Here is a 56700-nt window from a genome sequence, read left to right on the forward strand (position 1 = left end):
TCCGGGAGCGGGTCCGCCGGCACACCGCGGACCTCTTCCCGCCCCGCACCTTCGAGGACGTGGCGGTCCTGGCCCGGCTCGAAACCGCGGCTCTGGGCCTCCTGCCCGCACCCGCCGACCTCCCGGAGGACTCGGACACCCCCTTCGACGTCGCCCGGCTGATCAGCGCGATCGGCGGCGCCGAAGCCGTCCCGTACGCGCGGAAGTGGGCCGAGACGCACCCCTCCACCAACCCCGTCTTCGCACGCACCTGGTCCTGCTACCCCACGGAGCTGTACGCGAGAGAGGTCCTGGACCGGATCGATCCGCGCTACCCCGCGGTCACGGTCTCCACGGCCGACCACCTGGCCGCACTGCACCACGCGCCCAGCCTGGCCTTCGTCGAGCTGCTCGGCCCCTTCACGGATGCCGACCTCCAGGCGTCCCTGCGGGGGGTCAGCCCGGTACATCTGCTCATCACGTCCAACCCCGAGCTGACCGATCTGGCCTTCCTCGGCATCTGCGGGAAACGGCTCACCGACCTCACGGTCAAGGGCTGCCCCCGGATCGCCTCCCTGGCGTCCCTGGCCGGGCTTGCAGCGCTCCGCCGCCTGACTCTGGACACCCGGTTCCTCCCCGGCCGGGCACTGGAGGCACTGAGCTCGCTCACCGAACTGCGCTCGCTGACCCTGTCGCCCACGTCGGCGGACCGTCTCGGCGACCTCCCCGCGCATCCGCGGGTACCCGCGCTGCGGATCTGGCCCGACCGGCCCTTCGCCATGGAGGGCCTCGAAGCCTGGACGGGCCTGACCTCGCTCGGGCTCCACACCGGTTTCCCTTCCACCGGCCTCTCCGCCGCCCTGCGAGCCAGTCCCGGCATCACCGACCTCGACCTCTCCACGCCCGCCTTGAATCAGCTCCTCATGGGCGAGGCCCTCCCCCACATCACCGGCCTGGGCTTCCATTCCCTGCACAGCAGCGAAGTCGAGGCGATCGTCAGGACGTTTCCGGCCCTGTCCTCCCTGCGGGTACGACTCGGTGCGAGAAGGCCGGAGCCCCTCGATCTGAGCCCGCTCCGGGCCCTGCCCGGCTGCCGGGTGACCGTCGACGACGCGTACTCGGAGATCGTCGGCACCGAAGGCATCGACCTCACGCTCTGAGCCCCGGGCCGCCCACGGAAAAAGGGGCTGCCCCGGAACCGTGAACGGTCCGGGGCAGCCCCTTCGTACCTGCTGACTACGACGCTACGAGGCGTCCTTCGTCATGTTCGGGCCGGCGCCGCCTGCCGCCTGCTCGATCGGAGGAACGTCGGGCAGTGCCGACTTCTCCTCGCCGCGGAACGAGAACTTCTTCTCCTCGCCCTCGCCCTCCGTGCCGACGACCACGATGTGACCGGGACGCAGCTCACCGAAGAGGATCTTCTCGGAGAGGATGTCCTCGATCTCGCGCTGGATCGTCCGGCGCAGCGGCCGGGCGCCCATCACGGGGTCGTAACCCTTCTTCGCCAGGAGCGCCTTGGCCTCGGCACTGAGCTCGATGCCCATGTCGCGGTCCTTGAGACGCTCGTCCACCTTGGCGACCATGAGGTCGACGATCTGGATGATGTCTTCCTCGGTCAGCTGGTGGAAGACGACCGTGTCGTCGACGCGGTTGAGGAACTCGGGCCTGAAGTGCTGCTTGAGCTCTTCGTTGACCTTGACCTTCATCCGCTCGTAGTTCGTCTTGACGTCGCCCTGGGCGGCGAAGCCCAGGTTGAAGCCCTTGGAGATGTCCCGGGTCCCGAGGTTGGTCGTCATGATGATGACCGTGTTCTTGAAGTCCACGACCCGGCCCTGGGAGTCGGTCAGGCGACCGTCTTCCAGAATCTGGAGCAGGGAATTGAAGATATCGGGGTGGGCCTTCTCGACCTCGTCGAAGAGGACGACGGAGAACGGCTTGCGGCGCACCTTCTCGGTGAGCTGTCCGCCCTCTTCGTAACCCACGTAACCGGGGGGCGAACCGAAGAGGCGGGAAACCGTGTGCTTCTCACTGAACTCCGACATATCGAGGGAGATCAGTGCGTCCTCGTCGCCGAAGAGGAATTCGGCGAGCGTCTTGGAGAGCTCCGTCTTACCGACACCGGACGGACCGGCGAAGATGAACGAGCCACCGGGGCGCTTCGGGTCCTTCAGACCGGCTCGCGTACGGCGGATCGCCTGCGAGAGGGCCTTGATGGCGTCCTTCTGGCCGATGACGCGCTTGTGGAGCTCGTCTTCCATACGCAGCAGACGGGAGGACTCCTCCTCCGTCAGCTTGAAGACCGGGATGCCGGTGGCCGTGGCCAGGACTTCGGCGATGAGCTCGCCGTCGACCTCGGCGACGACGTCCATGTCGCCGGCCTTCCACTCCTTCTCCCGCTTGGTCTTCGCCGCCAGCAGCTGCTTCTCCTTGTCGCGGAGAGACGCCGCCTTCTCGAAGTCCTGGGAGTCGATCGCCGACTCCTTGTCGCGGCGGACACCCGCGATCTTCTCGTCGAACTCGCGGAGGTCCGGCGGCGCGGTCATCCGGCGGATGCGCATCCGGGAGCCGGCCTCGTCGATCAGGTCGATCGCCTTGTCCGGCAGGAAGCGGTCCGAGATGTACCGGTCGGCCAGCGTCGCGGCCTGGACCAGCGCCTCGTCCGTGATGGAGACCCGGTGGTGGGCCTCGTAACGGTCGCGGAGGCCCTTGAGGATCTCGATGGTGTGCGGCAGCGACGGCTCCGCGACCTGGATGGGCTGGAAGCGTCGCTCGAGAGCGGCGTCCTTCTCCAGGTGCTTGCGGTACTCGTCGAGCGTCGTGGCACCGATGGTCTGGAGCTCGCCTCGCGCCAGCATGGGCTTGAGGATGCTCGCGGCGTCGATCGCGCCCTCGGCGGCGCCCGCACCCACCAGGGTGTGGAGCTCGTCGATGAACAGGATGATGTCGCCGCGGGTGCGGATCTCCTTGAGGACCTTCTTCAGGCGCTCCTCGAAGTCACCGCGGTAGCGGGAACCCGCGACCAGGGCGCCGAGGTCGAGCGTGTAGAGGTGCTTGTCCTTGAGGGTCTCGGGCACCTCGCCCTTGACGATGGCCTGTGCCAGGCCCTCGACGACCGCCGTCTTGCCGACGCCGGGCTCGCCGATGAGAACCGGGTTGTTCTTGGTACGGCGGGACAGCACCTGCATGACCCGCTCGATCTCCTTCTCGCGCCCGATGACCGGGTCGAGCTTGGATTCACGAGCGGCCTGGGTGAGATTCCGGCCGAACTGGTCGAGCACCAGGGACGTGGAGGGCGTGCCCTCCGCGGGGCCGCCTGCTGTGGCCGCCTCCTTGCCTCCCGAGTACCCGGAGAGCAGCTGGATGACCTGCTGCCGCACCCGGTTCAGGTCGGCGCCCAGCTTCACGAGGACCTGGGCTGCGACGCCCTCGCCCTCGCGGATCAGGCCGAGCAGGATGTGCTCGGTGCCGATGTAGTTGTGGCCCAGCTGAAGGGCCTCGCGGAGCGAGAGCTCCAGGACCTTCTTGGCTCGGGGAGTGAAGGGGATGTGCCCGGACGGGGCCTGCTGGCCCTGACCGATGATCTCCTCCACCTGCTGGCGGACCGCCTCGAGCGAAATCCCGAGGCTCTCCAGGGCCTTAGCGGCGACACCCTCACCCTCGTGGATCAGGCCCAGGAGGATGTGCTCGGTGCCGATGTAGTTGTGGTTGAGCATCCGGGCTTCTTCCTGAGCCAGGACGACAACCCGCCGCGCGCGGTCGGTGAACCTCTCGAACATCGTTAATCGCTCCTCAGAGCGGTCAGGCAGTAAGGGGTCGGTCCCCTCCCTGTCCTTCCGCAGCTTAGTCCCGCAAGCGGGGACCGCTCATTCCAACTGCCGACACCCGTTCTTGGCCTCCTGCCCCGAACGCCGACAACTGCTCCAACCCGATGGTGCGAGACGATGTTCCCGCAGGCCAGGCAGATACCCCTTTCGCCAGTACGCCGATGGCGAACGTGAGACGTATCGACCTGCGTGTCGCCCCTTCCCACTAGGGATGTCTTACCCGCAACTACTGACAGTCCATGCGGCGCGCGCCGGTTCCCTCAGCTACGGGCGAACATCTTTCCGCTCCCGGATGCGTCCGTACGCCCCCGAAGGGGCCACTCCGGGCAATCGGTCGAGGACTCTGCGTAACCCCGGAGGTGGTTCGACGGTTCATCGGGCATGGCCCTCACCGTCCCGCCTCCCCGCTCGTCGCCCGACGCCGACGACTGGGCGCGCTGGTACGGGCGCGAGCTGGGCTGGGCCACGGCCGAGGGCCCACCGGTGCGGCTGCTCACCGGGCTGCGCTTCGACGTGCTGGAGCTGCCTGCCGACGCCGGTCACGCCGCGCTGCGAAGGCTGGGGCGTACGGGTCCTGTGGCAGTCGACGGGCAGCGGATGCGGCTGCTGGTGGCCGCGGGAAGCTCCGATGAACTGCCGGGACTGCTCGACTGGCTGGAGTGGGGCGGAATCGCCCTGGATCTGACCGCCGTAGGCGCCGGCGGACGGATCACCGCCCCGGCACCGCCCGGCTGGACGTCGGGCTCGCCGGGGGCCGCGCTCTGGCTGCGGCCCCCCGAGCCGAGGCATGAGGTCGAGCCTATGCTCCCGGCCCTCGTCGGACTCGGGAACAGGGGTGGGGATGTTCCCGATCTCGCACGGCTGGTGGATGTCGCCGCGACGGAATGCCACCGGGCGCGACTGACGCGTGCCCGGACCGGGCTGCTGACCGATAGGCCGGCAGCTCAGCCGTTGGCCTTCTCGTAAGCCTCACGGATCTCCGCGGGAACACGACCACGGTCATTGACATTGTGACCGTTCTCGCGAGCCCACTTACGGATCTCGGCAGTGTCCTTGTTGCCACCGACAACGGTGCGGCCCTTGCCACGACCGGTCGCCGCGCGGCCACCGGTACGACGGCCACCCTTGGTGTACGGCTCAAGAAGACCACGGAGCTTGTCCGCGTTGGTCGTGGTGAGGTCGATCTCGTACGTCTTGCCGTCAAGAGCGAACGTCACTGTCTCGTCCGCCTCGCCACCGTCGAGGTCATCGACAAGAAGGACCTGAACCTTCTGTGCCACTGGATTTCCTTTCATCGAAAATGTAGTACGCGGAAAGGAAACCGCTTTTCCCCGGAAAACACAAACCCCTGGGAGAGGTTCAGGAGTGCAAGAACGCGGGAAACATGCGCGATTCGGACATAGGGCTCCGGCGGCTTCTGCCGATCACAGGTGCAGAAGCATCCGGCTGTTGCCCAAGGTGTTCGGCTTCACTCGTTCGAGACCGAGGAACTCCGCGACACCCTCGTCATAGGAACGCAGCAGCTCACTGTAGACATCGGTGTCGACCGGTGTCTCTCCGATCTCGACGAAGCCGTGCTTCGCGAAGAAGTCCACTTCGAAGGTGAGACAGAAAACCCGTCGTACCCCCAGCCAGCGCGCGGTCTGCAAGAGCTTGTCCAGTACTCGGTGCCCCACTCCCGCGCCCTTGATGCTGTGATCGACGGCAAGAGTGCGCACTTCGGCGAGGTCTTCCCACATCACATGGAGTGCGCCGCAGCCGATGACGCGGGCGTCCTCGTCGCGTTCCGCGACCCAGAACTCCTGGATGTCCTCGTAAAGCGTCACCGTTGCTTTGTCGAGCAGGATGCCCTCGGAGACGTACCCGTCAAGGAGGGCGCGGACCGATGTCACATCGGTGGTCCTGGCGCGGCGGACGGTGATGGCGGGGCTATTTACCGACGGGTCGGTATGAAACTCGGTATCCGGCTGGGTTTGCGGCAGCTCTGAGGACATGCCCAGACGCTATCGCCCGGTCTCCGGCTCCGCGTCATCGGCCGGGGTTGTCTCACCGGCCGGACTTGCGGGCGGTTCGGGGAAGGTGGGCAGAACCATACGCATGGCGTCCTGGAGAGCCTCGCGCTGTTCGGCCGACATCATGCCGAAGAAGGCGACAAGAGCGGCGGCGGGGTTGTCACTGCGGGACCAGGCTTCGTTCATCAGTGCGGCCGAGTACGCGGCACGGGTCGAGACCGCCGTATATCGATATGCGCGGCCGTCTACTTCCCTGCGTACCCAGCCCTTCTGATGGAGATTGTCCATTACCGTCATGACGGTCGTGTACGCGATGGACCGTTCCTGCTGAAGGTCCTCAAGAACTTCCCGCACGGTGACCGGACGGTTCCATTGCCAGACCCGTGTCATCACGGCGTCTTCCAGCTCTCCCAATTGGCGAGGCACAGCGTCACCTTAGTGCTAGATGTCTGGAATGGACTGTTATTTACACAGCAAAAGGGCGTACAGCTCGTCACTCACGAGCCGTACGCCCTTCTCGGGTCCTGGGTTCAGACGCCTTCGGCCCGCGGATTCTGCTGGACCGACTCCGCGCGGGAGATCGCGGCGTCCACGGCCGCGTCCTCCTTGGTCTTGTTCGGACCGCCCTGACTCTTGACGATCGTCACGACGAGACCGATGAAGAAGGCGGCCATCACCACGGGGGGCAGAAGCGCGGATACGTAGTCCATGCCGTCCAGAGTAGCGAGCCCCGTGCCGCCGGAGTCCGCGCCCTCCCGGGGAGGGCGCGGCGAACCGGTCAGCCCGCGGCGCGTTCCTCCGACGGGGCCACGGGGCGGCGGCGGGGCGGGAAGACCTCGGAGGGCTTCGGCATGGGGCGGTCGCCGGGGCGCTCCGCGGGGGCAGGCGGGCGGGCCGGCGCCGGCGGGGCCTTGGGGCGGTCGGGCTCCTTGGCGGCGGCGAGGCCGCCCGGCAGGGCGAGCAGGCGGCTGCGGGGAGCGGGGGCCGTCACGGGGACCGCGCGGCCGGCGAGGCGGGCGCGGACCGAGCGCTCCGCGAGCACCTGGCAGCGCTCCAGGAGCGCCGCCGCGAGCGGTTTCCCGCGCAGTGCGCGCAGCGCGGCCAGATCGTCGGGGCGGGGGTCGTATCCGGCGGCCACGGCGTCCTGGAGGAGCTCCAGATAGCCGGAGACGGAGCCGGGGAGGGCGTTGCGGTAGCGGGCGAGATCGGCGAGCAGGAACGCGCGCAGCCGACCGGCCTCGCCGACCGCCTCGTCCACGGCCCCCGCGAGCCGCAGGCAGTCCTGGACATCCTCTTCGGGCAAGGGCGTGGGGTGGAGGGCGATGGCGAGAACGCGTCGGAGCACACGCAGCTCGTCCGCGCTGAACGCCATGCCGCCGCGTGATCCGTAGGGCGTGGGCATAACGCGACAATACGTGCTAAATGGACAAAATCCGCTTAACTGGCCGTCGGCGGCGCGGCGTCTTCTGACGCGCCGCCGGGGCCGTTCCCGCAGGTTGCGCCGCGTGCCTCAGAGCCGCGCGATGTTCCGCTCGTACACGAGGCGCAGTCCGATGAGCGTCAGCCAGGGCTCGTGCTCGTCGATGACGGAGGACTCCCCCAACACCATCGGAGCAAGGCCACCGGTCGCGATGACGGTGACGTCGTCCGGGTCGGCCGCGAGCTCCTTCTTCATCCGCTGGACGACGCCGTCGATCTGGCCAGCGAAGCCGTAGACGATGCCGGACTGCATGGCTTCGACGGTGTTCTTGCCGATGACACTTCGGGGCCTGGCCAGCTCGATCTTGCGGAGCTGGGCGCCCTTGACCCCGAGCGCCTCCACCGAGATCTCGATGCCGGGCGCGATCACGCCGCCGGTGTACTCACCGCGCGCGGAGACCGCGTCGAAGGTGGTGGCCGTGCCGAGGTCCACCACGATCGCCGGGCCGCCGTAGAGCTCGACCGCGGCGACCGCGTTGATGATGCGGTCCGCGCCGACCTCCTTCGGGTTGTCCGTCAGGACCGGCACACCGGTCTTGACGCCCGGCTCCACGAGGATCGCCGGGACGTCGCCGTAGTAGCGGCGGGTGACCTCGCGGAGCTCGTGCAGGACGGCGGGGACGGTGGAGCAGATCGCGATGCCCTCGATGCCGTCGCCGAGCTCCACCCCGAGCAGCGGGTGCATGCCCATGAGGCCCTGGAGCAGCACGGCGAGCTCGTCCGCCGTACGACGGGAATCGGTGGAGATCCGCCAGTGCTCGACGATCTCGTCACCGTCGAACAGGCCGAGGACCGTGTGCGAGTTGCCGACGTCGATGGTGAGCAGCATCAGACGCCGGCCCCGTCGGTGTCGCGGAAGTCCAGACCGATGTCGAGGATCGGCGAGGAGTGGGTGAGCGCTCCGACGGCCAGGTAGTCGACGCCCGCCTCGGCGTAGGCGCGCGCGGAGTCGAGGGAGAGCCGGCCGGAGGACTCCAGCACGGCACGGCCGCCGACGAGCGCGACCGCCTCCTCCGTCAGGGAGGGCGTGAAGTTGTCCAGCAGGATCAGGTCGGCTCCCGCGTCCAGGACCTCGCCGACCTGCTCCAGCGTGTCGACCTCGACCTCGATCGGCACCTCCGGGAAGGCCGCCCTGACCCGCTTGAACGCCTCCGCGACACCGCCCGCCGCGACGACGTGGTTGTCCTTGACGAGCGCCGCGTCCGTCAGCGACATGCGGTGGTTGACGCCGCCGCCGCAGCGCACCGCGTACTTCTCCAGCGCACGCAGGCCGGGGGTCGTCTTGCGGGTGTCGCGGACCTTGGCCTTCGTGCCTTCGAGCACGTCGGCCCAGGCGCGCGTGGCCGTCGCGATGCCCGAAAGCCTGCAGAGCAGGTTGAGGGCGCTGCGCTCGCCGGTGAGCAGGTCACGGGTGCGGGTGGTGACGGTCAGCAGCTTCTGGCCGGGGACGACGCGGTCGCCGTCCTCGACGTGCCGCTCGACCTCGAACTCCTCCGTACAGACGATCGAGAGGACGGCTTCCGCGATGTGGATACCGGCGACGACGCCCGCCTCGCGGGCGGTGAAGTCACCGGTCGCCACGGCGTCCTCGGAGACCGTCGCCACGGTCGTCACGTCCACGCCGCCGTCGAGGTCCTCCTCGATCGCGACATGGGCGACGTCCTCGACCTGGACGGGGTCCAGACCGGCGTCGGCGAGCAGCTGGGCGAGAGCCGGGTCCAGACCGCACTCCAGCCCGTCGGGGTCGTAACCGTCGCCGCAGCCGCAGCCGTCGCCGCAGCCGTCCGCGGCGGGAGCGGGCGCGCCGATCTGGATCAGCGGTACGTCCACGGGCGTGGGGCGCGGATTCTCTTCGGGCGTGCTCACGGTTGCGGCTCCTCGGGGGCGTCGGCGTGGTGGTTCGGGGTGCTTGAGCAGTCTGGTGTCTCGGTGGCGCGTACGGGCGGGAATGCGGCGGACTCCGTACGGCTCACGACGAGCCGCCGGTCCGGGGCGATGCGTACGACGAGGTGGCGGCGCCAGTTCTCGTCGTCCCGGTCGGGCCGGTCCTCGCGCCAGTGACAGCCGCGCGTCTCCTCGCGCGCGCGGGCCGCGGCGACCAGGACCCGGGAGACCAGGAGCAGGTTGGTGGCCTCCCAGGCGTCCACGCCCGGCACGGCCACCTTGGGTTCGGCGGCGTCGGCGTCGTCGGCCGCGGTGCGGTGCAGGGCGTCGAGCTCCTCGGCCGCGGTGGCCAGACTGGCCGCGGAACGGATGACTCCGGCGCCCCGCGTCATGATCCGCTGGATCGCCGCACGGGACTCGGGGACCAGGAGGGGCGAGGTACTGCCGCCGAGGGGTTCGACCGCCTCGGTCCGCTCCGGCCGGTCCCGCACGATGTCGGCGGCGATGCGCTCCGCGAAGACCAGCCCTTCGAGAAGGGAGTTGGAGGCCAGCCGGTTCGCGCCGTGCACGCCCGTACAGGCGACCTCGCCGCAGGCGTACAGACCGGGGACCGTCGTACGGCCGACGAGGTCGGTACGGATGCCTCCCGAGGCGTAGTGCGCGGCGGGCGCGACCGGGATCGGTTCGGTGACCGGGTCGATGCCGTGGGAGCGGCAGGCCGCCAGGATCGTGGGGAAGCGGTGCTCCCACATCTCGGCGCCGAAGTGGCGGGCGTCCAGATACATGTGCTCGGTGCCGTTGCGGTGCATCTGGCGGGTGATGCCCTTGGCGACGATGTCGCGCGGGGCCAGTTCCGCCAGCTCGTGCTGCCCGAGCATGAAGCGGGTGCCGGACGCGTCGACGAGGTGGGCGCCCTCGCCCCGTACCGCTTCCGACACGAGGGGCTGCTGGCCCTCCGAGTCGGCGCCGAGGAACAGGACCGTCGGGTGGAACTGGACGAACTCCAGGTCGGAGACCTCCGCGCCGGCCCGCAGCGCCAGGGCCACACCGTCGCCCGTGGAGACGGACGGGTTGGTGGTGGCGGAGAAGACCTGGCCCATGCCGCCGGTGGCGAGGACGACCGCGGGGGCGCGCACCGCGCCCACGCCGTCGTGCTGTCCCTCGCCCATGACGTGCAGGGTGACGCCCGCCGTACGGCCTTCGGCGTCCGTGAGGAGGTCCAGGACCAGGGCGTTCTCGACCGTGTGGAGGGCCGCCGAACGCACCGCCTCGACCAGCGCCCGGGAGATCTCGGCGCCCGTGGCGTCGCCTCCGGCATGCGCGATGCGGCGGCGGTGGTGGCCGCCCTCGCGGGTCAGGGCGATGTCGCCGCTCTCCGTCTTGTCGAAGAGCGCGCCGGTGTCGATCAGCCTGCGCACCGCGTCGGGGCCCTCGGTGACCAGCGTCCTGACCGCCGTCTCGTCGCACAGGCCCGCGCCCGCGACCAGCGTGTCGGCCAGGTGCTGCTCTGGGGTGTCGCCCTCGCCGAGGGCCGCCGCGATGCCGCCCTGTGCCCAGCGGGTGGAGCCGTCGTCGAGGCGGGCCTTGGTGACGACCACGGTGGCGAGGCCCGCCGCGGCGCAGCGCAGTGCGGTGGTGAGACCGGCCACGCCCGAGCCGACCACGACGACGTCCGCGTCGATGGCCCAGCCGGGGGCGGGGGCGGTCAGCCGTATTCCGGTCACGTGAGGGCTCCGAAGGTCAGCGGGATGTTGTCGATCAGCCGGGTGGCGCCCACCCGGGCCGCCACGGCGAGGATCGCCTCGCCGTGGTCGCGGTCGTCGGGGATCTCGGTGAAGTCCGCCGGGTCGACGAGGGCGAGATAGTCCACGGCCAGCGGTGGCTGTTCCCTGGACGCGTCCTCCAGGACGAGGCGAGCCGCGGCCCGGACCGCCGCGGGGCCGCCGCTCGGCCGGGCCAGGGCCACCGCCTGGGTGTCGGCCGCCGCCCGGGACTCACCGAGGGCGGCCAGTCCCGCGACCCGGCCGACGTTGGCCGTGGTGGCCGTCGCGCGCTCGTGCAGGGCCTGCTGGGCGGCGAGCCGGTCGCGGGCCGCGAACAGGGCCCGGGGCAGAGCGAGCGCGGTGTGGCGCTCCTCCGCGGAGAGGAAACGGTTGCGGCTGGAGAGCGCCAGGCCATCGGGGTCGCGGACGGTGGGGACCCCCGTGATCTCGACGCCGAAGTTGAGATCGCGCACCATGCGGCGGATCAGCGCCAGCTGCTGGGCGTCCTTCTGCCCGTAGAACGCCTCGTCGGGGCGGGTGAGGTGGAGCAGTTTGGCGACGACGGTGAGCATGCCGTCGAAGTGCCCGGGGCGTGCGGCGCCTTCGAGGCGCTCGCCCATGGGGCCTGCGGTGATGCGGACCTGGGGCTCCCCGCCGGGGTAGACCTCGTCGGCCGAGGGCGCGAAGACCACGTCGGCGCCCGCCTCGGCGGCGACCACGAGGTCGGCGTCGAGCGTGCGCGGGTAGCGGTCGAGGTCGGCCGCCTCGCCGAACTGGAGCGGGTTCACGAAGACAGTGACCACGACCTGGCCCTCCGGTCCCGCGGCGGTGCGCGCGGTACGGATCAGGGTGGCGTGGCCGTCGTGGAGTGCGCCCATCGTCATGACGACGACGCGGCGCGCCCCGGCCGGGCGGCTCAGGGCGTGCAACTCGGCCGCGGTGTGCAGGAGGACGGGGGTGGACTCCGAGCGGGTCCCGGAATCCGGGTGCGGGGCGTTCATCGGGCCTCCCCCGGTCCGGTGCCCTCGGTTCCGGCCGTGCCGCCGCCGCCCGCGCCGTCGGCCAGGACGCCGAGCAGGTCCTCCGCGAGCTCCGGCTTGAGCATGCCGTGCGCGAGGGCACGGTCGGCCGTGGCGCGGGCCATCGCGACGTATCCGGCCACCGTCTCCGGGGCGTGCGCGCGCAGCTCGCCGATGTGCGCGGCGACCGTGCCGGCGTCACCGCGGGCGACCGGTCCGGTCAGCGCCGCGTCGCCGGAGCGCAGGGCGTTGTCCAGCGCCGCTCCGAGGAGCGGGCCGAGCATCCGGTCGGGGGCGGAGACACCGGCCTTGGCCAGCAGTTCCATGGCCTCGGCGACCAGGGTGACCAGGTGGTTCGCACCGAGCGCGAGCGCCGCGTGGTAGAGCGGACGGGACTCCTCGGCGATCCATTCGGGCTCGCCGCCCATCTCGATGACCAGTGCCTCGGCCGCGAGCCTCAGCTCCACGGGTGCGGTGACACCGAACGAGCAGCCCGCCAGCCGCTGGACGTCGACGGAACTGCCCGTGAACGTCATCGCCGGGTGCAGGGCGAGCGGCAGTGCCCCGGCCCGCCGGGCGGGGTCGAGCACCTTGGTCCCGTACCGCCCCGAGGTGTGGACGATCAGCTGTCCCGGGCGCACGGCACCGGTCTCGGCGAGTCCCTCGACCAGACCGGGGAGCGCGTCGTCGGGGACGGTCAGCAGCACCAGCTCGGCGCGCGCCAGCACCTCGGCGGGCGGCACCAGGGGTACGTCGGGGAGCAGGGCCGCCGCCCGGCGCACCGATGCGTCGGAGACGCCCGACACCGCCACCGGACGGTGTCCGGCGAGCTGGAGCGAGGCGGCGAGGGCGGGGCCCACCCGGCCCGCGCCGACGACGCCGACCGTGAGGCGGGCGGGGCGGTCCCTCGCGTCGAGGGGGTCCTTCGAAGTTGTCGTATTCACGCGGCGGTGGCCTTCCGTTCCAGTCCGCGGGGGGTACCGGACGATTTCTCTGCATGCTACGCCAGCGTTTCGCGGCACCTCACGACTGTCCACAGCCTGTGGGTAACTCTGCGGCTCCGGCGGAAATCCAGTCGGACGATCCGGGCGGTCCGGGTAATGATCGTCCCATGACGGACACCGATGGGCAGAAGGAGCGGCAGCGCAGGCTGGCCGCGTGGCAACGGTCCGGACGGGTCCTCGCACGGGCGTCCGTGGAGGCCACGATCGGCGAGCGGCTGACCGCACTGGCAGCCGGCGCGGGCGCCGTCCACGACATGGACGACTGGACGGACGTGTACGGCGACGGGGTCGTCGGCGAGGTCGAGCGACGGGTGGCCGAACTGCTCGGCATGGAGGCCGCCGCGTTCTTCCCGACCGGGACGATGGCCCAGCAGGTCGCGCTGCGCTGCTGGGCGGGGCGGACCGGCAACACGACCGTGGCCCTCCACCCGCTCTCCCATCCCGAGGTGCACGAGAGGGGAGCGCTGGGTGCGGTGAGCGGGCTGCGGACCGTGCATCCGACCTCCGAACCGCGACTGCCCACGGCGGACGAGATCCGGGACTTCCCGGAGCCGTTCGGCACGCTGATGCTGGAGCTGCCGTTGCGGGACGCCGGTTTCGTCCTGCCGGAGTGGGAGGCGCTGAAGGACGTGGTGGCTGCCGCGCGGGAGCGGGACGCGGTCGTCCATCTGGACGGCGCGCGCCTGTGGGAATGCGGCCCGCACTTCGGGCGCGAGCTCTCCGAGATCGCCGGCCTGGCGGACAGCGTGTACGTGTCGTTCTACAAGTCCCTGGGTGGGCTCTCCGGGGCGGTGCTCGCCGGCCCCGACGCACTGGTGGAGGAGGCCCGGACGTGGCGCCACCGGTACGGCGGACAGGTCTTCCAGCAGTACCCGGCTGCGCTCTCCGCCCTGCTGGGCCTGGAACGGGAGCTGCCGAGGCTGCCCGCGTACGTGGCGCACGCGCAGGTGGTGGCCGGGGCTCTGGCCGAAGGCTTCGCGCAGTCCGCGGTCCCGTGGTTCCGGGTGCATCCGGAGCCCCCGCACACCCATCAGTTCCAGGTCTGGCTGCCGTACGGACCGGACGTACTGAACGAGGCGTCGGTGCGGCAGTCCGAGGAGACCGGGGTGACGCTGTTCCGCCGGTGGTTCTCCGGTCCTTCGACGCCGCCCGGGGTCTCCTTCACCGAGGTCACGGTGGCCGCGGAGGGACTGGAGTGGACGGCCTCGGACGTCCGCGACGCCGTGGCGGAGTTCGTGAAGCGGCTGGTGTAGGCGGCTATGGGCGGGGCTGCGTACGGGTGGCGGCCGTCCAGGTCCGGAGGCGCCTGCGGAGCTCCCGCAGCACCTCCCGGTCGTGCCGGCCGGGCGGCGGCGGAGGCCTCTCCCCGTGCTGGGCCGCGCGATAGCTGTCGAACATGTACTGCTGAATCGCGTCCATGACTCCAGAGTGAGCCGGTCGCGGCCGGCCCGCGCGCTGATTGACGAGCACCGTCAAACGGCGCGTGGTCCCGTCCCCGCACCCCGCACTATGGAGGGGTGAGCGTGAACATCGACATCGCGGGCCTGCCCGCCGACCGCATCGTCTTCGAGACCTCGCCCCTCGCCGAGCTGGGGCTGGCTCTGCATGCGCTCTCCGAGCCCGGCCACCATCCGGGCGTGCACGGCTGGGCGACCGCGACCGCCGCCTCCCTGGAGCCCGACCTCGCGGACCGGCTGCACGAGGCGGAGTTCCTCTGGCGCAACACCTTCTCGGACGTCTTCATGCCGTTCGCCGGGGTGCGTGGCGGTGACGGCAGGACCGGGGCGACCCTCGCCGAGGACCTGGACATCCTCGACAAGCTCGACGACGAGCGGTTCGTCGCCGCCGCCCTGGAGTTCACCTGCGCCAGCCACTACGCCACCGGCGCACCGTCCCCCCTGACGAGCGACGTGATGCGGACCCGCGCGCTGGACCTGGCCGCCGCCCGCGGACCGCAGCAGGCGGAGTTCGCCCAGCAGCTGCTCAACGACCCGGCGTCCGTACGACGGTGGATCCGGCGCCTCTTCGAGGACTGCGAGCAGGCGTTCTTCGCGGACACCTGGCGACGGGTGCAGGTCCAGCTCGTCGCCGACGCCCGGCACAAGACGGAGCTGCTGCGGCGCAAGGGGCTCGACGAGGCGGTGGGCGCGGTCTCCCCCGCCCTGTCGCTGAACGAGGGCGGGACCCGGATCGTCGTCGACAAGCTCACCGAAGGCCGGACCAACGCCGCCGACCCCGCCGTCGGCGCGGGCCTCACGCTCATACCGACCACGTTCGGCTGGCCGCACCTGATGGTGCTGCACGCCCAGGGCTGGCGGCCGGTGATCCACTACCCGGTGCACCGCCCCGAGCTGCCCTCCCCCGCGTCCGTCGAGCTGCTCCAGCTCCGGATGGAGGCGCTGGCCCATCCGATGCGGATGCGCCTGTGCCGCAACCTCGCCCGTTCCCCGTACTCCACCAGCGAACTCGCCGACTCGCACGGAATCACGGCCCCCGAGGTCTCCCGCCATCTCTCGGTACTGAAGAAGGCCGGTCTCGTCACCACCCGCCGGCGCGGCCGGTACGTCCTGCACCAGCTGGACCTGACCGTGGTGACCCGGCTCGGCAGCGACTTCCTGGAGGGGGTCCTGCGCTGAGGCGGCGCATCCCGCCCCCTCCGTGCGTTCAGCCCGCTCCGCCGCCGGCCCGGACCAGGCCCGTCTCGTAGGCGAGGACGACGACCTGCACCCGGTCGCGCAGGTTCAGCTTCGTCAGGATGCGGCCGACGTGCGTCTTCACGGTCGCCTCGGACAGCACCAGCCGTGCCGCGATCTCGCCGTTCGACAGCCCCTGGGCGACCAGCATCATCACTTCGCGTTCCCGCTCGGTGAGCTTCTCGATGTGCTTGTGCTGGGGGTCCTTGCCGCTGCTGGGCAGCATCGAGGAGAAGCGGTCCAGCAGCCGGCGGGTGGTGGACGGAGCGACGACCGCGTCACCGCTGTGCACGGAGCGGATCGCGGCGAGCAGTTCACCGGGCGGCACGTCCTTGAGCATGAAGCCGCTGGCCCCCGCCTTCAGCCCGGAGAAGGCGTACTCGTCCAGGTCGAACGTGGTCAGGATGAGCACCTTGGGCGGATCGGCCTGCGCGCAGATGCGCCGGGTCGCCTCGACGCCGTCCAGTCTCGGCATGCGTACGTCCATCAGCACCACGTCGACGGCGGTGGCGCGCAGCACCTCGATCGCCTCCGCGCCGTCACCGGCCTCGGCCACGACCTCCATGTCCGGCTGGGCGGCAAGCACCATCCGGAATCCGGTGCGCAGCAGCACCTGATCGTCGACGAGCATCACGCGGATCGCCATGAGGTGTCCTGTTCTCCTGGTCAGAGGGTCTGCGGGCTTTTCAACGCGTCTGGGCCTCTCGTTCGGATCATGCCGGGCTCGACCTGATCCAAACGAAAGACCCTAGTGGCCGGGCTTCAGCGGCAGCAGGGCGCTGATCCGGAATCCGCCGCCGGGCCGCGGCCCGGCGTCCAGCGTGCCGCCGACCATGCCGACCCGCTCCCGCATCCCGATCATGCCGTGCCCCGCTCCGTCGGCGCCGCCGTCCTCGTACAGCTCGTGGGCCGCCCCCCGGCCGTCGTCCTCGACGAGGAGCCCCAGGCCGTCGTCGAAGTAGACCAGCCGCACACTGGCACCGGCATCGGGACCGCCGTGCTTGCGGGTGTTGGTGAGGGCTTCCTGCACGATGCGGTACGCGGTCAGCTCCACCCCGCTGGGCAGGGGGCGCGGGGTGCCCTCGATCTTGAAGTCCACCGCAAGGCCGGTCTGCCGGACCTGCTCGATCAGGTCCTCGATCTGCCCGACGTCCGGCTGCGGTACGTACTCCCCGCTCTCCGGGGCGTCTCCGGTGCGCAGCACCCCGAGCAGCCTGCGCATCTCCGCGAGTGCCTGGCGGCCGGTGCTCGAAATCGTCTCCAACGCCTGCCGCGCCTGGTCCGGCGCCGCATCCATGACGTACGCGGCCCCGTCGGCCTGGACCACCATCACCGAGACGTTGTGGGCGACCACGTCGTGCAGTTCACGGGCGATCCGGGCGCGTTCGGCGGCCACCGCGACCTTCGACTGCGCCTCGCGCTCCCGCTCCAGGCGGGCGGCGCGCTCCTCCAGCTGGTCGAAGTAGGCACGCCGGGTCCGCATCGAGTCGCCGAGCACCCAGGCGAGCACGAAGGGCACCGTCATGACGACCACGACGAAGACGGACTGCGCCCAGCTGCCCTGGGTGCTCTCGTCCGGCCAGCGCAGCCGCGAAAGGCCGGCCGCGCCGAGACTGCAGACCAGGGCCAGCCTGGACGCCCAGCGCTCCCCGACGGTGGCCACGGTGAAGATGATCACGAGCATCGCGAAGTCCGCGACACCGGGCGGGACGTCGAGCACCAACTGCGCGACACCCATCACGACGGTGAGCAGCAGCATCTTCTCGGGGGCCCGGCGGCGCAGCGCGACGACGGTGCAGAGGCCCAGGACGATCGGCACCGCGAGGATGCGCTCCTGCGCGTCACCGGGCTGTTCGGCCACCATCGACACGCCGGAGAGCCCGAGGAGGAAGACAGCCCAGAAACTGTCGACGCCCGTCGGGTGTCTGCGGATGAAGTCGTAGAGGCGCTGCACGTAACCCAGCGTAGGGATAGCAGATCGGTGCCCGGGTCAGCCGAAGGGCCGATCCAGGTCCTGGGACCGTACTCCCCAAGGTGGAGACTTGCCTACGTGACGGATGAGTGGTGTGGGTGGCAGGAAGCGGCTGAGACCGCTTTGTACGGGGACGAGGGCTTTTATCGAAGGCCGGAGGGACCCGTGGGACATTTCCGCACGTCGGTGCATGCCTCCCCGCTCTTCGCCTCCGCCGTCGCCCGGCTGCTGGCCGGGACGGCGCGGGATCTCGGCACGGACGAGGTCTCCTTGGTGGACGTGGGAGCGGGCCGGGGCGAACTGCTGACGGGCGTGCTGGCGGCGGTGCCCGCCGGCCTGAAGGTACGGGCGTACGCGGTGGAGATCGCCGGGCGACCGCCCGGCCTCGATCCCCGGATCGAGTGGTGCGCGGAGATTCCGCAGGGGGTCACCGGGCTGCTGTTCGCCAACGAATGGCTGGACAACGTCCCGACGGAGATCGCGGAGGTCGACGGCGACGGGGTGGCGCGCTACGTCCACGTCCGTCGGACGGACGGCGCGGAACGGCTGGGCGAGGCCGTGACCGGGGCGGACGCGGAGTGGCTGGCGCGCTGGTGGCCGCTGGCGGACCCCGGCGACCGGGCGGAGATCGGCCGGCCGCGGGACGAGGCGTGGGTGCGGGCGGTCGCGTCCCTGGCCGGGGGCCTGGCGGTAGCGGCCGACTACGCGCACGTACGGGGCGCGAGGCCGCCGTACGGAACGCTGACCGCTTTCCGGGCGGGCCGCGAGGTGCGGCCGGTGCCGGACGGCAGCTGCGACCTCACCTCCCATGTGGCGCTGGACGCGTGCGCGGAGGCGGGGAGCGCCCTGGCCGGCGTACCGGCCGAGGTGCGTGATCAGCGTGCGGCGCTCCGGGAGCTGGGTATCAGCGGTGAACGGCCGCCGCTCTCCCTGGCGTCGACCGACCCCACCGCGTACGTCCGGGCGCTCTCCGCGTCGGGCGAGGCGGCGGAGCTCACGGCGCGCGGCGGACTGGGTGATTTCGGCTGGCTGCTGCAAGGTGTGCGGACACCCGGCGGCGCCTCCGGCGGCTGAGGGGCGGGGTCCGGGGCGGAGCCCCTGGTACCCGGGGGATACTGTCCGGCATGACGGAGACGACGGTCGGCATCGGCGGCGCGGCAGAGAGCACCGACATGGTGCTCAACATCGGCCCCCAGCATCCCTCGACACACGGCGTGCTCCGCCTGCGGCTCGTCATCGACGGCGAGCGGATCCAGCACGCCGAACCGGTCATCGGCTACATGCACCGCGGCGCCGAGAAGCTCTTCGAGGCCCGGGACTACCGGCAGATCGTGATGCTCGCCAACCGCCACGACTGGCTGTCGGCGTTCTCCAACGAGCTGGGTGTCGTGATGGCCGTCGAGCGCATGCTCGGCATGGAGGTCCCCGAGCGCGCCGTGTGGACGCGGACGCTGCTCGCCGAGCTGAACCGGGTGCTGAACCACCTGATGTTCCTCGGCTCGTACCCCCTCGAACTGGGCGGGATCACCCCGATGTTCCACGCCTTCCGGGAGCGCGAGGAGCTCCAAGCCGTGATGGAGGAGGTCTCCGGCGGCCGGATGCACTACATGTTCAACCGGGTCGGCGGGCTCAAGGAGGACCTTCCCGCCGGCTGGCTCGGCCGCGCACGGGACGCGATCGCCTCGGTGCGGTCCCGGATGGACGTGTACGACAAGCTGGTGCTCGGCAACGAGATCTTCCGCGGCCGTACCCGCGGGGTGGGTGTCCTCTCCGCCGAAGCCGTGCACGCGTACGGGGTGTCCGGGCCGATCGCACGCGCCTCGGGCGTCGACTTCGACCTGCGGCGCGACGAGCCGTATCTCGCGTACGGGGAGCTCCGGGACACGCTCAAGGTGGTCACCGCGACCGAGGGCGACTGCCTGGCACGGTTCGAGTGCCTGCTGGGGCAGACGCACAACTCGCTGGATCTCGCGGACGCCTGCCTGGACCGGATGGCCGATCTGGCGCCGGGTCCGATCAACCAGCGGCTGCCCAAGGTGCTGAAGGCTCCGGAGGGCCACACCTACGCGTGGACCGAGAATCCGCTCGGCATCAACGGCTACTACCTGGTGTCCAAGGGCGAGAAGACCCCGTACCGGCTGAAGCTCCGCTCCGCCTCGTTCAACAACATCCAGGCCCTCACCGAACTGCTGCCCGGCACCCTGGTCGCCGACATGGTGGCGATCCTGGGATCGCTCTTCTTCGTCGTCGGCGACATCGACAAGTAGCCGCCCGCGCGCCGCTACGAGGAGATGGCGCTGCGCAGCCCGGCGACGTCCAGCTGCTCGGTCTCGTCGTGCGCGGTGAGGTCGATGACCTTGCCCACGGCGCGGTTCTCCGCCGTTCCCGTCCGGTGGGCGGCGAGGGCTTCCTCGCCCACCACGTCGGCCAGGTCCTCGTTCTGCACGGACTCGATCGCGGCGTTCGTCTTCTGCGTACCGAAGAAGTCGAAGCTGCCCTGCGGGACGAGGTGCCGGCGCGAGGCCGCGTACGGGACGACGGCCGAGGCGACCGGAATGGGGCGCGGCGCCTGTACGGGTACGGGCGAGAGCTGCGGGGCGGGCAGGGCGGTCGACGGGCGGCGGTGCTGGTGGTCGCCCGTCCCGGCGCCCGCCGCGTGCTTCCCCTTCGGGCCTTCCGCCTCCGCGTCCCGCGTCCTGGCACGCTCCGCGAGGTCGCGCTCCCTGGCCTGTTCGGCGGTGTGGCGCGCCTCCTGGAGGGCCGCGTTGCGGGTGAGGTCCCGCAGTGCCTGGGCGGCACGGAGGTACGCGCCCGGCGTGGGCGTGGAGCGGGCGGCGGGCAACTCCCGGGGAGCGGTGGCCGCTTCGATCGCCAGCTGCCTGCGGCCTTCCAGCGCACTGGCCCGCTCGGTCTCGGCGTTCGCGTACCGGCGCAGCAGCGCGGCGTGTTCCCCGCGCAGACCGGCGAGCTCCACCCGCTTGCGACGCAGCTTCGTCTCCAGCCGGGTGCGCAGCTCCCTCGATTCCTCGAGATCGGCCTCGAGCTCGGCTATGCGCTCCTCGGTCTTCCACTCGTCGCTGGCGCGGGCACGCGTCAGCTCCGCGACGCGCAGTCCCGCGGCCCGGTCCCAGCTGCGCATCAGATACGCGCCGGTGACGGCGGCTGCCGCCGCGGCGGCCACCAGACCGCGCAGGGCGAGAGGCTCCGCGAGCAGCCAGGCGCCGGCGGCACAGACGACCGACACTCCGGCCACCAGGGAAGGAGGCAGGATTCTGTGCAGGGGTGGCGAATGGCGGTGACGTCCACGTGGCATGGCTCGAAATTTACCGTGCGTACGGGTTACTTGGGAGACCGCCCGGCAATCTGTTCCCCGCCGGTTACCTGACGGCCTCCCGAAGCACCCGAATCATCGCTCTTCCCTACGCGAGCAAGCCTTTCGCCCGGAGATACTCCTTGGCCACATCGGCGGGCTTGGCGCGCTCGGCGTCGACCTTGCGGTTCAGTTCCGCGAGGTCCTGCGTGGTGAGTGCCTTGGTGAGCTTCCCGAGCGCGTCGGCAATGTCCTGCGCTCCGGCGTCCTTGGCATTGAGGACCGGCAGCACGTTGTCGGCGTTCTGCAGCTTCTTGTCGTCGTCCAGGAACACCAGGCCGTAACTGTCCAGCACCGCGTCCGTGGTGGTCGTCAGAACGAGCTGGTCCTTGCCGTCCTTGACGGCCTGCTTCGACTGCGGAGTGCCGACACCCTTGGGGTCGATACCGGTGACGTCAATGCCGTACGTCTTCTTCAGACCCGGTGCGCAGAACGGCCGGACCTCGCACTCGTCACCGGCGGCGATCTTCACCTTGATCTTCGACCTGCCGAGGTCCGAAAGGGTCGTGAGGTTGTTCTTCTCGGCGAATTCCTTCGTCACCGCGAAGGCGTTCTGATCGACGGCCTCGCCCGCGGGGAGCACCTTCAGTCCGAGCGGTCCGGCGAGCTTCTCCAGGGCGGCGACCGTGGCGGCGGCATCTCCGGAGGCGACGGGCTTCTTCTCCGCCTCGCTCGCGCCGTTCACCTTGGCGTTGAGGAATTCGGCGATCGTCGCCGCGTATTCCGGTACGACGTCGATCTCGCCCTTCTCCAGCGAGGGTTCGTACAGCTCACGGTTCTTCACGGTGGTGATCGAGGTGCTGTATCCGGCCTCGCCGAGCACCTGTGCGTACAGCTCGGCGAGCACCTTGGACTCGGTGAACGACGCGGCGCCCACGACGAGCGAGCCCTTCTTGGAGCCCGAGCCCGAGGTGCTGTCCGAACCGCTCTTTCCCTCTTCCAGGCTGTCGCCGCCGCACGCGGCGAGCGACCCGGCGAGCGCGACCATTCCGATGACCGCACCCGCTATGCGCGAGGTCCTGCTCATGATGTTCTCCGTCCACAGCGAAAGGTGACAAACAGCTGCACGGCGTCAGGCACTCCGCCGGCGGCGCAGAGGGGACAGCAGCCGGTCCAGTCCGATCAGCGTCCCCTCGACCACCAGGGCGAGCCCGGCGACCAGCACCGCGCCAGCGAAGACCTGCGCGGTGTCGTACGTGTTGAATCCGGCGGTGATGATCCGGCCCAGGCCGCCCAGCCCGACCATCGCCGCGATGGAGGCGGTGGCCACCACCTGGACGGCGGCGGAGCGCAGGCCGGTCATGATCATCGGGTAGGCGAGCGGCAGCTCGACCCGTGCGAAGAGCTGCCCGCCGGACATCCCCATGCCCCGGGCGGCCTCGACCACGGACCGGTCGACCTCGGTCATCCCGACGTAGGCGTTGGTGAGCAGCGGCGGCACGGCGAACAGCACCAGCGCGATGATCGTGGGCCAGTAGCCGGAGTTGCGCAGGGGCGTGAGCATGAACAGGGCCAGCACCGCGAAGACCGGCACGGCGCGCCCCACGTTGGAGATGTTGACCGCGAGCGCACCCCCCTTGCCGAGGTGTCCCAGGTACAGCGCGAGCGGCAGGGCGAGCGCGCAGGCCAGCGCGAGCGCCACCCCGCTGACGTACAGATGCTCACCGAGCCGGTGCGCGGCCCCGCTCTCCCCCGACCAGTTGGCCCCGGTGGTGAGCCAGGTCCAGGCGTCGCCGATGACTCCCACGGGTCAGCCCGCCTCCACCTTCGCGACGAGTGGCCCGCCCCCGGGGCGGTCCGTCGCGCGTATTCGGGTCCAGGGCGTCAGCAGTCGCTGCACGCCGAGCAGCAGCAGATCGGCGGCGACCGCGAGGAGCACGCAGAGCACCGACGCGGTCAGCACCTGGGCCTTGAAGAGGCTCGGCAGCGCGTCCTCGATGAGATTGCCGAGGCCGCCCTTGCCGACGAGCGAGCCCACGGTCGTGAGCGCCACCGTCGACACCGTGGCTATCCGCAGGCCCGCCATCAGGGCGGGCAGCGCCAGGGGCAGTTCGACTTCCCACAGCAGCCGCGCCGGGCCGTACCCCATGCCCCTCGCGGCGTCCTTGACCTCCTGCGGCACCGCTTCGAGACCGGCCAGGATGTTCCGCACGAGAATGGTGAGCGAGTAGAGCACCAGGCCGGTGACGACCAGCGCCGCGGACAGCCCGAACAGCGGCAGCAGCAGCGAGAACATCGCCAGCGACGGCACGGTGTAGAGCACGGTCGTCAGACCCAGCACCGGCCCCGCGAAGTGCCGTCCGCGCCGGGCCAGGAGCGCCAGCGGAAAGGCCACCGCCAGTCCGATCAGGACCGAGACAGCGGTGATCCAGATGTGCTGGACGGTCGCATCGGTCAACTCCTGGCTGCGGGAACGCAGATACTCGCCGCAGATCCAGTCGTTCGCCACGAGGCAGTTCTCTCCTGCCACCCGTCCCACCCCCTGATTACCGTCGCGTTCTCCCGAACTGATGTCTGGCGACCCTATCCTCGACCACTGACAATCGCCGAGGCCGTCGCATTCCGGCAACACGGCCTTCACAGAACGCGCGTCACAATGGGGAACCATGATCCGTTTCGAGCACGTCACCAAGCGGTACGCCGATGGCACCACCGCCGTCGACGACCTTTCCTTCGAGGTCGCCGAGGGTGAACTGGTCACGCTCGTCGGACCGTCCGGCTGCGGCAAGACGACCACCATGAAGATGGTGAACCGGCTGATCGAACCGACCGAGGGACGGATATTCCTCGACGGGGACGACATATCCGCCATCGACCCCGTCCAACTCCGGCGCCGGATCGGCTATGTGATCCAGCAGGTCGGTCTCTTCCCGCACCGGACGGTGCTGGAGAACACCGCCACCGTCCCCCATCTCCTGGGCTGGAAACGCGGAAAGGGACGGGCGCGCGCCGCCGAACTCCTGGATCTCGTCGGACTCGATCCTTCCGTTTATGGCGACCGCTATCCGGAACAGCTCTCCGGCGGACAGCGTCAACGCGTCGGCGTGGCACGCGCCCTGGCGGCCGACCCTCCCGTCCTGCTGATGGACGAACCATTCGGCGCGGTCGACCCCGTCGTACGGGAACGTCTGCAGAACGAATTCCTGAAGCTCCAGGCGCAGGTCCGCAAAACCGTGCTGTTCGTCACCCACGACATCGAGGAAGCCGTCCGGCTCGGCGACCGGATCGCCGTGTACGGGCAGGGCCGCATCGACCAGTTCGACTCCCCCGCCACCGTCCTGGGCGCCCCCGCGACTCCGTACGTCGCGGACTTCGTCGGCGCCGACCGCGGTCTGAAGCGGCTCTCCGTCACCCCCATCGAGGAGAGCGACCTGGAGCAGCCGCCGGTCGTCCACCTCGACGACCCCCTCGCCAAGGCGACCGGGCGCCTGCGGGCCGAGGGTGCGCGCTGGGCCGTCGTACTGGACGGCGAGGACAACCTGCACGGCTGGATCCCGGCCGGTGGCGCCGCCACCGCGGGGGGAACGGTCCGCGAGCACGCCCGCCGCATGGAGGCGTGGCTCCCCCTCGGCGCACCGCTCAAGCAGGCGTTCGCCACGATGCTCCAGCACGACGCGGGATGGATCGCCGTGATCGACGAGGAGAGCACCGGCCGCTTCCTCGGTGTCCTCACCCCCGCCCGCCTCCACGAGGCCCTGCGCCGCTCGATCGACGCCGACGCCCAGGACGTGCCGCGCGCCGAGGTCGCGGTGGAGACCGTGGCGGGCGTGGCGACGCCGGCCCCGTGACCGCACCGGCCCGCCCCCGCCGGGCCCGGAGCGCGGGGGCCGTCCGGCGCAACGGGCCTCCCGGCGGGCCTACGCTGGGCGTATGAGTACGTTGCGCGGACGCGGCACGGTGCAGGACCTGCCGGAGTGGGACCGCTGTGCGGTCATGGGAGTCGTCAATGTGACCCCCGACTCCTTCTCCGACGGAGGCCGGTGGTTCGACACCACGGCCGCGATCAAGCACGGCCTCGTGCTGGCCGGCGAGGGCGCCGACCTGATCGATGTCGGGGGCGAGTCGACCCGCCCCGGTGCCAGCCGGGTGGACGAGTCCGAGGAGCTGCGGCGCGTGGTCCCGGTCGTGCGGGGACTGGCCTCCGAGGGGGTCACGGTCTCCGTCGACACCATGCGGGCCCGCGTCGCCGAACAGGCCGTCGCCGCCGGCGCGGCGCTCGTCAACGACGTCAGCGGCGGTCTCGCCGACCCGGACATGGTCCCCGTCGTCGCCGCCGCGGACGTGCCGTTCGTCGTCATGCACTGGCGCGGCTTCAGCGAGTCCATGAACAGCAGGGCCGTGTACGGGGACGTCGTCGCCGAGGTCGTCGCGGAACTGCGCGAACGCATGGACGCCGTGATCGCGGGCGGAGTGTCCCCCGAACGGCTGGTGATCGACCCCGGACTCGGCTTCGCCAAGGACGCCTCCCACGACCTCGCGCTCGTCGCCCACCTCGCCGAGCTGCGCACCCTCGGACGCCCGCTGCTCGTCGCGGCCTCCCGCAAGCGGTTCCTCGGCCATGTCCTGGCCGGCGAGGGAGCCGCCCCGCCGCCCGCCCGCGAACGCGACGCCGCCACGGCCGCGATCTCCGCCCTGTCCGCCCAGGCGGGCGCGTGGGCGGTACGGGTGCACGAGGTACGGGCCACCGCCGACGCCGTACGGGTCGCCCGCGCCATCGAGGGAGCGGCGTGAGCGGGGCGCACGACGAGCACGCGGAGGCGGCCGCCGACATCGAGGCCGTCGAGCAGGCCAACACGGCGTTCTACGAGGCGATGGAGCGCGGTGACTTCGACACGCTCTCCGGCCTCTGGCTGCCGGGCGAGGACCTCACGATCTCCTGCGTCCACCCGGGGTGGCCGGTGCTCACCGGCCGCGGCGAGGTGCTGCGCAGCTATGCGCTGATCATGGCGAACACGGAGTACATCCAGTTCTTCCTGACCGATGTCGGCGTATCGATGACCGGCGACACCGCGCTCGTGACCTGCACCGAGAACATCCTCAGCGGCGGCCCGGCCGAGGAGGGCAACGCGCTCGGCCCGCTCGTCGGCCAGCTCGTCGTCGCGACCAATGTGTTCCGCCGCACACCCGAGGGCTGGAAGCTGTGGTCCCACCACGGTTCACCCGTATTGGCCGAAACCGGCGAGGAAGAGGACGAAGAGACACCCACCTGAGTGGGTACGCCTTCGTTGTGGGTTGGTTTCCCGGGTCCCGGGGTATGGGCGGCTACCAGCCCTCCGGGGTCCTGTCCAGAGCCCCACGGGCGAGCGGTGTCGGTGCTCGCGGGTAGATTCGAAAGAGGGCACTTCGCCGCCCGCACGCAGCCGGGTGTCCCAACGACCAACGACAGCAGGAGTGATTCGCGTGGATCGTGTCGCGCTGCGCGGCCTCAAGGCCCGTGGGCACCATGGTGTGTTTCCCAAGGAACGGGAAGAGGGCCAGACGTTCATCGTCGACCTGGTTCTCGGTCTGGACACCCGTCCCGCGGCGGCCACCGATGACCTGACGAAGACCGTGCACTACGGCGTGGTCGCGGAGGAAGTCGTCGACGTGGTCAAGGGCGAGCCGGTCGATCTGATCGAGACCCTCGCAGAACGTATCGCCCAGCAGTGCCTCAAGCACGAGGGCGTCCAGGAGGTCGAGGTGGTCGTCCACAAGCCGGATGCCCCGATCACCGTCCCGTTCGACGACGTGACCATCACCATCACCCGGAGCCGAGCATGACTGCATTTTCCACCGAGGGGCAGAGCGACCCGACCGTACAGCCGGTTCCCGCCGCCGTGGTCGAGCAGGTGGATGCCGCGGACATCACCCTCTCCAACCCGAAACGGGCCGTGATCTCCCTGGGCTCCAACCTGGGCAACCGCCTGGAGACCCTCCAGGGCGCCATCGACGCCCTGGAGGACACCCCCGGCCTTCGGGTCAAGGCGGTCTCCCCGGTGTACGAGACGGAGCCCTGGGGCGTCGCCCCCGGCTCCCAGCCCTCGTACTTCAACGCGGTGATCGTCGTGAAGACGACTCTGCCGCCGTCCTCCCTGCTGGAGCGCGGCCAGGCGATCGAGGAAGCCTTCGACCGCGTACGCGAGGAGCGCTGGGGCCCGCGCACCATCGACGTCGACATCGTCGCGTACGCCGATGTGGTCTCCGACGACCCGCAGCTCACCCTCCCGCACCCCCGCGCCCGCGAGCGGGCCTTCGTCCTCGCGCCCTGGCACGACGTGGACCCCGAGGCTGAGCTGCCCGGCGCCGGTCCGGTCGCCGACCTGCTGACCGGAATCGGTGAGGCCGGCGTACTCCCCCGGGCCGACCTGGAACTCCGTCTGCCCGAGTAGTCGTTAGGCTCGACGGACACCCACACAGGCATCCACGGACACCCGGCGGCGAAGGGCGGCTCTCTCGGTGAAGCAACTACGGCTCGGAGTGCTGGCCGGACTCTTCGCCGCCGCCGGCGTGCCGTCCTGGGGCGCGGCGCGGCTCTGGGACTCCCTGGGCACCCTGCCGAGCGTCCCGCTCGCGGCCCCGGTCGTGCTGGCGGCCATCGCCGTCATCCTGCTCGCGACGGCACTCTCCATCCGCACCCGCCTGCGGGCCCAGCGGGAGCGGCGCCCCGGCGCGAAGGGCGTCGAGCCCCTGATGGCGGCCCGCGCGGTCGTCTTCGGCCAGGCGAGCGCCCTCGTCGCCGCCCTGGTCTCCGGGATGTACGGCGGCACGGGCGTCTTCCTGCTCGGCTCCCTCGACATCCCGCCCCGCCGCGAACAGGCCATCTACGCGGGCTTCGCGGTGCTGGCGGGGATCGCCGTCATCGCCGCGGCACTCTTCCTGGAGCGCGTCTGCAAGCTCCCGGAGGACAAGGACGACGGGGACGACGACCGGAGCGCGGCGTCCGCCTAGGCGGACGCCGTCCGGCACCTTCCGTCAGCGCGCCATGATGAGGCTCATGGCCTCGGCGCGCGTCGCGGGGTCGCGGAGCTGTCCGCGGACCGCCGAGGTGATCGTCTTCGCCCCGGGCTTGCGGATGCCCCGCATCGACATGCACATGTGCTCGCACTCGATCACGACGATGACGCCGCGCGGCTCCAGGATCTCCATCAGCGACTCGGCGACCTGCGTGGTCAGCCGCTCCTGCACCTGCGGACGGCGCGCGTAGACGTCGACCAGCCGGGCCAGCTTGGAGAGACCGGTGATCTTGCCGCTGGTCGCCGGGATGTACCCGACGTGGGCGACCCCCCTGAACGGCACCAGGTGGTGTTCACAGGTGCTGAACACCTCGATGTCCTTCACCAGGACCATCTCGTCGTGGCCCAGGTCGAAGGTCGTCGTCAGGACGTCCTCGGCCTCCTGGTACAGCCCGCCGAATATCTCCTTGTACGCGCGCGCGACCCGGCCCGGGGTCTCGCGCAGGCCCTCACGGTCCGGGTCCTCCCCGACCGCGATGAGCAGTTCGCGTACGGCGGCCTCGGCCCGCTTCTCGTCGAACTGGCCGATCGTGCCCTCGCCGTCCAGCGTCACCGGGTCGGTCATCTGTCCTCGTTCCTCGTGCTGTCACATGCGCGAGCTTCGCGCAAACCTCGCAGGCATACGGAAAAGCCGCGCCCCCACAGGCTAAAACCTGGGGGGCGCGGCATCCATTCCGGGACCGGTGGGACGCCCGTGACGGGGGCCACACCGGAGTCGGTACGGGTCTAGCTCTCCGGACGCTCCTCCGGAATCGCCTCCGTTGCCGGGGTGATGTCCTTCGGTGCGATCTCCGCCGGGGCGGCCGAACCATTGGCGGTGGTGACGCCGTTGGTGAGGGCCAGCTCCTTGGGAGAGAGGACCGGCGGTCGCGTCGACGGCGTGCGCCGTGCGGAACCGGTCCAGGCCGGGCGGGCCGGGCGCTTGACGATCGGAGCGAAGATCTCCGCGATCTCCTCCTTGCCGAGCGTCTCCTTCTCGAGGAGTTCGAGGACCAGGGCGTCGAGAATGTCGCGGTTCTCGACGAGGATCTCCCATGCCTCGTTGTGCGCGGTCTCGATGAGCTTCTTGACCTCTTCGTCGACCAGCGCGGCGACCTCTTCCGAGTAGTCGCGCTGATGGCCCATCTCACGGCCCACGAACGGCTCGGTGTTGTCGCCACCGAACTTGATCGCGCCGAGCCGCTCCGTCATGCCGTACTGCGTGACCATCGCGCGGGCCGTGGCACTGGCCTTCTCGATGTCGTTCGCAGCGCCGGTCGTCGGGTCGTGGAAGACCAGCTCCTCGGCCGCGCGCCCGCCCAGCATGTACGCGAGCTGGTCGAGCATCTCGTTGCGCGTCGTGGAGTACTTGTCCTCCTCCGGGAGCACCATCGTGTAACCGAGGGCGCGACCGCGGGAGAGGATCGTGATCTTGTGGACCGGGTCCGACTGGGGAGAAGCCGCCGCGACCAGGGCGTGTCCGCCCTCGTGGTACGCGGTGATCTTCTTTTCCTTCTCGGACATGATCCGGGTCCGCTTCTGCGGACCCGCGACGACGCGGTCGATGGCCTCGTCGAGCATGGCGTTGTCGATCAGCTTCAGGTTGCTGCGCGCCGTGAGGAGCGCCGCTTCGTTCAGCACGTTCGACAGGTCCGCTCCGGTGAATCCGGGCGTCCGGCGGGCAACGGCGCCGAGATCGACGTCGTCCGCTACCGGCTTGCCCTTCTTGTGCACCTTGAGGATCTCGAGGCGGCCCAGCATGTCGGGCCGGTCGACCGCGATCTGCCGGTCGAACCGTCCCGGACGCAGCAGCGCGGGGTCGAGGATGTCCGGCCGGTTGGTGGCGGCGATCAGGATGACGCCGCCCTTCACGTCGAAGCCGTCCATCTCGACGAGCAGCTGGTTCAGGGTCTGCTCGCGCTCGTCGTGACCGCCGCCGAGGCCCGCACCGCGGTGCCGGCCGACAGCGTCGATCTCGTCGACGAAGACGATCGCCGGGGCGTTCGCCTTGGCCTGCTCGAAGAGGTCACGCACTCGGGAGGCACCGACACCGACGAACATCTCGACGAAGTCGGAACCGGAGATCGAGTAGAACGGGACGCCCGCCTCGCCGGCTACGGCGCGAGCGAGCAGCGTCTTGCCCGTACCGGGAGGCCCGTACAGCAGGACACCCTTGGGAATCTTGGCGCCGACGGCCTGGAACTTCGCCGGCTCCTGCAGGAACTCCTTGATCTCGTGGAGTTCCTCGACAGCCTCGTCCGACCCCGCCACATCGGCGAACGTCGTCTTCGGCGTGTCCTTGGTGATCAGCTTCGCCTTGGACTTGCCGAACTGCATGACCTTGGAACCGCCGCCCTGCATCTGATTCATCAGAAACAGGAAGACGACCACGATCAGAACGAACGGCAGCAGCGAGAGGAGGATCGAGACGAACGGGGACTGCTTCGACGGCGAGACGGTGTAACCCTTCTCGATGTCACCGCTCTCGAACTTCTCCTGCAGCGTGTCCGCCAGCTCGACGCCCTGGTTGCCGATATAGCTCGCCTGGAACTTGCTGCCGGACTCGCCCTCGAGCTTCTGGCCGTCCTTCAGCTCAATCTTGAGAATCTGTTCGTCACCGGTGGTCAGCTTGGCCTGCTCCACCTGGTCCTTGCTGATCGCCTGGATCACCTTGCCGGTGTCCACCGTCTTGTAGCCGCCAGACGAGCCGACGACCTGCATCAACACGACCACGGCGAGGACGGCCAGCACGATCCACATGACCGGCCCACGGAAGTATCGCTTCACGTCCATCCATACGGAGCGAAGTCGCCCCGTCCCTCCTGCCCGTAGGTAAATGCTGCTGTGAGAAAAGACTGTTCTTCGGACGGTACCCCAGCATTGTCACCCGCGACCGCCGGGGACGTCTGACAAATCCGCCTTCGAAGGCTCCAACGGCGCGAAGCCGGTGAGGGTTCCCCGCGGCCCGTCCGGGTTGGGAGGGCGGCCGGCCGGACGGCCGGCCGGGTGTCAGCCGCCGTAGACGTGCGGGGCCAGCGTGCCGACGAAGGGCAGGTTGCGGTACTTCTCCGCGTAGTCCAGCCCGTAGCCGACGACGAACTCGTTGGGGATGTCGAAGCCGATCCACTTCACGTCGATCGCGACCTTTGCGGCATCCGGCTTGCGCAGCAGGGTGCAGACCTCCAGGGAGGCGGGTTCGCGCGAGCCGAGGTTGGAGAGCAGCCAGGACAGCGTCAGGCCGGAGTCGATGATGTCCTCGACGATCAGGACGTGCCTGCCCTTGATGTCGGTGTCCAGGTCCTTGAGGATCCGGACGACCCCGGAGGACTGGGTGCCCGCGCCGTACGAGGAGACGGCCATCCAGTCCATGGTGACGGGGGTGGACAGCGCGCGCGCCAGGTCCGCCATGACCATCACCGCGCCCTTGAGGACGCCCACGAGGAGCAGATCCTTGCCCGCGTACTCCGCGTCGATCTTCGCGGCCAGCTCGACGAGCTTCGCGTCGATCTCTTCCTTGGTGAGGAGCACCGACTGAAGGTCGGTGCCCATGTCCTTCTCGTTCACCCGCGTCTCTTTCTTAGCCTGCCGGTCCGGAGTGCCCCGGGCCGGTCGGCCGTTTCGCCTGCACTTCAGCCGCTTGCGCCACAGCTCTGCCGAATGACCAGTCTGCCACCCTGCCGCAGAGCTTCGACGCGGCCCGGCAGGTTGATGGCGCGCTGGCCGCGCCATCCGGTGATGAGACGGTCGACTTCCTCGATATGACGGGCGAACAGTGAACCGGCGGGGGCCCCGGCCTCGATCAGCGCCCGGCGCAGCACCCTGCGGCGCACGGCGGGCGGCAGGACGTAGAGCTTGGCGCACTCCAGCTGCCCCGCGTCGTCGCGTACGGAACGGTCGGCCTCGGCGGCCCAGGAGTCGAGGGCGTCGGCATCGTCGCGGGAGAGCTGGGCCGTACGGGCGAGGGCTTCGACGACACCCTTGCCGAGCGCCTTCTCCAGGGCGGGCAGGCCCTCGTGGCGGAGCCGGGAGCGGGTGTAGGCCGGGTCGGTGTTGTGCGGGTCGTCCCAGACGGCCAGCTCCTGGGCCATGCATGCCTTGCGGGCGGTCTGCCGGTCGAGCTGGAGGAAGGGCCTGCGGTAGCGGCCGGCGGGACCCGAGGCGGCGGCCATCCCGGACAGGGAGCGGATGCCGGAGCCGCGCGCGAGGCCGAGCAGGACGGTTTCCGCCTGGTCGTCGCGGGTGTGGCCGAGCAGGACGGCAGCGGCGCCGTGGCGCTCGGCAGCGGCGTCCAGGGCCTCGTAGCGCGCGTCGCGGGCGGCGGCTTCGGGGCCTCCCTCACGGCCGACGTGCACGGAGACCGCCTCGACCGGGTCGAGGTCCATGGCACCGAGCCGGCTGACGACCTCGGCGGCGCGCAGGGCGGACCCCGGCTGGAGGTTGTGGTCGACGGTGATTCCGCCGGCCCGGACGGCGAGCTTGCGGGCCTCGAAGGCGAGGGCCGAGGCGAGCGCCATGGAGTCGGCGCCGCCGGAGCATGCCACGAGGACGAGCGGGGTATCGGGTCGTTCGGGAAGTGCGGAGCGCTGCCTGACCGTGCCGGCTCCGGCGTACGCGGCGCGGCCGGCCTTGTCGGTGTGGCGGTCGTATTCGGTGAGTACGTCGTGGAGTACGCGGCGAACCGCCAGGCGTATCGCTGCGACCGCAGGATGGGGACCCATGTCCGGTGCCCTTCGTGAAGTTTTTTCGGGGGGCGCCTCGGAGCGACGGAACGATGTGTTCCGTCACTCAGAGTGCGTCGATGGTGACAGAGCCAAGCTGTTCATCGAGCATTGCACGCCTTCCCATGCCCCAATGGTCCCTCGGATGGGTGATTGAAGGGGCATTCTTCGGCCTACGGGCGGGTCAAGATCACGACTCTGCCTTACGGTGCACCCTCGCGATCCAGTCCGCCGGTTTGGCGATCTCCGCCTTGGTCGGGAGGGTGTTGGGCGAGGTCCAGACCCGGTTGAAGCCGTCCATACCGACCTCGCCGACCACGGCGCTGACGAACCGCTCGCCGTCGCGGTACTGGCGGAGCTTGGCGTCGAGCCCCAGGAGCTTGCGCAGGGCCAGGTCGAGGCGGCCCGCGCCACGCGCCCTGCGCTGCTGGAACTTCTCCCGGATCTCGCCCACGGAGCCGACGACCTCCGGTCCCACGCCGTCCATCACGAAGTCCGCGTGCCCTTCGAGCAGGGACATCACCGCGGTGAGGCGGCCGAGGATCTCGCGTTGGGCGGGTGTCTGGACGATCTCGACGAGGCTGCGCTCGTCCTCGCCCTGCTCGCCCTCGGGGCGGCCCGCCCCGGACAGCGACTGGGCGGCCTCGCGCAGGCGCTCCAGGACGGTCATCGGGTCGACGTCCGTCTCGTCGAGGAACGACTGGATCTCACCCTTCAGATGGTCGCGGAGCCAGGGCACGCCGGTGAACTGGGTGCGGTGCGTCTCCTCGTGCAGAGCCACCCACAGCCTGAAGTCGTGCGGGTCGACCTCGAGTTCGCGCTCGACGTGCACGATGTTGGGGGCGACGAGCAGCAGTCGGCCACCGCCGTTCGCGGAGGCGGGGAGTTCACGGGTGGCGGGAGCGAAGGTCTCGTACTGCCCCAGCACCCGGGAGGCCAGGAACGACAGCAGCATGCCCAGCTCCACGCCGGTCACCTTGCCGCCGACCGCGCCGAGCAAGGCGCCTCCGGTGCCACCGGGGCGCCGGTCCTGCATCTTCTCCAGCAGGGGGCGGAGCAGTTCGCGGAAGCCCGCGACGTTGGCCCTGATCCAGCCGGCCCGGTCGACGACCAGAACCGGGGTGTCCTCCGGTTCGTGCCCCTCGGGAATCATCCGGGTGAAGGAACGGACGTGCTCCTCCGAAGCCTTGGCATGCCGGCGCAGCTCCGCGACGACGGCGCGGGCCTCCTCGCGGCTGATGTCGGGCCCCGGCCGTACGAGTCGGGTCGCGGTCGCCACCGCGAGATTCCAGTCGACCATCTCGGCACCACCGATGCTCGTCATGCGTCAACCGTACGTGAGGGGGTCGCCCCGTGGAGGGGTGTTGGACCGCTCATCGCGGGCCGTCGACGAGAGCGGTGGCCAGGGTGTCGAGCGAGGACTGGGCCTCGGACGGAGATGTCGTGCCGGTGGCGAGGAAGGCGAACGCAAGGAGGCGGCCCCGCGTGTCGACGACGGTTCCGGCGAGGGTGTTCACTCCGGTGAGGGTGCCGGTCTTGGCCCGGATCAGGCCGGTGCCGTGGGACGTCCCGGTGTAGCGGCCCTTGAGGGTGCCGCTGAATCCGGCGACCGGGAGGCCGGTGAGGACGGGGCGGAGTTCCGGGTGTCCGGGGTCGGCGGCGCGGGCCAGGAGGCCGGCGAGCAGGGCCGCGGTCACCCGGTCGTTCCGGTCGAGGCCGCTTCCGTCGGCAAGGTTCGCGCCGTCCACCGGCAGACCCAGCTTCTTCAGCTGTGCGGTGACGGCCCGTCGGCCGCCCGCGAAGTCGGGCCGTTCGCCCGTCGCCAGCGCCGTCTCGCGGACGAGGGCCTCGGCGATGTCGTTGTCGCTGTTGGTCAGGGCCCGTTCGACGAGCTGGGACATCGGCTTCGAGCGGTGGGTCGCGACCGTACGGGACTTGGCGGGGGCCCGGTGGCGGGCGGGCGCGGCCTCGGTGGCGATCCCGGCCTCGTCGAGCAGCCCGGCGAAGACGCGCGCGGCGTCCCCGGCCGGGTCGGCGGTGCGCGGGGCGGGCCCGTGGGTGCTGCCGTCCAGCCGGCCTTCGTCGATCATGAGGGCGCTGACGGGGGCGACGTTCTCGTTGGGGCCGATGGGGTGGAGCGGGGGGCCGGTGTAGCGGGAGGTGTCGTAGGTGAGCTCGACGGTGCTGATCTCCTGCTCCCGCAGGGCGTCCGCCGCGTCGTCGGCGAGGCGGCGGAGGGCGGCCTTGTCGAGGGTGGGATCGCCTCCGCCGACGAGCGTGAGCGTCCGCGAGTCCGCCGACGCCCGGACCGTCGTGGCGATGCGGTGGTCCGGGCCGAGGGCGCGGAGTGCGGCGACCGTGGTGGCGATCTTCACCGTGGACGCGGGGGTCATCGGGGTCCTGGTGCCCTGCCCGTACAACTGCTTCCCGGTGGCCGTGTCGATGACGGCGCCGGTGGGGCGGGTGCCGAGGGCGGGGCCGTTCAGCAGGGGGCCGAGGGCGGCGGCGAGATCGGCGGCGTCCTTCGGCGCCGTCCGGACGACGGGGCCGCCCAGTGCGCCGAGCACGGCCGGGGCGCTGGGCGCGGGCCGCGGCGCCGCGGGCGCCGGACGCTCGTGATGTGCGCCACCTGTACGTTCCCGGGCGACCACCCGGTCCCGCTCGGCCTTACGCTGACCGGAGTCCCAGGGACCGGCGGCGATGACGGCGCCGGTGGCGACGACCAGGCCGAGCACCGCGGAGCCTGCGACGAGCTGCCGGCTCTTCGACCCGTACAGCCGCTTACGGTTCTCCGGGTCTTTCAGCCTGTCCCACATGTTCAACGGACGGATCGACGGTTCTTCCACCGGCTCGGCCACCGTTGACCAGCCCCTTTCGCGAGCACCCATCTGCGTGGGGGACACTTAATCACCAGTCGTATGTGTTGATCATGGAGGAGCCACCCGTGGAGTTCGACGTCGTTATCGAGATCCCTAAGGGTTCGCGGAACAAGTACGAGGTGGACCACGAGACCGGCCGGATCCGCCTGGACCGTCGACTCTTCACCTCGACCAGCTACCCGGCCGACTACGGCTTCGTCGAGAACACCCTCGGCGAGGACGGCGACCCGCTGGACGCGCTGGTCATCCTGGAGGAGCCGACCTTCCCCGGTTGCCTCATCAAGTGCCGCGCCATCGGCATGTTCCGGATGACGGACGAGGCCGGCGGCGACGACAAGCTGCTGTGCGTCCCGGCCTCCGACCCCCGGGTGGAGCACCTGCGCGACATCCACCACGTGTCGGAGTTCGACCGCCTGGAGATCCAGCACTTCTTCGAGGTCTACAAGGACCTGGAGCCCGGCAAGTCCGTCGAGGGCGCCGACTGGGTCGGCCGTACCGAGGCGGAGGCCGAGATCGAGGCGTCCTACAAGCGCCTTGAGGCGCAGGGCGGCGCGCACTGACGTAACACTTCCGCTTCCGCTCGGACCGGTTGGTCCGACGCGAGCCGGGGAACGGGCGGCACACCTTCGCTGGTGTGCCGCCCGTTTCGCGTCCCGGGCCATGTCCGTGCCCATACTGGGCACGAGACAGAGCCCTGGGCGCAGCCGAGGAAGCAGCCGATGAGGAGCGAGGTCGAGTGGTGGCGGAACAGGGCGGTCCGGAGGACCAGAAGCCCCAGTCCGACGAGGCACGCAGCGCCTTCGTGCCACCCGCGGGCGTGGACCAGCCCGCCGCGCCCGTCGAGGACGACCATCCGACCTCGGAGTTCGCTCTTCCGGCCGGTCTGCACACCGAGCCCTCGGGGGCTCCTGGCGCGGGCTCCGGAGCAGGTTCCGGTTCGGACACGCTGACGTCCGCCTTCGTACCGCCGCGCGCCTACAGCTCCCAGCACGCACCGCCCGCCTTCACCCCGGCGCACGGCAGCCCGATGATCCGGCTGACCAAGGAAGCGCCCTGGCAGGACCGGATGCGCACCATGCTGCGGATGCCGGTGACCGAGCGGCCGGCGCCCGAGAGCATCCAGAAGACCGACGACACCGGCCCGGCCGTACCCCGTGTGCTCGACCTGACGCTGCGTATCGGGGAGCTGCTGCTCGCGGGCGGCGAGGGCGCCGAGGACGTCGAGGCGGCCATGTTCGCGGTGACGCGTTCGTACGGCCTCGACCGGTGCGAACCGACCGTCACCTTCACGCTGCTGTCCATCTCGCACCAGCCGTCGCTCGTCGACGACCCGGTGACGGCGAGCCGGACCGTACGCCGTCGCGGCACGGACTACACCCGCCTGGCGGCCGTGTTCCGGCTGGTCGACGACATCACGACCGAGGACGTCGAGGTCTCGCTGGAGGACGCGTACGGGCGTCTCGCCGAGATCCGCCGTAACCGGCATCCGTACCCCGGCTGGGTGCTCACGGCCGCCGCCGGTCTGCTGGCGGGTTCGGCCTCGGTGCTGGTCGGCGGTGGCGTGCTGGTCTTCGTGGTGGCGGCGGCCGGCGCCATGCTCGGCGACCGGCTGGCCTGGCTCTGCGCGGGGCGCGGGCTGCCGGAGTTCTACCAGTTCCTGGTGGCCGCGATGCCGCCCGCGGCCATGGGCGTCCTGCTGACGCTGACGCACTCCACGGACATCCGCCCGTCCGCGGTGATCACCGGTGGGCTGTTCGCGCTGCTGCCGGGGCGGGCCCTGGTGGCCGGTGTGCAGGACGGCCTGACCGGCTACTACATCACCGCCGCCGCCCGGCTCCTGGAAGTCATGTACTTCTTCATCGGCATCGTGACAGGAGTGCTGCTGATCCTCTATCTGGGGGTGCAGCTGGGGGTCGGACTGAACCCGGAGGCGCGCTTCGTGGCCGTCGACCGGCCGGTGCTCCAGATCCTGGCGTCGATGGCGCTGAGCCTGTGCTTCGCGCTGCTGCTCCAGCAGGAGCGCTGGACCGTCCTCATGGTCACCCTCAACGGGGGCGTGGCCTGGATCATCTACGGGGCCATGGCCCGCACGGGCGACATCTCACCGGTCGCGGCGACGGCGGTGGCGGCCGGGCTCGTGGGGCTCTTCGGCCAGCTGTTCTCGCGCTACCGGTACACCTCGTCGCTGCCGTTCATCACGGCGGCGATCGGACCGCTGCTGCCCGGTTCCGCGACGTACTTCGGGCTGCTGGGCGTGGCCCAGGGGGAGCTGGACGCGGGGCTCGCCTCCCTGTCCACCGCGGTCGCGACGGCGCTGGCCATCGCGATCGGGGTGAACCTGGGAAGCGAGATCTCGCGGCTGTTCATGCGAGTGCCAGGGGCCGTCGGCGGGGCGAACCGCCGTGCGGCCAAGCGGACCCGCGGCTTCTGAGCCGGCGGGCCGCCGGGTCAGCGCTTGGCGTGCCGGCCGCGCTGGCCGGAGGAGGGGCTCCCGCCGGCGGCCGGACCGTCGCCGTCCTGGCCGCGCGCGGCTTCCTTCTTCGACTTGCTGCGGGCGCGCAGGAACTCGATGGCGATGGGCAGCACCGAGACGAGGACGATCAGGATGAGGATCAGTTCGATGTGCGCGTGCACGAAGTCGATCTTGCCGAGCATGGCTCCGAGCACGGTGACACCGACGCCCCAGAGTATCCCGCCGATGATGTTGAACGTGATGAACGACCGGTAGTTCATCCGGCTCACACCGGCGATGATCGGCGTGAACGTACGCACCACGGGAACGAAGCGGGCCAGCACCAGGGACTTCGGGCCGTACTTCTCGAAGAACTCGTGGGCCTTCTCGACGTTCTCCTGCTTGAAGAGGCGGGAGTCCGGCCGGGTGAAGAGGGCCGGGCCCACCTTCCGGCCGAAGAGGTAGCCCACCTGGTCGCCGATGATCGCGGCCAGCGCGACCAGGGTGCAGACGAGCCACAGCGGGGTCGTCAGCTTCCCCGTCGTCACGAGCAGCCCCGTGGTGAACAGCAGGGAGTCGCCCGGCAGGAAGAAGCCGATCAGCAGTCCGGACTCGGCGAAGACGATGGCGAGGACGCCGATCAGGCCGAACTGGTTGATCAGATAGTCCGGGTCCAGCCAGCTCGGGCCGAGCGCAAGCGTATTCAAGGGTCCGGGCTCCAGGATCGATCGATGGCGGCTGCGTGGCCGCCCCAAGCTATCAACGCTGCGGGACGCCTCCGGGTTCCAACGGCGTAGGCGGACATGCGCAGGGAGCGAACCGGGGCAAAGCTGTCCCCAGGAGGTGCCACAACCATGGGCATTGAGGACTACGGCGGCGGACAGACGGCTCAGGCCGATGTGCTCATCGTCACCACGAACGACGTTCCCGGCCACCAGGTGACCCAGGTGATCGGAGAGGTATTCGGTCTCACCGTGCGCTCGCGGCATCTGGGCAGCCAGATCGGCGCCGGACTGAAGTCGATGATCGGCGGCGAGCTGAAGGGGCTGACCAAGACCCTGGTCGAGACCCGCAACCAGGCGATGGAGCGGCTCGTCGAGCAGGCCAGGTCGCGGGGCGCCAACGCGGTGCTGATGATGCGGTTCGACGTGAGCGAGGCCGCCGACGTGGGTACGGAGGTCTGCGCGTACGGGACGGCGGCGGTGATCAGCAAGCTGTGACCGGTACGGGGGCGGGCGCCCCACCCCCGTACCGGCCTGCGGACACGGTTACGCCCGGCGCTCGGCGTTGGCGTCGATAGCGTCCCGCAGGTGCTCGGCCAGGCCCGGCCGCATCGACTCGTAGTAGGCGCGGAACTGCGGGTCCGAGACGTACATCTCGCCCAGCCCCCGGTGGATCGTGAGCGTGCACTCGTAGAACCATGTGGTGATGTGCTGCCGGTGGGCCTCGGCCAGATCCATCGCGCGTTCACCGGTGGCCGGCTCGCCCGCCTCCATCAGGGCGTCGTAGCGCTCGCCCCACTCGGCGACCTCCGCCTGCATCCGCTTCCAGTCGTCCTTGGTGTAGCGGGCGACCCTGCGCTGCGACTCGGCGTAGGTCTCGGTGCCGCCCCAGCGGCGCTCGGACTCCTCCGCGTACGCCTCCGGGTCCTTGCCCCCGAAGACCTCGAACTTCTCCTCGGGTGTGAGGTTGATGCCCATCTTCTTCGCCTCCATGGCTGTTTCGACGGCGGCGGCCATCTTCCGCAGTTCGGCGATCCGGCTGGACAGCAACTGGTGCTGGCGGCGCAGGTGTTCCTGCGGGTCCGCTTCCGGGTCGTCGAGCAGGACCGCGATGCCGTCGAGCGGAAAGCCGAGCTCGCGGTAGAAGAGGATCTGCTGCAGCCGGTCGAGGTCCCCATCGTCGTAACGGCGGTGACCGGCGTGGCTGCGCCCACTGGGCGACAGCAGGCCGATTCCGTCGTAGTGGTGCAGCGTGCGCACCGTGACTCCGGCGAATCCGGCGACCTGGCCCACGGAGTGGCTCACGGCTCCCCGCTCCCTTCTGTTGCTCGGTACGCGTCCCAGCCTGGGTCCTGACGCCACGTGAGGTGCAAGCCGGAAATCGCGCGCCCCTGTGAGCATTACAAGGCGTATGCGTCTTTTACGCCCTTATGGTGAGCCGATGGCCCCTGAATCACCTTCCCCCGCGCCCCCCGCGCCCGCGCCGGCCCGTCGGCTGCTGGCGGCCCTCGTGCCCGCCCTCGCCGTGGGAGTGGCCTCCGCACTCGTACTCCTCGGCATCAGCCTGCTCGCGGACCAGCTCGAGGACGTGCTGTGGGACACCATCCCCGACGCGCTCGGCATCGGCGGGTTCTCTTCGCTGTGGATGATCGTCGTGCTCACCGTGACCGGCCTCGCGGTCGGCCTGGTCGTCCGCACCGTCCACGGGCACGCCGGTCCCGACCCGTCCACCACCGGCCTGGTGGACACCCCGATGGCGCCCGGCGTGATCCCCGGCCTGCTGGTGGTGACCGTACTGTCGCTGGCGGGCGGGGTGAGTCTCGGGCCCGAGAACCCGATCACGGCCACGAACATCGCGCTGGCCTTCTGGCTCGGCCGCCGTGTGCTGCCCGGGGTGCCCGGGGAGATGTGGCTCTTCCTCGCGGCGGCCGGCACCATCGGCGCCCTGTTCGGCACACCGGTGGCAGCGGCGCTGATCCTCTCCGAGGCCCTCGCCGAGCGCCCGGGGTCCGGGGCGCTCTGGGACCGACTCTTCGCCCCGCTCGCCTCGGGGGCCGCGGGTGCGCTCACCATGACCCTGACGGCCCATCCGAGCTTCGACCTCTCGCTGCCCGCATTCACGAAGCCGAGCTGGGGCGACCTGGCCTCCTCGGTCGTCATCGCCTCCGTGGCGGCCCTGCTCGGACTGGCGGCCGTGTACGCGTTCCCGGTCGCCCACCGGCTGTTCCGGGCGCTGAAGCATCCGGTGCTCGCGATGACGCTGGGCGGACTGGCGCTCGGCCTCCTGGGTGCGCTGGGTGGCCATCTCACGCTCTTCAAGGGGCTCGAGCAGGTGAAGGAGCTCGCCGCCGACCCGGGCAAGTGGACGGCCGGGGAGTTCGCCGTCATGGCGGTGGTGAAGTTGGCGGCCCTGGTCATCGCGGCGACCTGCGGATTCCGGGGCGGGCGCATCTTCCCCGCCATCTTCGTCGGCGTCTCGCTCGGGCTCTGCACGCACGCCCTGGTCGATTCCGTACCGCCCGCGGTGGCCGTGTCCTGCGCGGTGCTGGGCATCCTGCTGGCCGTGACCCGTCAGGGCTGGCTGAGCCTGTTCACCGCCGCCGTCCTGGTCAGCGACGCGGCGGTACTGCCCCTGCTCTGCATCGCCTCGCTGCCGGCCTGGCTGCTGGTGACCGGGCGGGCGCAGATGCAGCTGCACGAGGACGGCACGCCGCTGAAGTGAGGCGCCGGTCCGGCACACCCACCCGACGCGCCGATTGAGGCAATTATCCGTATCGTCGCATTCGTGCGGTCGCGTCCGGTCGGTATCCGGTCGGGCGGAGACCCCTCCGCCACCGCGAGCCGAGAAGGGCTGCCAGCCGATGCCGCTTCACAAAGGTGCCCACGGGCACGAGGACGAACCCCCCGAGGAGCTGCGCAGGCTGGCCCTCAACCCGTTCTTCGGCGAAGCCGATCCGGCTGCCGGGATGACCTCGGCGCCACCCAGGCACCGGCTGCCTGACGGGCCGATGCCGCCGTCGACCGCGCACGGCCTGGTGCGCGACGAGCTGATGCTCGACGGCAACGCCCGGCTGAACCTCGCCACCTTCGTCACCACCTGGATGGAACCCCAGGCCGGCGTGCTGATGGGTGAGTGCCGCGACAAGAACATGATCGACAAGGACGAGTACCCGCGCACGGCCGAGCTGGAGCGACGCTGCGTGTCGATGCTCGCTGACCTGTGGCACGCGCCCGACCCGGCCGCCGCCGTGGGCTGTTCGACCACGGGGTCCAGCGAGGCGTGCATGCTCGCCGGGATGGCGCTGAAGCGGCGCTGGGCGGCGCGGAACGCCGACCGCTACCCGGCGACCGCCCGGCCCAATCTGGTGATGGGCGTCAACGTGCAGGTCTGCTGGGAGAAGTTCTGCAACTTCTGGGAGGTCGAGGCCCGGCAGGTCCCGATGGAGGGCGGTCGCTTCCATCTCGACCCGCAGGCCGCCGCCGAGCTCTGCGACGAGAACACGATCGGGGTGGTCGGGATCCTCGGCTCCACGTTCGACGGTTCGTACGAGCCGATCGCGGAGCTGTGTGCGGCGCTGGACACCCTCCAGGAGCACACCGGCCTGAACATCCCCGTCCATGTGGACGGGGCGTCCGGGGCGATGGTGGCGCCGTTCCTCGACGAGGACCTGGTGTGGGACTTCCGGCTTCCCCGCGTCTCGTCGATCAACACCTCCGGGCACAAGTACGGCCTCGTCTACCCCGGGGTGGGCTGGGCGCTGTGGCGCACGGCCGCGGAACTGCCCGAGGAGCTGGTCTTCCGGGTGAACTACCTGGGCGGCGACATGCCGACGTTCGCCCTGAACTTCTCCCGGCCCGGCGCGCAGGTGGTGGCGCAGTACTACACGTTCCTGCGGCTGGGGCGGGAGGGCTACCGGGCGGTGCAGCAGGCGTCGCGGGATGTGGCACGCGGGCTGGCCCTCAAGATCGAGAGCCTGGGCGACTTCCAACTCCTCACCCGCGGCGACGAATTGCCGGTGTTCGCGTTCACGACGGCGCAGGACGTGAAGGCGTACGACGTCTTCGACGTGTCGCGGCGGCTCCGGGAGCGGGGGTGGCTGGTGCCGGCGTACACCTTCCCGGCCCACCGGGAGGATCTGGCCGTGCTGCGGGTGGTGTGCCGCAACGGGTTCTCCTCGGACCTCGCGGATCTGCTGGTGAACGACCTCCGGTCGCTGCTGCCCGAACTTCGGGCCCAGCGGCATCCGTTGAGCCATGACCACGGCGTGCCCACGGCGTTCCACCACTGAGGGCCAGGGACCGAAGGCTCTCCTCGCTCACCTGCCGTACGGGCCGGTGCCGACGACGGCACCCGGCCCGTACGGGTCAGCCGTCCAGATTCCTGAAGCGGGCCACCGCCAGGGGCAGGAACACCGCGGTGAGGGCCAGCGGCCAGGCCACGGCCAGCAGTTCGGCGTGGTCCGAGGCCCAGGTACCGCCCGCTCCGCCCGGGTTGCCGAACAGGTCGCGTACCGCCGTGGCCGTGGCCGACATCGGGTTCCACTCGACCACCGCGCCCAGCCAGCCCGGCATCGACTCCGGAGTGGCGAAGACGTTGGAGAGGAAGCCCACCGGCCAGACCAGGATCTGCACGGCCTGCACCATCTCCGGCTTGCCCGCGACCATGGCCAGCTGGATGCCGATCCAGAGCATCGCGAAGCGCAGCAGCAGAAGCAGCCCGACCGCACCCAGGGCCGCGGCCACGCCGTTGTGCCAGCGCCAGCCGACCGCGTAACCGACACCGATCATCACGGCGAGCGCCGCCACCGACTGGAGCATGTCGGCGACGCTCCGGCCGACCAGTACCGCGCCCGAGACCATCGGCATGGAGCGGAAACGGTCGATGACGCCCTTGCCGAGGTCCTGGGTGACGGCGAGCATCGTCCCCTCCAGGCCGAAGGCCATGGTGAGCGCGAGCATGCCGGGCACCAGGAACTCGGTGTTGTCCCCCTCGACGCCCTGGCCGCCACCGACCAGGTAGTTGAACATCAGGAGCAGCATCACCGGGAAGACCAGGCCGACCACGACCTGGACGGGCTGCCGCGCCCAGTGCGCGAGTTCGCGCCGGGTCATCGTCCAGGAGTCGGCCAGTGCCCAGCCGAGGCGCCCCGTCCCCGTGACCTTCGCCGTCGCCTTCACCGTTGCCGCGCCCGCGCTCATGCCGCCACCTCCGCGTCGTCCGGCGTCCGGTCCGTGAGGGACAGGAACACCTCGTCCAGGGTCGGGCGCCGCACCGCGATGTCCTCCGCCACGATGCCCGCGCCCTCCAGTGCCCGTACGGTCCGGGTCAGTGCCGCCATCCGGTCCGGGGCGGGCGCGTTGAGCAGGCGCCTGTCCTCGTCCACGACCACGCCGTCCCCGAGGAGCACGGCCGCTTCCCCGAGCCGGGCCGCGTCCCGCAGCACCACGTCGATCCGGTCGCCGCCCACCATGGCCTTCAGCTCGTCGGCCGTCCCGTCCGCGATCGACCGGCCCCGGTCGATCACCGAGATCCGGTCGGCCAGCTGGTCCGCCTCGTCCAGGTACTGGGTGGTCAGCAGTACGGTCGTGCCGCCGCCGACCAGGGAGCGCACCGCGCCCCACACCTCCGCCCTGCCGCGCGGGTCCAGACCGGTCGTGGGTTCGTCCAGGAACAGCACCTCCGGGTCGGTGATCAGCGAGGCGGCCAGGTCGAGCCGCCGCCGCATGCCTCCGCTGTACTGCTTGACGGGCTTGCGGCCGGTGTCGGCGAGCCCGAACCGTTCCAGCAGCGCGTCCGCGCGGGCACCGGCCCTTCGCGCGCCCAGGTGGTACAGCCGGCCGAACATCTCCAGGTTCTGCCGCCCGCCCAGCTCCTCGTCCACCGCCGCGTGCTGCCCGAGCAGGCCGATCCGCCGCCGGACCTCGCCCGCCTCGGTCCGTACGTCGAGTCCCGCCACCTCGACCCGGCCCCCGTCGTGCCGCAGGAGCGTCGACAGGATGCGTACGGCCGTGGTCTTGCCCGCACCGTTGGGGCCGAGCACGCCGTGCACGGTCCCACGGCCGACGGTGAGGTCCAGCCCGTCCAGGGCGTGCTTGTCCCCGTACCGCTTGTGAACGCCTTCTACGACGATCGCGTCGGTCACACTCTCCACCCGTCCTCGTGTAGTCAAACTTGACTAGATGGATGAAGGTAACTCGCCCCAACTCATTCGTCAAACTTGATTAGTGGTCGTCCCCGGGATCGGGGACCCCTGTCGCGTAGGGGTTCTCCTCGCCCTCACCGAGCACCCCGACGAAGGGCTCGCCCTCACCCGCGAAGGTGTACGCGCCACCCTCGATCCGGGCGATCAGGCCGCGCGTCCACTCGGCACCGGCATCCGCCGAGTGGACCCACAGGTGCATGATCTCCCCGATGTGCCCGAGCGATTCCGGGCCCGCCTCGGGGGCGTAGTGCTCGGTCACGGACGCCCGCCACCCCTCGATGGCCTCGACCCGCCGGCGCAGCAGCGCGACCGCCTCGGACCGCTCCAGGTCGACGATGAAGCCGATCCCGGCGGAGAGCACGTCCATCTTCTGGTCGTACGAGGTGATCGCCTCCCGCAGCAGGGCCAGGAACTCCTGCGTGCCCTGCTCGGTGATCTCGTACTCGGTACGCGGCGGGCCGCCGGCCGTGGACGGGGCCACCTCGTGCGCGACCAACAGGCCCTGCTTCGCCATCTGCTTCAGAGCGTGGTAGATCGATCCGGGTTTCGCGCTGGACCACTCGTGCGCGCCCCAGTACTCCAGGTCGTTGCGGACCTGATAGCCGTGCGCACGTCCGTGCTGACGCACGGCTCCGAGGACCAGCAGCCGGATCGCGGACATTCCCACACTCTTTCTATTCAACTTTGACTAGGAGGATTCCCCAGCGTAGCCCGCGTCCAGGGCGACGAGCTCGAAGGCCGTCTTTCCGTCGAGGGACTCCCGGATGATGTCGGCATGTCCGGCGTGCCTGGCGATCTCCTCCACGAGGTGGATCAGCAGCCAGCGCATCGAGACCCGGCCGTCCTTCGGGAACCAGGGCGCCTCGGGGAGCGGGAAGGTGTCGTTCATGCTGTCCACCGAGGCGATGAACTCCTCGGTCTCCGCCGAGACCTTCGCCCAGAAGGCGAGCACGCCGGGGACCGACTCGTCCTCGACCAGCCGGAAGCTGTCACCCCAGGTCTCCTGGGTGCGCACCTTCTCGTTCGGCTGCTGCTGGGCCATCCGGAGCCAGTTCAGCTCGGTCTCGGCCACGTGCTTGACCAGCCCGGAGAGGGAGAGCTCGCTGACGCTGGGACGGCTCGCGGCCTGCTCCTCGGTGAGGCCGATGAGCGAACGCCGGAGTGCGCCGCGCTGCGCCTCGACGAAGTTCAGAAGTGCGCCGCGCTCGTCGCCGTGCGTCTCGGAGGGAACGTGGGTGACCATGGGACCGCCTCTGGGAACCGTGCCGGTGTCTTTCTTCCTGACACCGACAACACTACGAACCCTTGCGGTCAGCTTCCGTCCTCAACTCTCGGATTCAGAGAGGGAATTCGGTTCGTCCGTGCTGGATGGAAATCCACTTCTGCGTGGTGAACGCCTCCACCGCTGCCTCGCCGTTCAGCCTGCCCATCCCCGACATCTTCTCGCCGCCGAAGGCCACCAGCGGGTCGTCCTGCACGGTGGAGTCGTTGACGTGGAACATGCCGCTGACGATGCGCCGCGCGAAGCGCACGCCGCGCTCCACGTCCTTCGTGTGCACGGCGCCGCTCAGTCCGTACGGGCTGTCGTTGACGATGCGTACGGCGTCGTCCTCGCCGTCGAAGGGCACCAGCAGGGCCACCGGGCCGAATATCTCCTGGGCCAGCAGCGGGGAGTCCTCGGGCAGCCCGGCCAGCACCGTGGGTTCGACGAGATTGCCGCGCGTACGGCCCCGGACCAGCGCCGTGGCCCCGTCGGCGATCGCCTGGTCGACCAGAGCGGTCAGGGCGTCCGCCTGGAAGGCGCTGATGACCGGCCCTATACGGGTCTCCGGATCGCGCGGGTCGCCGGTCCTCAGCGCCGCCACCGCGGCGGTGAACCGCTCGGTGAACTCGGCCTCGACCGACCGGTCCACCAGGATGCGGTTGGCCGCCATGCTGACCTGCCCCTGATATAGGAAGCGGCTGAAGACGGCGGCCTGGACCGCGTAGTCGATGTCCGCGTCCGCCAGGACCACCAGGGCGCTGTTGCCGCTGAGTTCGAGGATGACCCGCTTGAAGAGTCCGGCCGCCGTCGCGGCGACATGGCGGCCGACCCGGTCCGAGCCGGTGAACGAGATCACCTTGGGCACGGGGTGCGCGATGAACGCGTCGCCTATCTCCGCACTGTCCGTGACCACGATGTTGAGCAGCCCGGCCGGCAGCCCCGCGTCCTCGAAGATCCTGGCCACCAGACCGCCGCCGACGACGGGAGCGTGCTGGTGGGGTTTCACGACGACCGCGTTGCCGAGCGCCAGGGCGGGCGCCACGGACTTCATGGTCACCAGGAAAGGGAAGTTGAAGGCACTGATCACGCCTATGACGCCGACGGGCGCCCGGTGGACGCGGTTCTCCTTGCCGTCCACCGGGGACGGCAGCAGCCGACCCAGGGGCCGCAGCGTCTGACCGGCCGCCTCGCGCAGGAACTCCTGGCAGATGCGGACCTCGTACTCCGCCTTGAGGCGGGTGCCGCCCAGCTCGTCGACGATCGCCTCGGCGATGTCGCCGGCGCGCTCCTCGACGATCTCCACCGCCCGGTTCAGCACGGCACGGCGTTCGTACGGACCGGTCGCGGCCCATTCCCGCTGGGCGCGTTCCGCGGCGCGGTAGGCCCTGTCCACTTCCAGCGAGGTGGCTACGGTGATCGAGCCCAGCTTCTCGCCGTTGTAGGGATTGATATCGATGATGTCCCACGAGCCGCTGCCGGTCAGCCACTCGCCGTCGATGTACTGGTGGGCCAGTTCATTGAAGTAGGACATGCAATCCCTTACTGCAGGCGCAGACTCCCTGTAGGGCTGATACGACGTCATCGTACTGATAAATCACGTCAGTTGAAGGAGACCGCGAAGCAGATCGCGACTCTCTTCCGGGCCGGGACTGTCCTCATGGAGCCGAATCATGGCCTTTTCGTACTGGGCGACTTCCTCGGCCTTGTCCAGATAAAGCGCACTTGTCAGCTGCTCCAAATAGACAATGTCCGACAGATCGGATTCCGGGAATCGCAGCATCGTAAATGCACCGCTCTCCCCCGCATGCCCGCCGAAACTGAAGGGCATCACCTGGAGGGTGATGTTCGGCTGCTCCGACATGTCGATCAGATGCCGCAATTGCGCGCGCATCACGTCGCGCTCGCCGTAGGGACGCCGCAGTGCCGCCTCGTCGAGCACGGCGTGGAAGCGGGGGGCCCGTTCGGAGACGAGCGCCTTCTGCCGCTCCAGCCGCAGCGCGACCCGGCGGTCGATCTCCGCCGCGGGAGCGCCGCGCATGCCCCGGGAGACCACGGCATGGGCGTACGCCTCGGTCTGCAACAGGCCGTGGACGAACTGGACTTCGTAGATCCGGATGAGCGACGCCGCCCCCTCCAGACCGATATACGTCTGGAACCAGCCAGGCAGCACGTCCCCGAAGCTGTGCCACCAGCCTGCCACGTTGGCCTCACGGGCCAGGCCGAGGAGGGAGTCGCGCTCCACCTCGTCGGCGACACCGTAGAGCGTGAGCAGGTCCTCGACGTCCCTGGCCTTGAAGCTCACCCGTCCCAACTCCATGCGGCTGATCTTCGATTCGGAGGCACGGATGGAGTAGCCGGCCGCCTCACGGGTGATGCCGCGCGACTCGCGCAGGCGTCTGAGCTGTGAGCCCAGCAGGATGCGCCGCACCACAGATCCACTCGACTCGCCTGCCGGCACTGGTCCAACCCTCCCCATCGCTTCCCGGACACCCGGGGCCCCCCTGAACCCCGAGTGCCGGATTCTGCCACCAAAACGCTTCAGCCCGTACTCATTCGATTACGGAAATGGGAAGACTTGCAGAAAGCTTGGAATCTGCACATGGGAAGAAATGAGTAAGAATCGGCACGCTGTCGGGCAGGTCCGGCGCGTGCACGTGCATCTGCCCTTGCATCTGCCCTGCGCATTCGGAACCATGGCTCTCGCGCACCTGCGTGCTCGTTCGTGTTGTGCCGCTGTACCCCCCGCAGTACCGCTACAGGCAGTGCCGCTACAGCCGCGAATCCCGGGAGTGCCTCGCATGGGGACGAATGGATCGACGATGCTCGAGCCGTTACGGCAGGGGCTTCCACCCACCGACCCTTCAGCGGTGGCCGGAACTGCCTCCTGCACGTTGCCGGCTCGCTACGAGGCGGTGGGCGGGGCACGGCAGTTCACCAGGAAGACGCTCGCCCAGTGGGAGCTGACCGAACGGTTCGACGACGTCGCCCTCGTCGTGTCCGAACTCGTCACCAACGCCCTGCGCCACGCCCTGCCCGCGGACGTCGCCCGGGACCCGCAGGACCCGCCCGTACGCCTTCACCTGATGCACTGGACGTCCCGCCTGGTGTGCGCGGTACGCGATCCCAGCCGGTCGGGACCGGTGGCCGGCCAGGCCGCGGACTCGGCGGAATCGGGGCGCGGCCTGTTCCTGGTGGAGTCCTTCAGCGACTCCTGGGGCTGGCACCCCTCCCCCGTACTGGCCGGGGAGAAGCTGCCGCCCGGAGCCATGCGCGGCAAGGTGGTCTGGGCGCTGTTCCGGCTGCCCGACGGCCGGACCGACGACTGCTCGTAGGAAAAAAACCCGCCCGCCGACGCGCGTAGACGACGCCGGAAAGCGGCCGGAGGCAGGAACGGGCGGCCCGGCCGGCCGGCAGCGGTCAGCCGCCTGTCGCCAGGTGGTCGAACTCCCCGTCCTTGACGCCGAGCAGCAGTGCCTCTATCTCGGCGGGCGTATAGACCAGGGCGGGCCCGTCGGGATGGCGCGAGTTCCGCATCGCCACATTCCCTCCGGGCAGTTTGGCGAACTCCACACAGGAGCCCTGGGAGTTGCTGTGTCTGCTCTTCTGCCAGACGACTCCGCGAAGCTCTGTGGCTGCCATGCCGTTGTACACGTGGTGCACAGGACGCTCCCCGAGTTGCAAGGTGCAAGTGTCAACTAGCTCGGATCATAGCTGTGTTCATATGCCAATGCATGAGCAGATGCACGTGCACGCGGGGTGTTCCTTTGATTACAGCTTCCCGCCCCACCTGGCCACCCTCCCGGTGAAGAGACGAACGGCACGCCTATTCGGCTCCTTCTCAAGGGAGTTGATTCTGCGGCGCTGGTAGTTTGGCGCGGTCTTTCGACCACGAATCAGCAGGGGGACATCCACATGGACAAGCTTGTTCGCACCGGAGCCGTCGTCGTCGCCGGTCTTGTCGCCGCGTTCGCACTCACGGCCTGCGGCAGTGACGGCGACAGCGACGGGGGCGGCCGAAAGGGCGGCTCGGGCAAGGGTTCCGGCTCCGATTCCAGTTCCAGTTCCGGTTCCGGTTCGGATTCGGGCTCGGACTCCGGGGAGAGCGGGACGTCCGGCGGCGCCGACGCCTCGGCGCTCGAAGGCACCTGGGCGGGACTGACCGACGGCAAGGCCGTCGCCCTGTCCGTCGCCTCCGGGAAGGTCGCGCTCGTCGCCGAACAGCACGTCTGCCAGGGCGAGGTGAAGGACCACGGCAAGGTGATGCTGACGCTGACCTGCACCGACGGCAACACCGACCGCACCATGGGGTCCATCGAGTCCAACGACGGCAAGACGCTCGTCGTCTCGTGGGACGCCGGCGCCGAGGACACGCTCACCAAGACGGACGGCAAGACGCTGCCCACGGAGCTGCCGGGCATGCCCACCCCCTGACAGTCGCGGCTCAGCGGGCCGGCGTGGCAGCAGTGCCGCCGGTACCGCTGTCGCGGACCGTGCCGCCGGAGCCGTCCCGGCCACGGTCGCCGCTGTCGCGGTCGCCGCCGGCCCGGTCGCCGCTTCCCGTGTCCAGGCTCCGGGAGAACTCCTCAAGTGCCTCCAGGAGGAGACCGGCGCCCTCGCGCACCACGGGGTCGTGCATCGGTACGGGCACCTCCGCTCCGCTGTCCGCCCCCGTCACCGCGTGCGAGCCCGACTCCTCGGTGTCCCAGTGCGCCACCGCCTCGCGTACCGCTTCCCACTCCGGTACGCGACGTTCCCGTACCGCCCTGGCCCCCTTCTCGGTGGCCTTCCGCAGGGCCGCGGCCAGCTCGGCGGCGCCCGGCACGGGAGCGGCCGAACCCGCCGGGAGATGCGCTTCGAGCACCATCGCGGCCCGGCCGAGCCGCCCCAGTGCGTGCTGGGCGTCGTCGGCGGCCGACCGGGAGATACCCCGGTGGCGTACGGGCTCGTGCTGGGCCGTCGCCAGCGCCTCCTGCCAGGCCACCCTGGTCTCCCGGGTCGCCAGCAGAGCGGCGCGCACGTCCTCGTTGCTCCTGGCCGCCGGATCGGCGTACTGGTCGACGACCGTGGCCGCGTACCGCCCGTCCGAGACCAGCCAGGCTGCCAGGCGGTTGCGCAGCCTGGGCGTCTCCCAGGCCGGGTAGATCGCGTACGAGACCATCGCGAGGATGCCGCCCGCGAAGGTCAGGCCGACCCGTTCGGTGACCGTCTGCGACCAGTCGTCGCCCGCCATGCCGAGCAGGAAGACGACGTACGCGGAGACGCAGATCTGACTGATCGCGTAGCCGGTGCGCATCAGCAGGTACATCAGCAGGGCGCAGACCACCGAGAGGACGGCCGAGAGGACGGCGCCCGGCTGCGCGGTCTGCACGATGGCGCTGGCGAGCCCGACCCCGACGACGGTGCCGCCGAAGCGGGCCACGGAGCGGGAGTACGTCTGCGAGAAGTCCGGCCGCATCACCATGACGGCCACCATCGGCGCCCAGTACCCGTGACCGAACGGCAGCGCCTTGCCCACCAGATAGCCGGCCGCGACCACCGCCGAGACCCGGATGGCGTGGCGCAGGATCGGTGAACCGCTCCGCAGCTCGGCGTGCATCGACTTCAGTACGAGGGGGACGAGCCTCAGCAGCGTGGGGCGGCGGCGCAGCGGGGTGTCCGTGACGGCGGCGTCCCCGTCGCCGGTGCCGGCACCCTCGGCGATCTCGATGACGTCGTCGAGCAGGGCGGTGAGCCGGTCGGCCGCGCGCCGGGGCGGGCCGGTGAAGATCACCTCGGTGTCCGGGGTCCTGAGCGCGGCGAGGGCGGGCGCGGGGAGCCGCACCGGGTCGCCGTGCCGGATCGCGCGGGCCGCAGCGTCGAGCACGGACGCGGCGGCGGCGAGCAGTTCCCGGGCCCGGTCGCGTTCCGGCCCCTCCGCCGGGACGCCGAGCGCGGGGTCGGCGAGGGAGGCCAGTACGGGCCTGATCCGTTCGGCCACCCCGCGGGCACCGTGCAGTTCGGCGGGTCTGCGGCGGGCCTGCCGGGGAGTGACCGCGGCTGCGCTGCGGGCGGTCATCATCAGCACCGGGTCGAAGTCGGCCAGCGGGTCGTGGCGCAGCCGTCGGGCGTAGTCGCCCACCCCGGCGAGGGCATCGGCGAGCGCGTCCCGCTGGGCGCCCCATCTGCGGACCGGGAAGAGGACGATGAGCGCGGCCTGGACCACGCCGCCGACCGCGATCATCGCCGCGTGCACGGCCGAGTCGGCGACGGAGGTGGGCAGGGTGATCGTCACCAGCATGATCGCGACGTTGGACGAGGCGATGATGCCGCCGGTCGGCCCCGCCGCCCAGGCCAGGCCGGAGACGAACGTCCAGAGCACGAGCAGGGCGACGAACAGGACCGTGTGCGAGACGGTGATGTAGCCGATGAAGGTCGACACGGCCAGGCTGGCTCCCGAGACCAGCGCGAGGACGGGTCTCGGCCGCCAGCTGCGCTGGAAGGTGGCGATCGCCGCCTGGTACGCGCCGAAGGCGGAGCTGGCGGCGATCACGGGCCCGAAGAGGGCCAGGCTCGTCCCGAGGACGAGGGCGAGACCCGCGGCCCCGCGGATCGCGATGAGCGGTTCGAGCCGCCGTCGCTCGAACGTCAGCCCCGAGCGGGCGGTCTCCTTCAGCGCCCGGAGCCAACTCATGGGCCGAGCCTAGCCGCAATGCCTGATAAGTCCGACTTAAGCGTACTCATGCGACCTATCGGTCGATTCCCGGTCCGCTTCTGCCCATGCGGGCCCGGTCGGCGGCGGCCGTGCCGTGGGTCCAGCCGTCGAGGTCCGTGGCGCCGCGCACCCGCGTGGTGGTCGTCTTCGGGAACATCCGCTCGGCCGTGTCCGTGACCGCGACGTCCCGGGCGGCCAGCACCGGCAGCAGGCTGCCCGGAGCCGCGTGCTCGCTGGCGCCCCCTGTGTCGTCGCCCGCGTCGGCCGCCGCGGTGACCCGGGCGGTGTCGGAGGCGAGGCGGCTGCCGAGCCGCTGGGCGTACGCCATCAGGAAGGACTGCCGGAACGCCTTGGTCCGCTTGCGTCCGCCGGCGCGCTGTCCCGCCTCGGCCTTCGTCATCGCGGACGTTCCCTGCACGAGCAGGGAGGTGAAGAGCAGTTCCACGGCCTCCAGGTCCGGTTCGAAACCGACCACCGTCGTGAAGCCGATATCGCTGTTCCACACGGCCTGGCAGCGGTTCGCGGAGGCCACGGCGTCGAGGAGGATCGCCTTCGCCGTCTCGTACGGGGCATCGACCCCGATCCGACAGGCTCCCGGCGTCTCCTCGCTGTGGGTACGGGCGGCGAGCAGGGCCTCGTCGATGCTGTGCCGGGCCATCAGCTCCTGCGCCTTGGTGGTGAGGGCCTCGGCCTCCTCCGGGAAGCCGGTCCCCTCCGCCTTCGCGAGGAGTGCGCGGATGCGCGTGAGCATGCGGGACTCGCCCTGCGCGGGAGGCTGGTGGAGGCGGTCGGCGGCGGTCCCGGGGGCCGGCCCGACGGGCTCGATGGCGGGGAGGCGCAGCAACAGCCGGTACAGGCCGAGGAGACCCGAGGCGTACGAGAAGCGGTCGGGCCGGTTCCGGGGTGCGGGGGCCGGGAGCGCGGCGAGCTGGTCGGCCCAGCGGGGCGGGAGGTGCGGGTACCGGGCCGTCTCGGCCGCGATCAGGGCGGCCACGAGCGCGGCCCCGCCCTCGTCCAGCTCCCGCCGGACGATGCGGACGAGGTCGGCGGGCTGCCAGCCACGGGACCAGGCCCGCCGGACGAACTCCTCGCCCCGGGCGTGCGCGTCGTCGTCGGCGGCCGGGGCGGCGGCGAGAAGGGAGGCGCCGGTGTCGAGACCTGTGTCGTCGTCCGAGTACAGGGCTGCCGCGCACGCCTGGTCGATCACCGGTTCCATGAGGTCAGGGTAGGTCCGGGGGCGTGCGCGGGGCGGCGGCGGGGTTACGGCAGCAGCACCAGCTTGCCGCGTAGGTGGCCCGCCTCGCTCAGGGCGTGCGCCTTGCCCGCGTCGGACAGTGCGAAGGTCTGCGCCACCGGCACCCGGAGCTCGCCCAGGGCGGCCAGCCGGGCGTTCTCCTCCAGGCGTGCGCCGGCGGGGGCGTCCGTGCCGGCGGAGAACGCCACGCCCAGCTTCGCGGCGTCCGGGTCCGCGATGGTGACGATCCGGTCCGTCGTACCGCCGCGCAGCTCGACGGAGTCCGGCAGCGCGCCCCGGCCCGAGGCGTCGAAGACCGCGTCCACGCCCTGGGGAGCGACCTGGCGGACCCGGTCGACCAGGCCGTCCCCGTAGGCCACCGGGACCGCGCCGAGGACCCGCAGGTAGTCGTGGTTGGCCGGGGACGCCGTGCCGATCACCGTGGCGCCCCGGGCCGTCGCCAGCTGGACCGCGGCGGAGCCCACCGCTCCGGCCGCCCCGTGGAGCAGCAGCGTGTCGCCCTCGGTGACGGCGAGTTCGTCCAGGACCCGGGCGGCCGTCGCGGAGGCCACGGGCAGGGCGGCGGCGGCCTCCCAGCCCAGCTCCTCCGGCTTGCGGGCGACGGACCGCACGTCCGCCAGCGCGCGGGCGGCGTACGAGCCGGTGGCGCTCGTACCGAGGACCTCGTCGCCCGGCGCGAAGGCGGTGACGCCCTCGCCCGTCTCGTCGACCACCCCGGCGAACTCGATGCCCGGCGTCGCGGGCAGCGGCGTGGTGAAGACCTTCTCCAGCCGGCCGTTCCTGATCTTGTGGTCGATCGGGTTGACCCCGGCCGCCCTGACCCGCACACGGACCTGGCCGGGCCCGGGGTGCACCTCGTCCACCTGGGCCAGGTGCAGGACCTCGGGGCCGCCGAACCGCTCGTACACGATCGCTTCCATGCGTCGATCCTCACGGCCCGGCTGCGGTCCGGCGACCCGGAGCCGCCGTCCGGGCCGTTGTCAGTGGCGGGTGCCAGACTCGGTCCATGACCGCACGGTGGGCTCTGGCCACGGCAGAGGGCGGCGGCGCGCTCCTCGTGCCGCTGGACGGGGACGGGCTGCCCACCGGCCCCGTCCTCGCCGAGCCCGATCTCGTAGAGGCCGTCCGGTCACGGCCCGACGTGGCGCGCTGGGTCTGGCGGTCGACCGCCGAGATCTATCCACGGCTGCTCGCGGCGGGGGTCCGTGTCGAGCGGTGTTACGACGTGGAGTGCGCCGAGCTGCTGCTGCTCGGCCACGAGGGACGCTTCGGGGAGCCCCGTTCCGCAGCCGCGGCCTGGGCCCGCCTGCGGAACGCACCCGTGCCGCCCGATCCGCCGCCCCGGTCCGCGGAGCCCGGATCGCAGTCCTCCCTCTTCGAGCCGCAGTCGGGCACGGACGTGCCCTTCGACGCGCTGCTCGCCGTGTACGCCGAGCAGCTGCGCCGCCACGACAGGGCGGCGCACCCGGGCCGGATGCGGCTGCTCACCGCCTCCGAGTCGGCGGGCATGCTCGTCGCCACCGAGATGAACAGGGCCGGTCTGCCCTGGCGGGCGGACGTACACCGGGACCTGCTCAACGAACTGCTGGGCGAGCGGTACGCGGGCGGCGGGGAGCCCCGCAGACTGGCCGAGCTGACGGACGAGGTGTCGGCCGCCTTCGGGAGGCGGGTGCGTCCCGATCTGCCCGCCGACGTACTGAAGGCGTTCGCGCAGGCCGGGATCAAGGTGACGTCGACCCGGCGCTGGGAGCTGGAGGAGCTCGACCATCCGGCCGTGGAACCGCTGATCGCGTACAAGAAGCTGTACCGGATCTGGACGGCGCACGGCTGGAGCTGGCTCCAGGACTGGATCCGCGACGGCCGATTCCGCCCGGAGTACCAGCCGGGCGGCACGGTCAGCGGGCGCTGGACGACCAACGGCGGCGGGGCGCTCCAGATCCCCAAGGTCATACGTCAGGCCGTCGTCGCGGACGAGGGCTGGCTGCTGGTCGTGGCGGACGCCGACCAGATGGAGCCGCGCGTCCTGGCCGCGATCTCCCGCGACCGGGGGCTGATGGAGGTGGCCGGCCATGACGGCGACCTCTACAAGGCGCTGTCCGACCGGGCCTTCCAGGGCGACCGCGACCACGCCAAGATCGCTCTGCTGGGCGCGATCTACGGCCAGACGTCCGGCGACGGCCTGAAGAACCTGGCAGCGCTGCGCCGGAGGTTCCCGCAGGCCGTGGCCTACGTCGACGACGCGGCGAAGGCCGGCGAGGAGGGCCGTCTCGTACGGACCTGGCTGGGCCGGACGAGCCCGCCCGCGGCCGGAGCGGGAGAGGACGGGGAGGCGGGCATCCCGCAGGAGAGCGAGGAGCCGGCGGGCGGCTCGGGCGACACCGAGTTCACCCCGGGCTACGCCTCGTCGAACGCCCGGGCACGGGGCCGCTTCACCCGGAACTTCGTGGTGCAGGGCAGCGCCGCCGACTGGGCCCTGCTCCTCCTGGCCGCGCTCAGGCGGACGCTCGCCGACAGCGGTCTGCGGGCCGAGCTGGTCTTCTTCCAGC

Annotated in this window: 56 protein-coding genes (2 of these 56 cut by a window edge); 20 read left to right on the forward strand and 36 right to left on the reverse strand. The window is 70.7% G+C overall.

Going from position 1 to position 56700, the window contains the following annotated elements:
- Positions 1-1139, forward strand: partial view of an NACHT domain-containing protein gene (locus tag OG230_RS15815; protein WP_328910856.1) — the 3' portion only. The gene continues 2101 nt to the left of window position 1, outside the view; the window shows 1139 of its 3240 coding nt (coding positions 2102-3240); its start codon lies beyond the left edge, outside the window; its stop codon occupies positions 1137-1139.
- A gap of 84 nt (positions 1140-1223) precedes the next feature.
- On the opposite strand, the gene OG230_RS15820 is transcribed toward OG230_RS15815, so the two are convergent.
- The gene (locus OG230_RS15820) at positions 1224-3755 is read right to left on the reverse strand and encodes an ATP-dependent Clp protease ATP-binding subunit (protein WP_328910857.1); all 2532 of its coding nucleotides are present in this window, start codon (positions 3753-3755) and stop codon (positions 1224-1226) included.
- Positions 3756-4184: 429 nt separating this feature from the next.
- Here OG230_RS15820 and OG230_RS15825 point away from each other — a divergent pair, with 429 nt between their 5' ends.
- Positions 4185-4769 (forward strand): SCO3374 family protein, encoded by a 585-nt coding sequence (locus OG230_RS15825; protein WP_328910858.1) that lies wholly within the window; start codon positions 4185-4187, stop codon positions 4767-4769.
- Here the strand turns inward: OG230_RS15825 and OG230_RS15830 are convergent.
- From OG230_RS15830 to OG230_RS15875, 10 genes are all read right to left on the reverse strand, one after another.
- Positions 4748-5083 (reverse strand): histone-like nucleoid-structuring protein Lsr2, encoded by a 336-nt coding sequence (locus OG230_RS15830; RefSeq protein ID WP_328910859.1) that lies wholly within the window; start codon positions 5081-5083, stop codon positions 4748-4750. The two genes, OG230_RS15825 and OG230_RS15830, sit on opposite strands and share 22 nt — an antisense overlap.
- A gap of 144 nt (positions 5084-5227) precedes the next feature.
- Positions 5228-5797: an amino-acid N-acetyltransferase gene (locus OG230_RS15835; protein WP_328910860.1), complete on the reverse strand. Its 570-nt coding sequence runs from the start codon at positions 5795-5797 to the stop codon at positions 5228-5230.
- Positions 5798-5806: 9 nt separating this feature from the next.
- Positions 5807-6241, reverse strand: coding sequence for a BlaI/MecI/CopY family transcriptional regulator (locus tag OG230_RS15840; protein WP_328910861.1), 435 nt, complete (start codon positions 6239-6241; stop codon positions 5807-5809).
- Positions 6242-6345: 104 nt separating this feature from the next.
- Positions 6346-6525: a hypothetical protein gene (locus OG230_RS15845; RefSeq protein ID WP_328910862.1), complete on the reverse strand. Its 180-nt coding sequence runs from the start codon at positions 6523-6525 to the stop codon at positions 6346-6348.
- 68 nt (positions 6526-6593) lie between these two features.
- Positions 6594-7187 carry a hypothetical protein gene (locus tag OG230_RS15850; protein WP_328911418.1) on the reverse strand — a complete coding sequence of 198 codons (594 nt, stop codon included), beginning with the start codon at positions 7185-7187 and terminating at the stop codon, positions 6594-6596.
- A gap of 138 nt (positions 7188-7325) precedes the next feature.
- Positions 7326-8123, reverse strand: a complete 798-nt coding sequence (locus OG230_RS15855; protein WP_328910863.1) for a type III pantothenate kinase — start codon at positions 8121-8123, stop codon at positions 7326-7328.
- On the reverse strand, positions 8123-9160 hold the full coding sequence (gene nadC / locus OG230_RS15860; RefSeq protein ID WP_328910864.1) for a carboxylating nicotinate-nucleotide diphosphorylase: 1038 nt from the start codon (positions 9158-9160) through the stop codon (positions 8123-8125). Before nadC ends, OG230_RS15855 begins: the two co-directional genes overlap by 1 nt.
- Positions 9157-10902, reverse strand: coding sequence for an L-aspartate oxidase (locus OG230_RS15865; RefSeq protein ID WP_328910865.1), 1746 nt, complete (start codon positions 10900-10902; stop codon positions 9157-9159). The genes nadC and OG230_RS15865 overlap by 4 nt, the downstream gene beginning before the upstream one ends.
- Positions 10899-11942 (reverse strand): pantoate--beta-alanine ligase, encoded by a 1044-nt coding sequence (gene panC / locus OG230_RS15870; protein WP_328910866.1) that lies wholly within the window; start codon positions 11940-11942, stop codon positions 10899-10901. Before panC ends, OG230_RS15865 begins: the two co-directional genes overlap by 4 nt.
- Positions 11939-12904, reverse strand: coding sequence for a Rossmann-like and DUF2520 domain-containing protein (locus OG230_RS15875; protein WP_328910867.1), 966 nt, complete (start codon positions 12902-12904; stop codon positions 11939-11941). The genes panC and OG230_RS15875 overlap by 4 nt, the downstream gene beginning before the upstream one ends.
- A 167-nt stretch (positions 12905-13071) precedes the next feature.
- On the opposite strand from OG230_RS15875, the gene OG230_RS15880 reads away from it, so the two are divergent.
- Positions 13072-14217: a threonine aldolase family protein gene (locus OG230_RS15880; RefSeq protein ID WP_328910868.1), complete on the forward strand. Its 1146-nt coding sequence runs from the start codon at positions 13072-13074 to the stop codon at positions 14215-14217.
- Between the two features lie 4 nt (positions 14218-14221).
- On the opposite strand, the gene OG230_RS15885 is transcribed toward OG230_RS15880, so the two are convergent.
- On the reverse strand, positions 14222-14383 hold the full coding sequence (locus tag OG230_RS15885; RefSeq protein ID WP_328910869.1) for a hypothetical protein: 162 nt from the start codon (positions 14381-14383) through the stop codon (positions 14222-14224).
- Between the two features lie 104 nt (positions 14384-14487).
- On the opposite strand from OG230_RS15885, the gene OG230_RS15890 reads away from it, so the two are divergent.
- Complete coding sequence (locus OG230_RS15890) at positions 14488-15600, forward strand: DUF5937 family protein (RefSeq protein WP_328910870.1); 1113 nt, start codon at positions 14488-14490, stop codon at positions 15598-15600.
- Between the two features lie 28 nt (positions 15601-15628).
- On the opposite strand, the gene OG230_RS15895 is transcribed toward OG230_RS15890, so the two are convergent.
- Positions 15629-16303, reverse strand: a complete 675-nt coding sequence (locus tag OG230_RS15895; protein WP_328910871.1) for a response regulator transcription factor — start codon at positions 16301-16303, stop codon at positions 15629-15631.
- Positions 16304-16405: 102 nt separating this feature from the next.
- Entirely contained in the window at positions 16406-17611 is a 1206-nt protein-coding gene (locus OG230_RS15900) for a sensor histidine kinase (RefSeq protein WP_328910872.1), read from the reverse strand.
- 96 nt (positions 17612-17707) lie between these two features.
- Between OG230_RS15900 and OG230_RS15905 the strand changes: the two genes are divergently transcribed.
- Both OG230_RS15905 and OG230_RS15910 read left to right on the forward strand, forming a co-directional pair.
- Entirely contained in the window at positions 17708-18703 is a 996-nt protein-coding gene (locus tag OG230_RS15905; protein WP_328910873.1) for an SAM-dependent methyltransferase, read from the forward strand.
- 50 nt (positions 18704-18753) lie between these two features.
- Positions 18754-19896 (forward strand): NADH-quinone oxidoreductase subunit D, encoded by a 1143-nt coding sequence (locus OG230_RS15910; RefSeq protein WP_328910874.1) that lies wholly within the window; start codon positions 18754-18756, stop codon positions 19894-19896.
- 14 nt (positions 19897-19910) lie between these two features.
- On the opposite strand, the gene OG230_RS15915 is transcribed toward OG230_RS15910, so the two are convergent.
- The 4 genes from OG230_RS15915 to OG230_RS15930 form a co-directional block, all read right to left on the reverse strand.
- The gene (locus OG230_RS15915; RefSeq protein ID WP_328910875.1) at positions 19911-20942 is read right to left on the reverse strand and encodes a hypothetical protein; all 1032 of its coding nucleotides are present in this window, start codon (positions 20940-20942) and stop codon (positions 19911-19913) included.
- Between the two features lie 106 nt (positions 20943-21048).
- Positions 21049-22026: an ABC transporter substrate-binding protein gene (locus OG230_RS15920; protein WP_328910876.1), complete on the reverse strand. Its 978-nt coding sequence runs from the start codon at positions 22024-22026 to the stop codon at positions 21049-21051.
- Positions 22027-22071: 45 nt separating this feature from the next.
- Positions 22072-22746, reverse strand: a complete 675-nt coding sequence (locus tag OG230_RS15925) for an ABC transporter permease (protein ID WP_328910877.1) — start codon at positions 22744-22746, stop codon at positions 22072-22074.
- Between the two features lie 3 nt (positions 22747-22749).
- Entirely contained in the window at positions 22750-23469 is a 720-nt protein-coding gene (locus tag OG230_RS15930) for an ABC transporter permease (RefSeq protein ID WP_328910878.1), read from the reverse strand.
- A 136-nt stretch (positions 23470-23605) separates the two neighbouring features.
- On the opposite strand from OG230_RS15930, the gene OG230_RS15935 reads away from it, so the two are divergent.
- From OG230_RS15935 to OG230_RS15960, 6 genes are all read left to right on the forward strand, one after another.
- Positions 23606-24787: an ABC transporter ATP-binding protein gene (locus OG230_RS15935; protein WP_328910879.1), complete on the forward strand. Its 1182-nt coding sequence runs from the start codon at positions 23606-23608 to the stop codon at positions 24785-24787.
- An 82-nt stretch (positions 24788-24869) separates the two neighbouring features.
- Positions 24870-25730: a dihydropteroate synthase gene (gene folP, locus OG230_RS15940; protein ID WP_443051561.1), complete on the forward strand. Its 861-nt coding sequence runs from the start codon at positions 24870-24872 to the stop codon at positions 25728-25730.
- A complete protein-coding gene (locus OG230_RS15945) occupies positions 25727-26209 on the forward strand; it encodes a nuclear transport factor 2 family protein (RefSeq protein ID WP_328910880.1) in 483 nt (160 codons plus the stop codon). Before folP ends, OG230_RS15945 begins: the two co-directional genes overlap by 4 nt.
- A gap of 190 nt (positions 26210-26399) precedes the next feature.
- Positions 26400-26759, forward strand: coding sequence for a dihydroneopterin aldolase (gene folB / locus OG230_RS15950; RefSeq protein ID WP_328910881.1), 360 nt, complete (start codon positions 26400-26402; stop codon positions 26757-26759).
- Positions 26756-27367, forward strand: coding sequence for a 2-amino-4-hydroxy-6-hydroxymethyldihydropteridine diphosphokinase (gene folK / locus OG230_RS15955; protein WP_328910882.1), 612 nt, complete (start codon positions 26756-26758; stop codon positions 27365-27367). The genes folB and folK overlap by 4 nt, the downstream gene beginning before the upstream one ends.
- Before the next feature lie 67 nt (positions 27368-27434).
- Positions 27435-27926, forward strand: coding sequence for a DUF3180 domain-containing protein (locus OG230_RS15960; protein WP_328910883.1), 492 nt, complete (start codon positions 27435-27437; stop codon positions 27924-27926).
- A 24-nt stretch (positions 27927-27950) separates the two neighbouring features.
- On the opposite strand, the gene folE is transcribed toward OG230_RS15960, so the two are convergent.
- From folE to dacB, 6 genes are all read right to left on the reverse strand, one after another.
- On the reverse strand, positions 27951-28556 hold the full coding sequence (gene folE / locus OG230_RS15965) for a GTP cyclohydrolase I FolE (protein ID WP_328910884.1): 606 nt from the start codon (positions 28554-28556) through the stop codon (positions 27951-27953).
- 161 nt (positions 28557-28717) lie between these two features.
- Positions 28718-30763, reverse strand: coding sequence for an ATP-dependent zinc metalloprotease FtsH (ftsH, locus tag OG230_RS15970; RefSeq protein WP_328910885.1), 2046 nt, complete (start codon positions 30761-30763; stop codon positions 28718-28720).
- A gap of 216 nt (positions 30764-30979) precedes the next feature.
- Positions 30980-31519 carry a hypoxanthine phosphoribosyltransferase gene (hpt, locus tag OG230_RS15975; RefSeq protein WP_328911420.1) on the reverse strand — a complete coding sequence of 180 codons (540 nt, stop codon included), beginning with the start codon at positions 31517-31519 and terminating at the stop codon, positions 30980-30982.
- 80 nt (positions 31520-31599) lie between these two features.
- Positions 31600-32688, reverse strand: coding sequence for a tRNA lysidine(34) synthetase TilS (gene tilS, locus OG230_RS15980; protein ID WP_328910886.1), 1089 nt, complete (start codon positions 32686-32688; stop codon positions 31600-31602).
- Positions 32689-32878: 190 nt separating this feature from the next.
- The gene (locus OG230_RS15985) at positions 32879-34012 is read right to left on the reverse strand and encodes a zinc-dependent metalloprotease (protein WP_328910887.1); all 1134 of its coding nucleotides are present in this window, start codon (positions 34010-34012) and stop codon (positions 32879-32881) included.
- A 49-nt stretch (positions 34013-34061) separates the two neighbouring features.
- Entirely contained in the window at positions 34062-35546 is a 1485-nt protein-coding gene (gene dacB / locus OG230_RS15990) for a D-alanyl-D-alanine carboxypeptidase/D-alanyl-D-alanine endopeptidase (RefSeq protein ID WP_328910888.1), read from the reverse strand.
- 86 nt (positions 35547-35632) lie between these two features.
- Between dacB and OG230_RS15995 the strand changes: the two genes are divergently transcribed.
- On the forward strand, positions 35633-36127 hold the full coding sequence (locus OG230_RS15995; RefSeq protein ID WP_014155500.1) for an inorganic diphosphatase: 495 nt from the start codon (positions 35633-35635) through the stop codon (positions 36125-36127).
- Between the two features lie 176 nt (positions 36128-36303).
- Positions 36304-37998, forward strand: coding sequence for a threonine/serine ThrE exporter family protein (locus OG230_RS16000; protein ID WP_328910889.1), 1695 nt, complete (start codon positions 36304-36306; stop codon positions 37996-37998).
- Positions 37999-38015: 17 nt separating this feature from the next.
- Here the strand turns inward: OG230_RS16000 and OG230_RS16005 are convergent, their stop codons facing one another.
- Positions 38016-38726 (reverse strand): DedA family protein, encoded by a 711-nt coding sequence (locus tag OG230_RS16005; RefSeq protein ID WP_328910890.1) that lies wholly within the window; start codon positions 38724-38726, stop codon positions 38016-38018.
- Between the two features lie 147 nt (positions 38727-38873).
- On the opposite strand from OG230_RS16005, the gene OG230_RS16010 reads away from it, so the two are divergent.
- Complete coding sequence (locus tag OG230_RS16010; protein ID WP_328910891.1) at positions 38874-39239, forward strand: YbjQ family protein; 366 nt, start codon at positions 38874-38876, stop codon at positions 39237-39239.
- Between the two features lie 48 nt (positions 39240-39287).
- Here the strand turns inward: OG230_RS16010 and OG230_RS16015 are convergent, their stop codons facing one another.
- Positions 39288-40046 carry a MerR family transcriptional regulator gene (locus tag OG230_RS16015; RefSeq protein ID WP_328910892.1) on the reverse strand — a complete coding sequence of 253 codons (759 nt, stop codon included), beginning with the start codon at positions 40044-40046 and terminating at the stop codon, positions 39288-39290.
- 136 nt (positions 40047-40182) lie between these two features.
- On the opposite strand from OG230_RS16015, the gene OG230_RS16020 reads away from it, so the two are divergent.
- The gene (locus tag OG230_RS16020) at positions 40183-41463 is read left to right on the forward strand and encodes an ion channel protein (RefSeq protein ID WP_328910893.1); all 1281 of its coding nucleotides are present in this window, start codon (positions 40183-40185) and stop codon (positions 41461-41463) included.
- Positions 41464-41602: 139 nt separating this feature from the next.
- The gene (locus tag OG230_RS16025) at positions 41603-43030 is read left to right on the forward strand and encodes a glutamate decarboxylase (RefSeq protein ID WP_328910894.1); all 1428 of its coding nucleotides are present in this window, start codon (positions 41603-41605) and stop codon (positions 43028-43030) included.
- 76 nt (positions 43031-43106) lie between these two features.
- Here the strand turns inward: OG230_RS16025 and OG230_RS16030 are convergent, their stop codons facing one another.
- The 6 genes from OG230_RS16030 to OG230_RS16055 form a co-directional block, all read right to left on the reverse strand.
- Positions 43107-43940 carry an ABC transporter permease gene (locus OG230_RS16030; protein ID WP_328910895.1) on the reverse strand — a complete coding sequence of 278 codons (834 nt, stop codon included), beginning with the start codon at positions 43938-43940 and terminating at the stop codon, positions 43107-43109.
- Positions 43937-44884 carry an ATP-binding cassette domain-containing protein gene (locus OG230_RS16035; RefSeq protein WP_328911421.1) on the reverse strand — a complete coding sequence of 316 codons (948 nt, stop codon included), beginning with the start codon at positions 44882-44884 and terminating at the stop codon, positions 43937-43939. Before OG230_RS16035 ends, OG230_RS16030 begins: the two co-directional genes overlap by 4 nt.
- A gap of 79 nt (positions 44885-44963) precedes the next feature.
- Complete coding sequence (locus tag OG230_RS16040; protein ID WP_328910896.1) at positions 44964-45605, reverse strand: PadR family transcriptional regulator; 642 nt, start codon at positions 45603-45605, stop codon at positions 44964-44966.
- Between the two features lie 27 nt (positions 45606-45632).
- Positions 45633-46187, reverse strand: a complete 555-nt coding sequence (locus OG230_RS16045) for a DinB family protein (RefSeq protein ID WP_328910897.1) — start codon at positions 46185-46187, stop codon at positions 45633-45635.
- A 94-nt stretch (positions 46188-46281) separates the two neighbouring features.
- Complete coding sequence (locus OG230_RS16050) at positions 46282-47739, reverse strand: aldehyde dehydrogenase family protein (RefSeq protein WP_328910898.1); 1458 nt, start codon at positions 47737-47739, stop codon at positions 46282-46284.
- Positions 47740-47802: 63 nt separating this feature from the next.
- Positions 47803-48684, reverse strand: coding sequence for a helix-turn-helix domain-containing protein (locus tag OG230_RS16055; RefSeq protein WP_328910899.1), 882 nt, complete (start codon positions 48682-48684; stop codon positions 47803-47805).
- 343 nt (positions 48685-49027) lie between these two features.
- Here OG230_RS16055 and OG230_RS16060 point away from each other — a divergent pair, with 343 nt between their 5' ends.
- Positions 49028-49540 carry an ATP-binding protein gene (locus OG230_RS16060; RefSeq protein WP_328910900.1) on the forward strand — a complete coding sequence of 171 codons (513 nt, stop codon included), beginning with the start codon at positions 49028-49030 and terminating at the stop codon, positions 49538-49540.
- An 85-nt stretch (positions 49541-49625) separates the two neighbouring features.
- Here the strand turns inward: OG230_RS16060 and OG230_RS16065 are convergent, their stop codons facing one another.
- Positions 49626-49868, reverse strand: coding sequence for a DUF397 domain-containing protein (locus OG230_RS16065; protein ID WP_056793446.1), 243 nt, complete (start codon positions 49866-49868; stop codon positions 49626-49628).
- A gap of 252 nt (positions 49869-50120) precedes the next feature.
- Here OG230_RS16065 and OG230_RS16070 point away from each other — a divergent pair, with 252 nt between their 5' ends.
- On the forward strand, positions 50121-50639 hold the full coding sequence (locus OG230_RS16070) for a hypothetical protein (protein ID WP_328910901.1): 519 nt from the start codon (positions 50121-50123) through the stop codon (positions 50637-50639).
- A gap of 10 nt (positions 50640-50649) precedes the next feature.
- Here OG230_RS16070 and OG230_RS16075 read toward each other — a convergent pair whose 3' ends face one another.
- Genes OG230_RS16075 through OG230_RS16085 form a run of 3 tightly spaced genes read right to left on the reverse strand, consistent with a single transcriptional unit; the run spans position 50650 to position 55074 of the window.
- Entirely contained in the window at positions 50650-52878 is a 2229-nt protein-coding gene (locus OG230_RS16075) for an FUSC family protein (protein ID WP_328910902.1), read from the reverse strand.
- A 55-nt stretch (positions 52879-52933) separates the two neighbouring features.
- Entirely contained in the window at positions 52934-54115 is a 1182-nt protein-coding gene (locus tag OG230_RS16080; RefSeq protein WP_328910903.1) for a DUF2786 domain-containing protein, read from the reverse strand.
- Between the two features lie 44 nt (positions 54116-54159).
- The gene (locus OG230_RS16085; RefSeq protein ID WP_328910904.1) at positions 54160-55074 is read right to left on the reverse strand and encodes an NADP-dependent oxidoreductase; all 915 of its coding nucleotides are present in this window, start codon (positions 55072-55074) and stop codon (positions 54160-54162) included.
- 86 nt (positions 55075-55160) lie between these two features.
- On the opposite strand from OG230_RS16085, the gene OG230_RS16090 reads away from it, so the two are divergent.
- A protein-coding gene (locus tag OG230_RS16090; RefSeq protein WP_328910905.1) for a bifunctional 3'-5' exonuclease/DNA polymerase crosses the window boundary here: on the forward strand, positions 55161-56700 show its 5' portion. It continues 161 nt past the right edge of the window; only the first 1540 of its 1701 coding nucleotides appear in the window; the start codon lies at positions 55161-55163; its stop codon lies off the right edge, out of view.

It is taken from the genome of Streptomyces sp. NBC_00234, from assembly GCF_036195325.1.
In the GTDB taxonomy this organism is placed as follows: Bacteria; Actinomycetota; Actinomycetes; order Streptomycetales; family Streptomycetaceae; genus Streptomyces.

What these genes read in the sequence shown, in the direction of transcription:
- OG230_RS15915 (WP_328910875.1), bottom strand. Translation starts at nt 20,942, where the DNA reads ATGCCACGTGGACGTCACCGCCATTCGCCACCCCTGCACAGAATCCTG.
- OG230_RS15820 (WP_328910857.1), bottom strand. Translation starts at nt 3,755, where the DNA reads ATGTTCGAGAGGTTCACCGACCGCGCGCGGCGGGTTGTCGTCCTGGCT.
- OG230_RS15855 (WP_328910863.1), bottom strand. Translation starts at nt 8,123, where the DNA reads ATGCTGCTCACCATCGACGTCGGCAACTCGCACACGGTCCTCGGCCTG.
- OG230_RS15850 (WP_328911418.1), bottom strand. Translation starts at nt 7,187, where the DNA reads ATGGCGTTCAGCGCGGACGAGCTGCGTGTGCTCCGACGCGTTCTCGCC.
- ftsH (WP_328910885.1), bottom strand. Translation starts at nt 30,763, where the DNA reads ATGGACGTGAAGCGATACTTCCGTGGGCCGGTCATGTGGATCGTGCTG.
- OG230_RS16020 (WP_328910893.1), top strand. Translation starts at nt 40,183, where the DNA reads ATGGCCCCTGAATCACCTTCCCCCGCGCCCCCCGCGCCCGCGCCGGCC.
- folK (WP_328910882.1), top strand. Translation starts at nt 26,756, where the DNA reads ATGACTGCATTTTCCACCGAGGGGCAGAGCGACCCGACCGTACAGCCG.
- OG230_RS15920 (WP_328910876.1), bottom strand. Translation starts at nt 22,026, where the DNA reads ATGAGCAGGACCTCGCGCATAGCGGGTGCGGTCATCGGAATGGTCGCG.
- OG230_RS16055 (WP_328910899.1), bottom strand. Translation starts at nt 48,684, where the DNA reads ATGGGGAGGGTTGGACCAGTGCCGGCAGGCGAGTCGAGTGGATCTGTG.
- tilS (WP_328910886.1), bottom strand. Translation starts at nt 32,688, where the DNA reads ATGGGTCCCCATCCTGCGGTCGCAGCGATACGCCTGGCGGTTCGCCGC.
- OG230_RS16025 (WP_328910894.1), top strand. Translation starts at nt 41,603, where the DNA reads ATGCCGCTTCACAAAGGTGCCCACGGGCACGAGGACGAACCCCCCGAG.
- OG230_RS16070 (WP_328910901.1), top strand. Translation starts at nt 50,121, where the DNA reads ATGGACAAGCTTGTTCGCACCGGAGCCGTCGTCGTCGCCGGTCTTGTC.
- OG230_RS16060 (WP_328910900.1), top strand. Translation starts at nt 49,028, where the DNA reads ATGCTCGAGCCGTTACGGCAGGGGCTTCCACCCACCGACCCTTCAGCG.
- panC (WP_328910866.1), bottom strand. Translation starts at nt 11,942, where the DNA reads ATGAACGCCCCGCACCCGGATTCCGGGACCCGCTCGGAGTCCACCCCC.
- OG230_RS15835 (WP_328910860.1), bottom strand. Translation starts at nt 5,797, where the DNA reads ATGTCCTCAGAGCTGCCGCAAACCCAGCCGGATACCGAGTTTCATACC.
- OG230_RS15935 (WP_328910879.1), top strand. Translation starts at nt 23,606, where the DNA reads ATGATCCGTTTCGAGCACGTCACCAAGCGGTACGCCGATGGCACCACC.
- OG230_RS15885 (WP_328910869.1), bottom strand. Translation starts at nt 14,383, where the DNA reads ATGGACGCGATTCAGCAGTACATGTTCGACAGCTATCGCGCGGCCCAG.
- OG230_RS16040 (WP_328910896.1), bottom strand. Translation starts at nt 45,605, where the DNA reads ATGTCCGCGATCCGGCTGCTGGTCCTCGGAGCCGTGCGTCAGCACGGA.
- folP (WP_443051561.1), top strand. Translation starts at nt 24,870, where the DNA reads ATGAGTACGTTGCGCGGACGCGGCACGGTGCAGGACCTGCCGGAGTGG.
- OG230_RS16075 (WP_328910902.1), bottom strand. Translation starts at nt 52,878, where the DNA reads ATGAGTTGGCTCCGGGCGCTGAAGGAGACCGCCCGCTCGGGGCTGACG.
- folE (WP_328910884.1), bottom strand. Translation starts at nt 28,556, where the DNA reads ATGACCGACCCGGTGACGCTGGACGGCGAGGGCACGATCGGCCAGTTC.
- OG230_RS16030 (WP_328910895.1), bottom strand. Translation starts at nt 43,940, where the DNA reads ATGAGCGCGGGCGCGGCAACGGTGAAGGCGACGGCGAAGGTCACGGGG.
- OG230_RS15825 (WP_328910858.1), top strand. Translation starts at nt 4,185, where the DNA reads ATGGCCCTCACCGTCCCGCCTCCCCGCTCGTCGCCCGACGCCGACGAC.
- OG230_RS16050 (WP_328910898.1), bottom strand. Translation starts at nt 47,739, where the DNA reads ATGTCCTACTTCAATGAACTGGCCCACCAGTACATCGACGGCGAGTGG.
- OG230_RS15910 (WP_328910874.1), top strand. Translation starts at nt 18,754, where the DNA reads ATGACGGAGACGACGGTCGGCATCGGCGGCGCGGCAGAGAGCACCGAC.
- OG230_RS15895 (WP_328910871.1), bottom strand. Translation starts at nt 16,303, where the DNA reads ATGGCGATCCGCGTGATGCTCGTCGACGATCAGGTGCTGCTGCGCACC.
- OG230_RS15845 (WP_328910862.1), bottom strand. Translation starts at nt 6,525, where the DNA reads ATGGACTACGTATCCGCGCTTCTGCCCCCCGTGGTGATGGCCGCCTTC.
- OG230_RS16085 (WP_328910904.1), bottom strand. Translation starts at nt 55,074, where the DNA reads ATGGAAGCGATCGTGTACGAGCGGTTCGGCGGCCCCGAGGTCCTGCAC.
- OG230_RS16045 (WP_328910897.1), bottom strand. Translation starts at nt 46,187, where the DNA reads ATGGTCACCCACGTTCCCTCCGAGACGCACGGCGACGAGCGCGGCGCA.
- hpt (WP_328911420.1), bottom strand. Translation starts at nt 31,519, where the DNA reads ATGGGCACCGACCTTCAGTCGGTGCTCCTCACCAAGGAAGAGATCGAC.
- OG230_RS16010 (WP_328910891.1), top strand. Translation starts at nt 38,874, where the DNA reads ATGGGCATTGAGGACTACGGCGGCGGACAGACGGCTCAGGCCGATGTG.
- OG230_RS16080 (WP_328910903.1), bottom strand. Translation starts at nt 54,115, where the DNA reads ATGGAACCGGTGATCGACCAGGCGTGCGCGGCAGCCCTGTACTCGGAC.
- OG230_RS15880 (WP_328910868.1), top strand. Translation starts at nt 13,072, where the DNA reads ATGACGGACACCGATGGGCAGAAGGAGCGGCAGCGCAGGCTGGCCGCG.
- OG230_RS15985 (WP_328910887.1), bottom strand. Translation starts at nt 34,012, where the DNA reads ATGACGAGCATCGGTGGTGCCGAGATGGTCGACTGGAATCTCGCGGTG.